The organism is Pseudarthrobacter linnaei, assembly GCF_055412825.1.
Window position 1 is genome coordinate 1 of sequence record NZ_JBVAYX010000014.1, and the last position, 57,671, is coordinate 57,671.

Genomic DNA, 57,671 nt, shown 5'->3' on the forward strand with positions numbered 1-57,671 from the left:
ACTGTTGAGTCTCATGACTTAATGGACATTTCTGTCTCAAGACATCGTGGACAGTGTGTCTCAGGTCATCGTGGACACTCGGACCGGTTTTGCTCGGATCATGAGCAAAATGCACCCCGATATCAAGATCCGGCATTTGGTGGCGACATGGCCTGACGACGCTGAGGGGTTGCGGTTGCACAGTTCTGCCGACGTCATAAGGTGTCCCGGGCCTGGTTTTACAAGATCCGGGCCGCGGCTGCCGCCGATGGGCCGATCAAAGCCATGGAAACGGTCTCGACCAAGCCGGCGACCAGCCCGGCTAAGGTCGATACCTCATTGGCGGAGCTGGCTCTCGCGACCCGGGAGTCCCTCAAGAGCCTCGGCTATGACTACGGACCGCTGAGCGTCGCCGCCAAGCTGCGACGCCAAGGGGTCCAACCGCCATCACGTGCCACCTTGGCCCGGATCTTTACCCGGGCCGGGGTCGTGGTCCCGGAACCGAGGAAGAAACCGCGCAGCGCCTACCGAAGATTCGTCTATCCGGAACCCAACGGCTGCTGGCAGATCGACTCCCCGGAGTGGCTGCTGGCCGGCGGAGCCAAGGTGGCAATTTTCCAGCTCATCGATGATCATTCCCGCCTGGCACTGGCATCGCTGGTCGCAGGCGCAGAGACATCCGAGGCGGCTATCCGGGTGGTGCGAATAGCTATCGATCGCCACGGAGTGCCCCAAAAATTCCTCTCGGACAACGGGGCGGCGTTCAATCCCACACGGAGGGGCCGCACCGGGGCCCTGGTCGAATACCTCAAATCCCTCGGCGTCGCGCCGATCACCGGCAAACCCTACAAACCCACCACCCAGGGCAAGAACGAACGCTTCCACCGGACCCTGCACACCTACCTGAACCGTAATCCCCAGGCCGCGACCATCGCCGAACTACAGGCCCATATCGATGTCTTCGACACGTACTACAACACCGAGCGTGAACACCAGGCGCTGCCGCCGGGCACGACGCCGACCGAGGCCCGGAACGCCACCGCCAAAGCCCTGCCGCCCGAGCCCGAATCCCGTAAACCCACACCGCGCCAGAGCGTGCAACGAAAAGTGGGGCGTCAGGGCGAAGTCACCGTCATCGGCATGCACTTCTACATCGGCACGAACCACAAAGGAGAACAAATCCACGTCCTCTACGACGAAGAAACCATCATGTTCTTCGACGCACGCGGAACGGAAATCATCAGCCACCCGCGCCCGCCGAAAGGAACCGTCTACATCGGCTTCAACGGCCCCGGCAAGCAACCGTCCACGAAGTCCTGAGACATGAACCGTCCACGATCAGTTGAGACATGAAGTGTCAACGATGTGGTGAGACATCACANAACGATGTGGTGAGACATCACAGTCCCCACTAGGCCACCACAAGTGATAGCGCAACGGGGCTAACTTGGAAAAAGGGTGAAGGCGGCGTGCGGGGCGAGCCGTTTGGCCATGACGTCGATGGCCGGCTGGTTCTGGTCCACGCAGACGAACCTGCGGTCAAGCTTCGCAGCGACAGCGCCCAGCGTGCCTGAGCCGGCGAAAAAGTCCAGGCACCAGTCACCAGGCCGGCTGGAGGCTGCCACCACACGGCGGATCAGCCCCTCGGGCTTCTGCGTCGGGTAGCCGGTCTTTTCCTTGCCGGTGGGGGAGACGATAGTGTGCCACCAGACGTCCGTGGGCAGCTTGCCGAGCTCGCGTTTGGCCTGGGTCACGAGTCCGGGCGCCATGTAGGGCTCCCGGTCCACTTCGGCGCTGTCGAAATGGTATTTCGCCGGGTTCTTCACGTACACGAGGATATTGTCGTGTTTCGTGGGCCAGCGGTACTTCGCCCGGGCGCCGTAGTCGTAGGCCCAGATGATCTCGTTCAGGAAGCACTCGCGGCCGAAGATCGCGTCCAGCATGACCTTGGCGTAGTGCACTTCACGGTAGTCCAGGTGCAGGTAGAGGGTGCCGTCGTCGGCGAGCAGCCGCCAGGCCTCGACGAGGCGCGGTTCAAGGAATGTCCAGTAGTCGCTGAACGCATCGTCGTACTTGTGCAGCGCTCCCTTGATCGTGTCGTAGGAGCGGCCCTTAAACCCGACCCGATCGCCGTCGCCGCCGGTGTTGAGCACCATCCTGGTTTGCTGGCGCTTCTGGACCCGGCCGGTGTTGAAGGGCGGATCCACGTAAATGAGTGTGAAGGCGCCGTCCGGCAGCGTCGGGAGGTACGCCGCGTTGTCCGCGTGTACCACCAGGTTGCTGCCGTCCGGCGCCCAGACGGTGTCAGTCATGAGGGGGTTTAGGCCTCGGTGCTGCCTGCCGGAGCCCCGGCCTGTGCCTCGCCTGCAACCACTTCGCCGTTGTGGCGGCGCGTGCGGGTGCGTCGGCGTGCGCGCGTGGCGCGGTCGACCTCGGTCGGCGCGGCCGCGGCGGACCGGGACGGTGCCTCGGCGGCGGCGGCGGCGGCGGGGCTGGCTTCAACCTCGGCCGGACGACGACGNCTGAAGGTTGGGGACCACAAGTGATAGGGCACCGGGAGGCCAGTAGGTTCAGACCGGCTAGGCGATGCGGTCGATGATGAGCTGCTGCGCCGGGCGGGAGCCCTCCGGGGCAACCACCACAGCGTGCTCGAGGGCTTCCCTGGCCCGTTCGAACTTCTCCGGGGTGTCCGTCAGGAGCGTCATCAGCGGCTCGCCGGCCTTGACCAGGGCGCCGGGCTTGGCGTGCATCCGCACCCCGGCGCCGGCCTGGACCTGGTCCTCCTTGCGGGCCCGCCCGGCGCCGAGGCGCCAGGCGGCGACGCCGACGGCCATCGCGTCGAGTTCCACCAGCACGCCGTCGGCCGGCGCGTAGACAACCTCGGATTCCCTTGCCGCGGGAAGCTTGGCGCGCGGATCCCCGCCCTGTGCCTCGATCATGCGGTTCCAGACGTCCATCGCCCGTCCGTCCCGGAGCGCGGCGCGGGGGTCGGCGTCGTGGACACCCGCGCAGGCGAGCATTTCCTCCGCGAGCCGGACGGTGAGTTCGACGACGTCTTCCGGGCCTCCCCCGGCCAGCACCTCCACCGATTCCTGGACCTCGATCGCGTTGCCGGCGGTCAGGCCCAGCGGGGTGTTCATGTTGGTCAGCAGGGCCACCGTGTTGACGCCGGCGTCCTTGCCCAGCGCCACCATGGTCTCGGCGAGTTCGCGGGCGCGGGCCTCGTCCTTCATAAAGGCGCCACTGCCGACCTTGACGTCCAGCACCAGCGACCCGGTGCCTTCTGCGATCTTCTTGCTCATGATCGAGGAAGCGATCAGCGGGATGGCCTCGACCGTGCCGGTGACGTCCCGCAGGGCATAGAGCTTCTTGTCGGCCGGGGCCAGCCCGGCGCCGGCGGCGCAAATGACCGCGCCGACCTCCTGGAGCTGGGCCAGCATTTCCTCGTTGCTCAGCGCGGCGCGCCAGCCCGGGATTGATTCGAGCTTGTCCAGGGTGCCGCCGGTGTGGCCCAGGCCGCGGCCGGAGAGCTGCGGCACGGCCACGCCGAAGACCGCGACCAGCGGTGCCAGCGGCAGGGTGATCTTGTCCCCGACGCCGCCGGTGGAGTGCTTGTCGGAGGTGGGCTTCCGGCTGCCGTCCGGGCGGCGCAGGCCGGAGAAGTCCATCCGCTCGCCGGACGCGATCATGGCCGCCGTCCAGCGCGAGATTTCGGCCCGGTCCATGCCGTTGAGCAGGATCGCCATATTCAGCGCGGCCATCTGCTCGTCGGCGATCGCGCCGCGGGTGTACGCATCGATCGTCCAGTCAATCTGGGCGGGGCTGAGCACACCCTTGTCCCGCTTGATGCGGATGATGTCGACGGCGTCGAACGCTTCGGTCAGCTTGGGGTTTTGTGTGGGTTGGGTCATTGGGGTTCCTCCAGGTGTTGGGGGCCAAAAGCATCGGGAAGGACCTGGTCCATGGTCTTGATTCCCTGCGTGGTCATGAGCTCCATGCCGGGAGCGCGGAATTCGTAGAGCAGCTGCCGGCAGCGCCCGCACGGCATGAGGACGTTGCCGGCGGCATCGACGCAGTAGAAGGCCCGGAGCAGGCCGCCTCCGGTCATGTGCAGATTTCCGACGAGCACGCACTCAGCGCACAGGGTCAGCCCGTAGCTGGCGTTTTCGACATTGCAGCCGCTCACTATCCGGCCGTCCGCGGTGAGGGCTGCTGCCCCCACCGCGAACTTCGAGTACGGAGCGTAGGCATTTTTCATGGCGGCGACCGCGGCAGCCTCAAGGGCAGCCCAGTCAACGTCGGCGCTGTCCATTCTCAACCCTTGACGTACGGTATGCCGCTCGCGGCCGGCGGCCGGGACCGGCCAACCAGTCCGGCGACGGCGAACACGGTCACGAGGTAGGGCAGCATGGCCATGAACTGGCTCGGCACCGGGGTGCCGATGATGGTCACGATGCTCTGCAGGTTGTCGGCGAAACCGAACAGCAGCGCGGCGAAGAACGCCCCGATCGGGTTCCAGCGGCCCAGGATCATGGCGGCGAGGGCGATAAAGCCGCGCCCGCCCGAGATTTCCTTCGTGAAGCTGTCGATCGCCACAAGGGTGAAGAACGATCCGCCGATCCCGGCCACGGCGCCGCCGAGGGTGACATTCCAGAAACGGGTCGCGTTGACCTTGATGCCCAGGGTGTCGGCCGCCTGCGGGTGTTCGCCCACGGAGCGGACCCGCAGGCCCCACTTCGTCTTGAACAACCCGATCCACACCACAATCACGGCCACATACATCAGGTAGCCCACCACGGACTGCTTGAACAGGATAGGGCCAAGGACCGGGATGCTGGACAGGACCGGGATTTCGATGATGGGAAGCCGGCCCGGCGAGTTGAACATTTCCTTGTTGGCCTGCATCACGGTGCTGAAGAGGAAGCCGGTGAGACCCGAGATCAGGACGTTGAGGACAACACCGACGATGATCTGGTTGACGACGTACTTGATGCTGAAGACCGCCAGCACCATCGAGACGAGGGCGCCTGCGACGGCCGCCGCGAGCAGGCCCAGGTAGGGGTTGTCGGTCATGCTGGCGACGATCGCGGCCGTGAAGGCACCGCCCAGGAGCTGGCCTTCTATGGCGATGTTCACGACGCCGGCGCGTTCGCACAGGACACCGGACAGGGAGCCGAAGACGATCGGCACGGCGAGGGTCACGGACCCGGCAATGAGTCCGGCCAGCGAGATGCTGGGGGTCCGGGCGCCGCCGACCACCCAGATCAGGAAGGCCACCACGAAGAGGACCGTGAAGACAGCCGGCAGCCAGCGCGGGGGCCGGGCGTTCTTCGTCTTCAGGAACATGGCGTAGCCGGCGAGGCCCAGCATCGCCACGGAGAGCACAATCCCGGCCGGGAAGGCGGGCACCTCGATCGCGGGGAGCTGGAAGAAGTCACCGCCGGAGGAAATGCCGAACCTGGCCGTTGACTGCGGGCCCATCAGGCCGAAGAAGATGAACGCGACGACGGCCAGCGCCAGCAGCGTGACCGGCAGCTTCCAGGTCACGGGCTTCGCGGACACGGTCTGCTTGTGGTTCTTGTCCGCGCGCGGGGTGCCCGTTTGGGCCTGGACGGGTTTGCCCGGAACGGGAGGGATTGCTGTTGTGCTCATGCTGCACCTCCGGTGGCTGCTGCCTTCTGGGACTTGCCGGCGGGTGCGGCCTTCTTCTTGCGCGGGTTGAGTCCGAAGATCGCCCGGACCAGCGGCGGGGCCGCGATGAACAGCACGATGAGTGACTGGACCACCAGCACGATGTCGATCGGGGTTCCGGTCTGGATCTGCATCTGGACCGCACCGGCGCGGAAGGCGCCGAACAGCACGCCGGCGGCGAAGGTGCCCCACGGCGTCGAACGTCCCAGCAGTGCGACGGTGATGGCGTCAAAGCCGTAGGTTGCCGCGACACCGTCCGTCAGGACCTTTTCGGTGCCGGCCACCTGCGCGACGCCGGCCAGCCCGGCCAGGCCGCCGGCGATGGTCATCACCAGGATGGTGGCGCGCGGAACGTTGATCCCGGCGGTGAGGGCCGCCTTGGGGTTGGCGCCCACCGCGCGGAACTCGAAGCCGATGGTCGAGCGGTTCAGCAGCCAGGAGACAAAGACCGTCGCTGCGATGGCCAGCAGGAAGCCGATGTGCAGCCGGTACTGGCTTCCGAAGATCTGCGGGTACACCGCGGCCACGTCCAGGATCGGGGAAATCGGGGTGGCCTCCCCCGGCCGCTGGAACGCCGGGGTGTCCAGGAGGTACCGCACGAGGTAAAGGGCGATGTAGTTGAACATGATGGTCACGATGACCTCATGGGCTCCGGTTTTCGCCTTGAGCAAGCCCACGAGGCCGCCCCAGACGGCGCCGCCGACAATGCCGGCGAGCAGGACGAGCAACAGGTGGAGACCCATCGGCAGGTCAAGGGCGAAGCCCACCCAGGCGGCGAGGATGCCGGCCATGATGATCTGGCCCTGCGCACCGATGTTGAACAGGCCCGCGCGGAAGGCCAGGGCGACGCCGAGGCCGGCGGTAATCAGCGGGGTGGCGATGGTGAGGGTCTCCATCAGCGGAGCGAACTGGCCGCCCACTCCGCTGCCGCGCGGGTTGAAGACCGAGCCCTGGAAGAGCGCGACGTAGGAACCCGTCGCGGCTGACCAGACGGCGGTGAGGAAGTCGGTTGGCCGGGCGAACAAGTAGGTCGAGGTGGCAGCGACCACCTTGTCCGTGCTGGCAATCAGCAGTCCGCCCAGGATCAGGGCGAGGAGGACGGCCAGGAGGGTCACGATGCCGTTGCCAGTGAAGATCTTGCGCAGCACCGAGTCCGTGTCTTCGGCGCCGGGGAGGGTTCCGCTCTGCGCCGAAACGGGAACCGCCGACGGCCTCATCGCGCCGCCGGCCGTGTCCAGCGAGGTGGCAAAGGCGACGTCGCCCTCTTCGAGCCTCTCAATATCCGCGTCCGCGGGCTGCGGGGGCGGGGGCTGCGGGGCCGTTATACGGTCCGGATCCGGTTCGGCCGAGCGTCGCGGCTCGTTATTTTCACTCATGGTCGTCTCCTACGGCGCCGGAGCTGGGCTCCTGCACAGGGTGGGCGGCGGGCGCCGGGCTCGTGGCGGGGGGTTCGGCGGGGCTGTCGGAGCGGCTGTTGGCGGAGCCGTCCCTGGGGCGCTGTGCCGGGTTCTTGGCCACGGTGTCGGCGTGGGCGTCCTGCGGGGACAGCCCGGCCATCATCAGGCCAAGGACGTCGCGTCCGGTGCCGGCGGGGACAATCCCGACCAGCTTGCCCTTGTAGAGGACCGCGATCCGGTCGGCGAGTTCGATCACCTCGTCCAGTTCCGTGGAGACGATCATCACGGGGGTGCCGTGATCGCGCTCGGCCACGATGCGCTTGTGCAGGAACTCGATGGATCCGACGTCCACGCCGCGGGTGGGCTGGGAGGCGATGAAGAGCCGCAGCGGACGGGACAGCTCCCGGGCCATCACGACCTTCTGCTGGTTGCCGCCGGACAGGGTGCCCGCCGCGAGCGAACCCGACGGGGTGCGCACGTCGAACTCGTCGATCCGGGTCTGGGCGTTCTCCAGGACTTTAGCCGGGCTCATGCTGATGCCCTTGGCGAACGGAGCCTGGTCGTAGCGGTCCAGAATGAGATTTTCGGCGATCGAGAACGTCCCGATCAGGCCGTCGACGGAGCGGTCCTCGGGCACGAAGCCGACGCCGGAGTTCAGGACGTCCTTGACGCTGCGGCCGACGAGTTCCTCGCCGTCGAGAATAATGGAGCCGTGGACGCGGTCCTGCAGGCCCAGGATAGCTTCGGTCAGTTCTGTCTGGCCGTTGCCCTGGACGCCGGCGACGGCGAGGATCTCGCCGCGGGCGATGTCGAAGCTGATGCCGTCCACTACGTGCTGGCCGCTGGGCGCGATCACGGTGAGGTCCTTGACCTGGAAGGTCGTCTCCTGGGGTTTGGCCGGGGCCTTGTCCAGGGTCAGGTTCACGGCGCGGCCCACCATCATGGACGCCAGCTCGGTCGTTGAGGCGCCGGGATCGGCGGTGCCGACCACCTTGCCGCGCCGGATGACCGTGATCGTGTCCGAGACGGCTTTGACCTCGCGGAGCTTGTGTGAAATGAAGACGATCGAGGTGCCGTGGCTCTTGAGCTGGCGCATGATATCCAGCAGCTCTTCGGTGTCCTGCGGGGTCAGCACGGCCGTGGGCTCATCGAGGATGAGCACCTTGGCGTCGCGGACGAGCGCCTTGATGATTTCCACACGCTGCTGCACGCCGACCGGGAGGTCCTCGACCATCGCGTCGGGATCGACGTCGAAGCCGTAACGGTCCGAGATCTCCTGGATCTTCCGCCGGGTGTCGTCCAGGTTCAGGAATCCCCCGGCCTTGGTGGCTTCCGCTCCCAGGGCAACGTTTTCGGCGACCGTGAAGACCGGAACCAGCATGAAGTGCTGGTGCACCATGCCTATGCCCGCGGCCATGGCGTCGCCCGGACCCCGGAAGGTGACGGGTTTGTCGTCGATGAGGATCAGGCCCTCGGTGGGCTCGTACAGTCCGTAGAGGACGTTCATCAGCGTGGACTTTCCCGCGCCGTTTTCGCCGAGCAGACAGTGAATCTGCCCGGGTTCAACGACCACATCGATGTGATCGTTGGCTACCAGGGAGCCGAAGCGTTTGGTGATCCCCTTGAGTTCAAGTTTCAAAACTCTGACCAATCTCGAAGTGTCCGGGAACCGGGGCCCGGACGGATGACGGGGCTGCAGGATCAGCCTAGTGCCTGCAGCCGGAGGCGGAGTCAGTCCGCTCAACGGAAAGCGCCACGGCCCGTGCGGTGGATGACCGGACGGGCCGTGGCGCTTGGCGGAGGGAGTTAGACCTTCGGGCTGGCTGCGGATTCAACCTTCAGCGTGCCAGCGGCGATGTCCTTCTTGATCTGTTCCAGCTCGGTCTTCAGTTCGGCGGGAACCTCAGAGTCCATATCGTGGAACGGGGCCAGCTGCACGCCCTCGTTGGCGAGGGTGCCAACGTACGGCGTGTTGCTGAATTTGCCGTCCTTGTCTTCCTTCACAACGTTCTCCACGGCCTCGCCCATGAGCTTCATGACGGAGGTCAGCATCAGATCTTTGTAATCCGGTGCCGTGAGGAAGCCGTCGGAGTCAACCCAGATGAGCTTGACGTCCTTGCCTGCCGCCTTGGCTTCCTTCAGGGCAGCGCCCGCACCCTTGCCGACCGGACCGGCGACGGGCATCACGATGTCCGCGCCCTGGTCCAGGAAGTTCTGGGTGAGCTGCTTGCCCTTGTCCTGCTTTTCGAAGTCGCCGGTAAAGGAACCGTCCTGCTTGGCCTTGTCCCAGCCAAGAACCTTGACGTCCGTGCCCTTTTTCTCGTTGTGGTACTTCACACCGTCCACGAAACCATCCATGAAGATGGTGACGGTGGGGAGCTTGATGCCGCCGAACGTGCCGACAATGCCGGTCTTGGTGGTGCCGGCTGCGACGTAGCCGGCGAGGAAGGCGGCCTGCGCCGTGTCGTAGATGATGGGCTTGACGTTTGCCACGGCAGGGTCGTAACCGTAGTCGACGATGGCAAAGTGGCTGTTCGGGTTGGCCTCAGCCTGGGCCTTGGTGGCATCGCCGAGCAGGAAGCCGACCGTGACGGTCAGGTCGCAGCCGGCCGTGACCATGGCGCGCAGGTTTGGCTCGAAGTCGTTGTTGGTCTTGGACTCGGCCTCATTAACCTTGATGCCCAAATCCTTCTCAGCCTTCTTGAGCCCCTCGTAGGAGGACTGGTTGAATGACTGGTCGTCGAATCCACCCGAGTCAGACACGATGCAGCCGGTGTAGTCGCTGGCCGTGGCGGTGGCCGTGCTGCCGGCCGTCGGGGCGGCCCCGCAACCGGTCAGCAGAAGGGCAGCCGCACCGGCGGTGGCGACTCCGACCATTGAACCGCGCTTGAAGGTTGCACGCAGAGAGTTCTTCAATTTTCCTCCAGGAAGAAAGAGATAGGCGCTACGACGGAGCTCAATGAGTGTCTGTTGGCGGGGTTGCCGCTGAAACGCTGTTTTCACTGATGGATTTCGCAGCACTGCGCCGAGGCGCACTGATGCAAGCCACTTTAGTGTCCTGCGACACGTCCAAGTACCACGGTTCACAGCGATTCCACAGATTGTTGAGAACTTGTTACCAAGCGGTACAGACAGAAAGCCCCACACCGGGCGGTTCCGGTGCGGGGCTTTCTGTGCTGCTCTCTGCGAGGGCGCGGGAGGAACGGTCGGGCTTAGACGATATGAAGTAAGGGGTGCCCGGTCCTGGCCCATCCGGGACCGGCCATGATCGCCGGGCGGTCCCGGCAGCAGGCCGCACAAGGAGCTAACTCGAGACGGCTCTATGAGCAGACGGACCCAACCGTCGACGCTCCATCTTAGACACCGATAATGCTCCAGCCGAACACATCGTCATGCGGTAACCAACCCGCGAATATCAGCCTGACACTGCCAAGTCGAAAACGACCCGCCACCACTCACACCACGACCGGGCCGGCACACGATGAGCGGCGCCCGGAACCAAAACCCGGGAGCCGCTCATCGATGCCTATTGACAACCAGGACTACATATCAGAGCCGGACCAGCATCTTGCCGGTGTTCGCGCCGTCCAGCAGATCCATAAAGGCCTGCGGGGCGTTCTCGAGTCCGTCCACGATGGTCTCGTCGTAGCGCACGGTGCCGTCAGCGAGCCAGCCGGACATGGCCTCGATGAACTCGGGCATGTGCTGCCAGTAGCTGCCGACGATGAAGCCTTTGAGGGTCAGCTGCTTGCCGATGGCCTGCATGAGGTTCCGCGGGGCCGGCGTCGGCTCGGTGGCGTTGTACTGCGAGATGGCCCCGCACATGGCCACCCGGCCGCCGACCGTGAGCGCGGACAGCGCCGCTTCCAGGTGTTCCCCGCCGACGTTGTCGAAATACACGTCGATCCCGCGGTCGCCGGCGGCCGCGGCGAGCTGCTCGGTGACCGGGCCGTCGTGGTAGTTGAAGGCCGCGTCGAAGCCGAGCTCCAGCAGCCGTGCCACCTTCTCCGGGGATCCGGCGCTGCCGATGACGCGGGACGCGCCCAGGGCTTTGGCGATCTGCCCCACCAGGGATCCGACGGCACCGGCCGCGCCGGAGACGAAGACGACCTCACCGGCCTTGAAGTTGGCCACCTTGAGCAGCCCTGCGTAGGCCGTCAGGCCCGTCATGCCCAGAGCTCCGAGGAACGCCGGCGCGGGGGCCAGGTCGGTGCGGGCCGGGGTGGTGGCCCCGGCGTCGAGCACGGCATATTCGCGCCAGCCCAGTGCGTGGACGACGGTCTGGCCCACCTGGCGGTCGGCGGCACGGGACGCGATGACTTCGCCAACGGCGCCGCCGTCGAGCGCGGCGTCCAGCGCAAACGGCGCGGAGTAGGACTTGACGTCGTTCATCCGGCCGCGCATGTAGGGGTCCACGGACATAAGGAGGTTCCGGACCAGGACCTGTCCGTCCTGGAGTTCAGGCAGCTGAGTCCCGGCGAGGCGGAAGTTCTCCGGCACGGGGCGTCCGTGCGGCCGGGACGCCAGCTGGATTTCCCGGGTGATGGTGGGCAGGGTGGTGGATTCGTTGTGGTTGCTCATGCGGCGACCTCCAGGATCGTGATGTCGACAGTGATATTGCCACGGGTGGCATTGGAATAAGGGCAGACTTCATGTGCCTTGGCCACGAGGGCCTTGGCCGTTTCCCGGTCCACGGCGGGCAGTGCGATTTCGAGTTCCGCGGCGATGCCGTAGCCGGCTCCGTCGCCGAGGGCGCCCAGGTGGACCCTGGCCGCGACGGCGGAATCCGTCAGGTCCGCCTTTTGCTGGCGTCCGACGAGGCGCAGGGCGGAATGGAAGCAGGCCGCGTAGCCGGCGGCGAAGAGCTGTTCAGGGTTGGTGCCTTCGCCGCTGCCGCCGAGTTCCACCGGGCTGGCCAGGGCCACGTTGAGCTTGCCGTCCTTGGTGACGGCGGTGCCGTCCCGGCCATCGCCCGAAGCCAGGGCCTCGGCCGTGTAGAGAGTCTTCATGGAGATCCAATCTGTTGGGTAATCTGGTGGGCCGCGGCGAACTCGCCGGACGCCTGCGCAGGCGCCGTAGACTTCCGGCGAGCTGGCGCTCCTCCCGCGATTTCGACGTCGTTGGCGTCCGCTATGCCGGCGGCGCGGGGGCTTCAGCGGGAGCTGTGCAGTGCGGCGGTGAGCCGGGCCAGGGTCTCGCGGAGCTGGTCGATTTCAGCCGGAGAGAGCCCGGCGGCGTCGGCGAGACGCTGCGGGATGCCGGCGGCCTGGGCGCTGAGCGCGGTGCCGGCCGCGGTCAGGAAGACCTCAACCCGGCGCTCGTCCGCAGCGGACCGGCGCCGCTCCACGAGGCCCAGGGACTCCAGCCGTTTGAGCAGCGGGGACAGAGTGCCGGAGTCGAGCCCCAGCTCCTCGCCCAGTCCGCGGACGCTGCGCGGTTCGTCTTCCCAGAGCACCAGCATGACGAGGTACTGCGGGTAGGTCAGGCCGAGTTCGTCGAGCATCGGCCGGTACGCCGCGGTGGCGGCCCGGGAGGCCGAGTACATGGCGAAGCACAGCTGCCGGTTCAGGCGGGGGGCTTCCGGACCGGCAGGGCGGGTTCCCTCTGACGTGGTCATGGATCCACCGTACGCCACAATCCAATTGCGCACAACTCAATTGCGCACAACCTTCTTTCCAGGTGGCACCCGCCGGGTTTCCCCATGTTCGCTCGGGGCCGACGGCGTGTCGTCCCACACGCCCGGCGCGTCCCGGCGTCGTCCCGGCAAAGGTGGGGAAACCCGGCGCGGGCGTCCCGGCCGGGACCTAGAGGTCGCGGAGGGTGCGCAGGGCGGCTGCGGTGAGGACCTTGATGCCGAGGCCCAAGGCGCGTTCGTCCAGGATGTAGTCACCGCGGTGCAGGTCGTACTCCTCGCCGCCGGGGGTCTTGGTGCCCAGGCGCATCATGGCGCCGGGAAGGTCCGCGAGGAACCAGGCGAAATCCTCGCCGCCCATGGACTGCGGGGTCAGGACGACGGCGCCCTCGCCGATCTCGGCGCGGGCCGCGGCTTCGATCAGGGCGGTCTCATGCTCGGAGTTCACCACGGGAGGCACGCCGCGGGTGTGCTCCAGGTGGACGTCGACGCCGTACGGTGCGGCGATCTGCTGGATGACCTCGTCGAGAATCTCGCCGGCGTTGTGCCAGGCGTCGCGGTCCAGGCACCGCATGGTGCCCGCCATGTAGCCGCTGGCCGGGATCGCGTTGGGGGCGGACCCGGCGGAGATGTGGCCCCAGACGACGGACACGCCGCTGCGGACATCAACGCGGCGGGACAGCACGGCCGGGACGTTGACCGCGATCTGCGCCAAGGCGAAGACGAGTTCCTCGGTCAGGTGCGGGCGTGAGGTGTGGCCGCCGCGGCCGGTCAGTTCGATCTTGATCGTGTCCGAGGCGGAGGTGATGGCACCGATCCGCGTGCCGATCTTGCCCACCTCGATCCGGGGGTCACAGTGCAGGGCGAAGATTCGCGGAACACCGTCGAGGACGCCCTGCTCGATGCAGCTCTGGGCGCCGCCGGGCATAGTTTCCTCGGCCGGCTGGAAGATGATCCGGACCGTACCGCGCAGCGGCGACTCCTCGTGCATCCGCTGCAGGACCAGGGCCGCGCCCAGCATGGTGGCGGTGTGGACATCGTGGCCGCAGGCGTGGGTGACGCCGTGGTGCTTCGAGGCGAACGGCAGGCCCGTCTCCTCGATGATCGGGAGGGCATCGATGTCCCCGCGCAGGGCGGTGGCGATCGGACCGTCGCCGATGTCCACCGTCAGGCCGGTGCCTTCGAGCCGTCGGGGCTGGAGCCCGGCTTCCTCCAGGCGCTTTGCGAGCTTGTCCGTGGTGCGGAACTCCTTGAAGGACAGCTCCGGGTGCGCATGCAGGTCCCGGCGGAACGCGATCAGCTCCGGCAGCAGGGGCTCGAGCCACGGCCCCACCAATGTGGTGGGCTCAGCTTCAGTAGAGTAGTTACGCACTGAATAACTCTAACGAGCGCAGATAAAATAGCGGCATCGCGTACGGCGCGTTACGGATCGGCGAACATTTCCGGCCGCCCGGTTGGGACGGAAGGCCCGGCCGCCCCGGTAGGCCCTGGCCGACCCGGTTGGGGCGGAAGGCCCTGGGGGCGCCGCAGGCTAGAGAACGTCGGTGTCGCCGCTGGCCTTGAGGGCGTCCACGGCCTGCTTCACGCGCTGCGAATGCTCCTTGTGCATTACGAGCAGCGCGTCCGGGGTATCCACCACCACAACGTCCTTGATCCCGATCAGCGCGATCACGCGTTTAGTATCAGAGACCACCACGCCGCTCGCGTCCTCGGTGAAGACGCGGGCGCCCTCACCGATCACGGTGACGTCCTTGACTTCCTTGGCGCTGTTGAGCCGGCCCACCGAGGCGAAGTCCCCGACGTCGTCCCACCGGAACGTGCCGGGAACGACGGCGACGTCGCCGGCGGCAGCAGCCGGTTCGGCCACGGCGTAGTCAATGGCGATCTTGGGCAGGGTCGGCCAGATGCGGGCCTGAACCTCGTCGCGCTGCGGGGTGTCCCAGGCCTTGGCGATTTCCTGGACCCCGGCGAAGAGCTCGGGCTGGTTGGCTTCGAGGTGCTTGAGCATCAGCGCGACGGGAGCCACGAACATGCCGGCGTTCCAGACATATTCGCCGCTGTCAAGGTACTCCTGGGCGACCTCTTCGCTGGGCTTCTCCACGAACTCGACGACGGACTGAGCACTGGCGGCGCCGGGGACGCCAAGGATCTTCCCGGCCCGGATGTAACCGAAGCCGGTGGAAGGGTGGGTGGGCTTAATGCCGATCGTGACGATTTTTCCGGCCGCGGCCGCGTGGATGGCCTCCCTGACGGCGTCGTGGAACAGCGAGTCGGGGCTGATCACCTGGTCCGCGGCGAAAGAGCCCATGATGGTGTCCGGGTCGCGCTCGTGCAGGATCGCCGCGGCCAGGCCGATAGCGGCGCCGGAGTCCTTGGGCTCGCTCTCCAGCACCAGGTCGGCGTCGTCGATTTCCGGCAGCTGGCGGCAGACCGCGTCACGGTGGGCCTTGCCCGTCACCACAAGCATGTGCTTGCCGGCGAGCGGTTCCAGCCGGTCATACGTGGATCTCAGCAGGGTGCTGCCCGAACCAGTGAGGTCGTGCAGGAACTTGGGGGCTGCGGCCCGCGACAGGGGCCAGAGGCGGGTCCCCACACCGCCTGCCGGAATCACGGCAATAAAACGGCTCAGGGCCGAATCGTTGAGTGAGTCCTGGCTTGTCGCTTTGTCTGTAGTCATCACCGCTACTTTAGCCGAACCGACCGCGCGAGTCCCGAATAAGCGCAGACACGGCGCTGATGCGTCGCCCCGGGGTGCGGTCCCGGCCCGGCGGCGGCACGTCCCGGGGTGCGGTCCCGGCCCGGCGGCGGCACGCCCCGGGCTGCGGTCCCGGCCCGGCGGCGGCACGTCCCGGGGTGCGGTCCCGGCCCGGCGGCGGCACGCCCCGGGCTGGCCAAAAATGTGGCGTTCGTCTCAAAAGTGGACGAAAACCGCGCCGGGTGCCGTCACCAACGGGTGGCTGAATTGAATAAGCTTGTAGCGAAGCCTAGATTTAGGCTTGAGCTTACGAGTGCTCTCGCAGCAGGCGTTCCCCCCGCGTGGATCCCATGCCAGCGCCGCTGTGTTGCAGGGAGGTTTATTCAGTGCCGACAAAACCAGCTGGCACCTTGTACCGCGGCCGTGAAGGCATGTGGTCCTGGGTTGGACATCGCATTACCGGTGTAGTGATCTTTTTCTTCTTGTTGGTCCACGTCCTGGACACCTCATTGGTGCGTGTGTCCCCGGAGGCCTACACCGCCGTGATCGGCGCCTACAAGAACCCCCTGATGGCCCTGGGTGAAACGGGCCTTGTCGCAGCGATCGTGTTCCACGCCTTCAACGGCCTGCGGATCATCGCCGTCGACTTCTGGAAGAAGGGCGCGAAGTACCAGCGCCAGATGCTGTGGACGGTGCTCATTCTCTGGGCAGTCGTCATGGTGGGCTTCTCCATCCGCCACCTTTCCCTCGCCCTTGGAGGTCACTAGCCATGAGTGCAACTCAGATTGAGAGCCCGCGCAGCCCCAAGGCCGCTGCGAAGGTCGGCAGCAACCGGATTGCGCCGCAGTACCGCCGCAACGGCAGTTCCAAGGGGAACTTCGAAATGCTCGCATGGCTCTTCATGCGGCTCTCGGGCGTTGTCCTGGTGGTCCTGATTTTCGGGCACCTGACCGTCAACCTGCTGGTGGGCGAAGGCATCAAAGCGATCGACTTCGGTTTTGTGGCCGGTAAGTGGGCCGATCCGTTCTGGCAGATCTGGGACCTGGCCATGCTGTGGCTCGCCATGCTGCACGGCACCAACGGTGTGCGCACCATCATCAACGACTACGCCGAGAAGGACGCGACACGTCTGTGGCTGAAGATCGTGCTGTACGCGGCCACCACCGCCATCATCATCCTGGGCACCCTGGTCATCTTCACCTTCGACCCGTGCCCCGTGGTCAACGGTGTCCAGCTGCCCGGCGGGTTCTGCCCCGCGCCGTAGCGGCGCAGCCCCAGCAGCACCCGTTCCCTTGCCTGCCCGGTGCGGGCAAGGGATTTCCACGAGATGTCACCGTCCTGGCTCCGCCGGCCGGTGTTGTTAGCGAATTTTGAGAGAAAGAGCGTCTGGTATGCAGGTCCATAAGTACGACGTCGTCATCGTCGGTGCCGGTGGCGCCGGGATGCGCGCGGCGATCGAATCAGGTCAGCGCGCCCGAACAGCAGTACTGACCAAGCTGTACCCCACCCGCTCCCACACCGGCGCGGCGCAGGGCGGCATGTGTGCTGCCCTGGCCAACGTCGAGGAAGACAACTGGGAATGGCACACCTTCGACACCATCAAGGGCGGCGACTACCTGGTTGACCAGGACGCCGCCGAGGTCATGGCGAAGGAAGCGATCGACGCCGTCCTGGACCTGGAAAAGATGGGCCTGCCGTTCAACCGCACGCCCGAGGGCCGGATTGACCAGCGCCGCTTCGGCGGCCACACCCGCGACCACGGCAAGGCCCCGGTCCGCCGTGCCTGCTACGCCGCCGACCGCACCGGCCACATGATCCTGCAGACCCTGTACCAAAACTGCGTCAAGCACAACGTCGAGTTCTACAACGAGTACTACGTCCTTGACCTGCTCACGGTCGAGGAGGACGCGGTCCGCGAGGACGGCACGCCGTACAAGCAGAAGCGCGTGGCCGGCGTCGTGTCCTATGACCTCGCCTCCGGCGAGCTGCACGTCTTCCAGGCCAAGTCCGTGGTGTTCGCCACCGGCGGCGCCGGCAAGGTCTTCAAGACCACGTCCAACGCCCACACGCTTACCGGCGACGGCATGGGCATCGCGTTCCGCCGCGGCATCCCGCTGGAGGACATGGAGTTCTACCAGTTCCACCCGACAGGCCTCGCCGGCCTGGGCATCCTCCTCTCCGAGGCCGCCCGCGGCGAAGGCGCGATCCTGCGCAACTCCGAGGGTGAGCGCTTCATGGAACGCTACGCCCCGACCATCAAGGACCTCGCCCCCCGCGACATCGTGGCCCGCTCCATGGCCAACGAAGTCCGTGAGGGACGCGGCTGCGGCCCGAACAAGGACTACGTCCTCTTGGACCTGACGCACCTTGAACCGGCGCACATCGACGCCAAACTGCCGGACATCACCGAGTTCGCCCGCACCTACCTCGGGGTCGAGCCGTACACCGAGCCGGTACCGGTCTTCCCGACGGCGCACTACGCCATGGGCGGCATCCCCACCAACATCACCGCCGAGGTCCTCCAGGACAACGACACCGTCGTCCCGGGCCTCTACGCCGCCGGCGAGGTTGCCTGTGTCTCCGTGCACGGCTCCAACCGCCTGGGCACCAACTCGCTGCTGGACATCAACGTCTTCGGCAAGCGCGCCGGCATTGCCGCCGCCGAGTATGCCAAGACCGCGGACTTCGTGGAACTCCCGGTTGACCCGGAGGCCTACACGCTGGACCTGCTGGACCACGTCCGCACCTCCGACGGCACCGAGAAGGTCGCTGCAATCCGCAAGGAATTGCAGGACACCATGGACGCCAACATGCAGGTGTTCCGGACCGCCGAGACGCTGAACCAGGTCCTGACGGACATTGCGTCGTTCGAGGAGCGGTACCAGCGCATCAGCGTCCAGGACAAGGGCAAGCGTTTCAACCTGGACCTCTTGGAAGCCGTGGAGCTGGGCTTCCTGCTGGAGCTCGCCAAGGTCATGACCGTGGCGGCCCTGCACCGCGAGGAATCCCGCGGCGGCCACTTCCGCGAGGACTTCCCCGAGCGCGACGACGAAAAATTCATGAAGCACTCCATGGCGTACAAGGATGACGAGGCCCCTGCGGATGGTTCCGCAGAGGCGATTGCGGGCATCCGGCTTGCCACCAAACCGGTGGTCTTTACGCGCTACGAGCCGATGGTGAGGAAGTACTAAGATGACCGCTGAACTTGCTGAGCCAGCCTCCAAGATCGAACTGCCCGCCCACATCGGTGGCGGCGGGGACATCCCGTCCTTCGACGTCCACCTGCGCGTGCGCCGCTACAACCCGGAGGTCTCCGACGAGTCCACCTGGGATGACTTCCACGTGACCATGTACGGCACGGACCGTGTCCTCGATGCCCTGCACAAGGTCAAGTGGGAAATCGACGGCAGCGTCTCCTTCCGCCGTTCCTGTGCGCACGGTGTCTGCGGTTCCGATGCCATGCGCATCAACGGCCGCAACCGCCTCGCCTGCAAGACCCTGCTGAAGGACCTGGACACGTCCAAGCCCATCACGGTCGAGCCGATCAAGGGCCTTCCGGTGGAGAAGGACCTGATCGTGGACATGGAGCCCTTCTTCCAGTCCTTCCGCGAGGTCATGCCGTTCCTGATCAACCGCGGCCACGAGCCCACAAAGGAACGCCTGCAGTCCGCCGAGGACCGCGAACGCTTCGACGACACCACCAAGTGCATCCTCTGCGCCGCGTGCACCTCGTCCTGCCCGGTGTTCTGGACCGACGGGCAGTACTTCGGCCCGGCGGCGATCGTCAACGCGCACCGCTTCATCTTCGATTCCCGTGATGATGCCGGCGACATGCGCCTGGAGATCCTCAACGACAAGGAAGGCGTGTGGCGCTGCCGCACCACCTTCAACTGCACCGAGGCATGCCCCCGCGGCATCCAGGTCACGCAGGCAATCGCTGAGGTCAAGCAGGCCATCCTGTCCCGCAAGATCTAGCACCTGCGGTATCACGACGACGGCGCCCCTCACCTTCCAGGTGGGGGCGCCGTCGTCGTAGTCCGCCGGAACGAAAGGTCCACGTGTCCCGCTCCGAAAAAGTCTCCTTTCAGGGTTCCACCGGCGAACTCCTCTCCGGCATCGTCGACGTCCCCGAGGGGCCGGTGAAGGGCTGGGGCGTGTTCTCGCACGGCTTCACGCTGGGCAAGGACAGCCCCTCGGCCTCGCGGATGTGCAGGGCGCTGGCGGACAACGGGGTGGGCATGCTCCGCTTCGACAACCTGGGCCTCGGCGAATCCGCCGGCCTCTGGTCGGAGGGCTCCTTCAGCCACAAGGTGGCGGACACCGTGAAGGCCGCCGAATTCATGCGCGACTCCGGCCGGCCAGTCTCACTGCTCGTGGGCCACTCCTTTGGCGGGGCCGCCGTCCTGTCGGCGGCGCAGGAGATCCCGACGCTCGACGCCGTCGCCACCGTGGGCGCGCCGTTCTCGCCCATGCATGTGGCCCATGTCTTTGACGCCGCCCTGGACCGGATCCTCAGCGAGGGCAGCGCCGAGGTGGACCTGGGCGGCAAACGGGTGGAGATCCGCCGGCACTTCGTGGAGGATCTGGAGAACGCCGACCTGACGGACTGCATCCGGCGGCTCGGGAAGCCGCTGCTGGTGCTGCACTCCCCCACCGACAACACGGTCGGCATCGAGAATGCCAGCACCATCTTCCAGACGGCACGGCACCCGCGCAGCTTCGTGTCACTCGAGGGCAGCGACCACCTGTTGACAGCCAAGGGCCAGGCTGCGCGCGCCGCGAGGATTATTTCAGCCTGGGCCGACCAATACCTCGACGCCACCGCGTAGTCACGGCCGGGCGGGGGCTCTCCCGGGACTCCACGGGCGTCTTGCCAGGCTGGACCCGGCGGGGGCCCCATCCGGTCGTTTTGTTGGCTGGACCCCGGTTGAGGTCCTCCTCCCGGATTGCCACCCACGCGGCGCAGACCACGTACACCTGGCTGACCAGGTTGAACCAGATCAGCAGGCCGATGATGATGGCGAAGGGCGCCAGGATGGGGTTCCGTCCGGCGCTGGCCAGCAGCTGGGTGCTGAAGATCTGCAGCACCGTGGTGCCCACCGCGGCCATCAGGGTCCCTTCCAGGAGTGAACGGCGGGCCAGCTTCAGCCCAGCGGCCACCCGGAACATGATCAGGGCGGTGCCCCAGCCGAGCAGCAGCGGCACGAGGATCGTGAACAAGGTCGTCAGGGGCCCGGCCAGCAGCGGATCGAGGTTCAGCGTCGCGGCCACCCAGCCTGCCGCCGTGCCGAAGACCAGCGACGCAGCCGCGCTGGTCACGAGCGCCGCTCCGAGCAGCAGCAGGGTGCCGGCGTCGCGCAGTATCTGCAGGACCGGGTTCATTGCCCGCGGGCCCAGCCGCATCATGCCCCGCACGCCGTCGCGGATGCCGCGGATCCAGCCCAGGGCCGTGAAGACCGTTACGGCGGCGGCGATCACGGCGGCCCAGCCGAGGCTGGCGGGGTTCAGCAGCTGATAGGGGTCAACCAGTCCCTCGCTGCCGTTGACCTGCAGGAGCCCGGGCGCGGTCATGGCCACGCTTCTGATGATCTGGTCCAGCAGTGCAGGCTGTCCGCTCAGGAAGAGACCTGCCAGGGAGAATCCGGTGGCCAGCAGACCGGTGACGGAGAAGAACATCCTGAACCCGATGCCGGCACTCATCAGCGGGCCGTGCTGGAGGTTGTAGTGCTGGAAGGCGCGGAGCGGACGGACGGTGTTGAGCCGGGCGAGCAGCCACGGCACCATCGACAGCAGCGACGCCATCCGGCCTCCGCCGGAGCGACGGACCTTTCCCCATTCAACCCGTTTCCGGATGACTTCCAGTTGCAGCCGGGCCAGCTCAGTGGGAAGCGGCGGCTCAGTGGGTGCCTGCTGCACCGTCCTCGCCTCGGTCGATGTCAGATTCGGTCCCAAAGTCAAGCTCTTCCCGTAGCTGCCAAATGCCGTTGTCGTCGTGCTCGTAGAGTCCCATGCTAGCCACCGGGAACGTGGCCCTGTAATCCTTGAGCACCGTTTCGGCCTCATCGAGGCTCTCGGGGGCGACGTCGTGGGCGACGGTGACGTGCGGGTGGTACGCAAACGGCAGTTCCCGCTCCAGCGGTCCGGCCTGGAGCTGCTGGTGCAGGCTGACGCAGTCCCCGAAGCCGTCCTCAACGTTGAGGAAGACCACGGGAGACACCGGCCGGAAGGATCCTGTCCCGGCGATGGTCACGATGAATGGCTCCTGTTTGCTGGCAACCTCACGCACATGGTTGCGTGTGGCGTCCCAGTCCTGGGTCATGGTGGTGGTCACCAGCGTGATGTGGGCCGGGATGATGCCGGCCATGGGGTCTCCGAAGGACGCCCGCCAGCGCTGGAGCTCCTCGGCGATCTCCGCCGGGAACCTCAGGATCACGCCGATACTGACACCTTCGGCCCGCTGTCCGTCGCCCCGGGGGTCCTGGATCCCTTGAGCCGTGCTGCTGCCGGCGCGCGCCGTGGTGCGGGCCGGCGCGTTAGCGGTGACTTTGCTGACGGAGGACATTGCGCTAGCGGACTCCCTGGGTTCCGGCGTAGGGCAGGAACCCCACCTTGGCGTAGACGTCGCGCAGGGTGACCGAGGCGATCTCGCGGGCCTTGTCGGCGCCGAGCGCCAGCAGCCGGTCAAGCTCCGCGGGGTCGTCCAGGAGTTCGTTGGCCCGGTTCCGGATGGGGGTCAGGCGCTCTGCCACAACCTGGGCGAGGTCGACCTTGAGGTGGCCGTACATTTTGCCCTGATAGGCGGCGACGAGGGTCGCCACACTCTGCCCGGTGATCGCCGAGTAGATGGTCAGGAGGTTGGAGACCCCGGGCTTGGCCTCGCGGTCGAAGCGGATCTCCGTCTCCGCGTCCGTCACCGCGGACTTGATCCGTTTGGCGATGACCTTGGGATCGTCCAGGAGGTTGATCAGACCAGCCGGTGATTCCGCCGATTTGGACATCTTGGCGGTGGGGTTCTGCAGATCGTAGATTTTCGCCGATTCCTTCTGGATAAAAGGCGCCGGAACGTTGAAGGTCTCGCCGAAGCGGGAGTTGAAGCGCTGGGCCAGGTCGCGGCTGAGCTCCACGTGCTGCCGCTGGTCCTCTCCCACCGGCACCCCGTGGGGCTGGTAGAGGAGGATGTCCGCGGCCTGCAGGACCGGGTAGGTGAACAGGCCAACGCTGGCCTGGTCCGAGCCGTGCCGTGAGGCCTTGTCCTTGAACTGTGTCATCCGGGAGGCCTCACCGAAGCCGGTGATGCAGTTCAGGACCCAGGCCAGCTGGGCGTGCTCGGGCACCTGGGACTGGACAAAGAGCGTGCACTTTTCCACATCGACGCCGCCGGCAATGTACTGCGCGGCCGTAACCCGGGTGCGGTGGGCCAGTTCGGCCGGATCCTGCGGAACCGTGATCGCGTGCAGGTCCGGGATGAAGAAGATGGCATCAAACTCATCCTGCATCCGGACCCAGTTCACCAGGGCGCCGAGGTAGTTGCCCAGGTGCAGGGAATCCGCCGAGGGCTGCATGCCCGACAGGATGCGCTGCCGGACCCCCGGGGGGACGGCAGAGTCGGGGGCCGCGGAGGCCTCAGCGGCGGTGGCTGTGGCCGCGTCGGCGGTGGCCGCGTCGGCGGTGGCCGCGTCGGCGGCGTCGTGGACCGGGGTCACGGTGGAAGGAGAAGTCATTCGTGGGAACCTTTTGACTAGAGCCGGTAGTCCACTACCAGCGGGGCGTGGTCGGAGAAGCGTGTGTCCCAGGACGGCGCCCGGTCAACAACGGCTGATACGGCCGCAGCAGCGAGGGCGGGCGTGGCTATCTGGTAGTCAATGCGCCAGCCGGTGTCGTTGTCGAAAGCCTGTCCCCGTTGCGACCACCAGGTGTAGGGGCCGTCGACGGCGCCCGCCAGGCCCCGGTGAACGTCCTTCCAGCCGATTTCCTCGCCAAAGAAACGGTCAAAGTAGGCCCGCTCCTCCGGCAGGAAGCCGGCACGTTTGACGTTGCCCTTCCAGTTCCTGATGTCCAGTTCCGTGTGGCCGACGTTGAGGTCGCCCACCACGAGGGCGTGGTCACTGTGTTTGGCCAGCTCGGGCAGCCGGTCGACCATGACATCGAGGAAGCGGAATTTGTCGTCCTGCTTCGGGGTGCCCGCCTCGCCGGAATGGACATAGGCGCTGGCGACGGTCAGCTGCGAGGCCTCCCCCTCCGCGTTGCGGACGGTGTAGTCGGCCTCGACCCAGCGGCCGGCGGTGGCAAAGTAGTCGTCGCCGATGCCCGACCGGGTCTGCAGGGGTTCGGTCCGGGAAGCGATGGCGACGCCGGCGCGGCCCTTGGCCTCGGCCTCCGCGTGCAGGATGTACCAGCCCTCGCCGAGCAGCTGGTGGACGATCGCGTCAGGCGCGCGGACCTCCTGCAGGCAGAGGATGTCCACCTCGCGGGGCTCCAGCCATGCCGCCATGCCGTTCTTGTACGCGGCACGGAGGCCATTGACGTTGACTGATGCGATGCGAAGGTTGTCCTTCTTCAATGCCGAACTCACCCGATCCACTCTAGTCGACAATGGTTCCGGCGACAGGTTCGTCGGTGCCGGAGGACTTGATCATGTCCCGCGCGTTCGTGGCGGTGATCTCAATGGTCTCGAGCGCCCGGCGGATGGTGTCCTGGTCCGAGGCGGCGCCCTTCGCCCGCTCCTGCTCGACGACGCGTACCTGCACCTGGACAATCTTGAACGAGTGGTCGAGCTTCAGGTCCCGGACCTCGTTGGCTTCGCGGCGGACCTGCACGAGGCGTGTGCCGCCGTGGTCGACACTGCCCGACGACGGCGCCCGGCCGGCGGCAGCGTTGAAGGCGTTCTGCGCCTCGGTGAGCCTGGCGCCGGCTTTCCGGGCTGCCTTCTGGATGCTGAAGACCACGAAGGAGGCCAGCGCGAGCCAGAAGCCGGCGATGATCGCCACGATCCAGCCGACGACATCGTTCTGGTTCGCGGCAAAGATGACCGCGACGACGAAGGCGATGATGAACACCATCATCCCGGGTCCGCTGATGCGGAACATGGAGAACTTGCCTGTGGCGGTGTTGTACGCGGACGGCTTGGAAGACTCGGAGTTGCCCAGAGATTGCATGAGCCTATTATCGCAAACCCCCGCAGCGGACCGGGCCGCTTCACCCCGGGGCGAACGCCGCGCCGCGGGGGCACTCCGGGCGGTGGCCGCTATGGGAGCACGGAGTATCCGGACAGCACGGAGCCTTAAGACAGCACGGAGCCTTAGGACAGTACGGAACCTTAGGACAGTACGAGGCAGAACGGGTGGCCGCCGGGGTCGGTGTAGACGCGGAAGGTCTCCGCGCCGGCTCGCAGGCTGGTGGCGCCGAGCCGGAGCACCTCCGCCTCGGCGGCGTCGAGGTCTTCGACCAGCACGTCCACGTGCATCTGCTGCGGGTGGTCCGCGTCCGGCCACTGCGGCCGGACCAGCCGCTCCACGCGCTGGAAGGCCACAGCTGGGCGGTCGGCGGCGTCGCCGATCGTGATGAAGTCCTCGTCCTCCTCGACGCGGACCATGCCGAGGAGCTCCTCATAGAAGCCCGCCAGAGTATCGGGATCCTCGCAGTCGATGACGAGGGCCTGCCATTTGCCGATCATGGTTCTCCATATTCGAATCGTTACTTGAGGAACAGCCTGCGCAACCGGCTGGTGGTGAGCAGCACGCCGCAGGCGATCATCACCAGGTAATAACCGATGTGCACCGCCGTCGCCGGGGTGAAGATGCCCACGCTGATCTGGCGGAGCAATTCCACGCCGTGCCACAGCGGCATGGCCTGGATGAGCCACTGGATGTACTGCGGGTAGACGCTGAGCGGGTAGAAGGTGGCGCTGAACAGGAACATCGGCAGCATCGCGAAGTTGATCCAGTCCATCTGCTGGAAGGTCTTCATGAAGCTGGTGACGCCCATGCCGAAACTCGCGAAGCCGAGAGCGATCAGCACCGCTGCCGGGATCATCAGGATGGCCCACGGCGTCGTGATCAGCCCCATTACCGCCATCACGGCGGTGAACCCCGTGGCGTACATCAGGCCCCGCAGCAGGGCCAGGAAGATCTCCCCCATGGCGACGTCGAGCGGGCCCAGGGAGGTGTAGAGCATGCCCTGGTAGAGCTTCGAAAAGTTCATCTTGAAGAACACGTTCCAGGTGGAGTCGTACACCGCGCCGTTCATTGCGGATACGGCCAGCAGCGCCGGGGCGATGTAGGCGGCGTACGAAATCTCTCCGCCCCCCGGCCCCTGCACGGAGCCGACGATGGCGCCCAGGCCGACGCCCATCGCGATCAGGTACAGCACGGGCTCGAAGAAGCCCGAGAGCATGACCATCCAGTTGCTGCTCTTGGTGGCCATCAGACCGCGGGCGATGACGGCACGGACATTCCGGGAGTACAGCGGCCCGAACTTCCGGTTACGCGCCGCCTCGGCGTCGCTGTGGCTGGTGGTGACAACGCTCATCCGGCCATCCTTTTGATGAACTGCCGCTTGGTCAGGACCCAGCCCACCACCGTGAGGACCAGCAGGAAGACGACGTGCGCGATGGTCAGCAGCGGGGGCTCCTGGTATCCATAGCTGAAGACCCGGCCCAGCTCGGTGCCGTGCCAGATCGGTGAGATCCAGCCGATCCAGCGCACGGTCAGCGGCAGGGTGTCCAGCGGGAAGAAGGTCCCGGAAAACAGGAACAGCGGCATCACGATGAAGCGCATCACCATGGCGAACTGGCCCTTGTCCTGCGTGATCGAGGCGGCGTAGGCCATCAGCGGCAGCCCGAAGGCCAAACCGGCGAGGGTGGCGACCAGGATCATCACCCAGCCCCAGGCCCCCGGCGACGCCCCGAACAGTGCCACCACCACGAAGTAGATGGCCGACTGCAGCAGGAAGCGCACCGTGACGGCGATGATCTGCCCCAGCGCGATCTGCTGGGGCGTCAGCGGCGAGGCGTGCGGGCCGTAGTAGACCCGGCGCCACTTGAAGCCGTCCATCACCGGGAAGGTGAATTCGTTCCCGGCCGTCATGACGGCGGCCGAAATCAGCAGGGCAGGAGCGATGAACACGAGGTAGCTGACCCCGCCGAACGCCGCCGTGCTGTCGGTGTCCACGAGCGTTGCGAGGCCCACGCCCATCGCAAAAAGATAGGCGACCGGCTGCCCGACGCCGTACATCACGATGGTCCAGCCGTAGTTCTTCATCACGCGAAGAACCTGCTCGGCGTAGTAGAAGGCACCCCATTTTCGGGCCCGGGCCGCGGAGACGGCCGGCGAGTGGGCGCGCAGTGGTGCCGCCTGGGCGATTCCTGCTCCGGCCGCCGCTCCGCTGGCGGCCGCCTTCCCGGGCAGTCCGGCTTTCCTAGTCAACGAGGCTCCTGCCGGTCAGGCGCAGGAAGACGTCCTCAAGCGAGGACCGGCGCACCAGCGAGGTCACCGGGCGCAGTCCGCGGGCGGAGACCTCCTCGAGGGCGGCCTCGCCGTCGTGGGCGTAGATCAGGACGCGGTCCGGCAGGGTTTCCAGCCGTTCGCCGATGCCTTCGAGTTCGGTGCCCACGGTGGCGTTGCGCTCCGAGCCGAACCGCAGCTCAAGGACCTCGCGGGTGGAGTACTCGCGGATCAGGCTGGCGGGTGAGCCCTCGGCCATGATCCTGCCCTTGTCCACCACGATCAGGCGGTCGCAGAGCTGCTCGGCCTCGTCCATGTAGTGGGTGGTGAGGATCAGCGTGACGCCCTGCTCCTTGAGCCGGAACAGCCGGTCCCAGAGGATGTGCCGGGCCTGCGGGTCCAGCCCGGTGGTGGGCTCGTCCAGGAGCAGGATGCGGGGTTCGTTGATGAGGGAGCGCGCGATCGTGAGGCGGCGCTTCATGCCGCCGGAGAGCGCGTCCACCTTGGATTTGGCCTTGTCCGTGAGCTGCGCGAACTCCAGCAGCTCGTCGGCCTTGGGCCGGAGGTAGCTCATGGGCAGCCCGAAGTACCGCCCGTAGACCAGGAGGTTGTCCCGGACCTTGAGTTCCTCGTCCAGGTTGTCCTGCTGCGGGACGACGCCCAGGTGCGCGCGGACCTCCGGGCCGTTCACGTCCGGGTCCAGGCCCATGATGCTCAGGCGCCCGGAGGTCCGCTGGGACACCCCGCCGATCATCTTCATGGTGGTGGACTTGCCGGCGCCGTTGGGGCCCAGCAGGCCAAAGGCCTCTCCGGCGGGCACGGAGAAGGAGATACCGTCGACGGCGGCAACGTCGCCGTAGCGCTTCGTCAGGTTTTCGGCCGTGATCACGAACTGCGGCGGGCCGGTTTCGGCGGGGCTGCTCACTGGGGCGTCCTTTTGGGAGGCTTCCTGGGCTGAGGATTCTCTTGAGACTAGTTCAGGCACCCGAATCACGGTAGTGGATCCCGCCGAACTATGAAAGAGTCTTTTCGTAAAAGATCCGGACGGTCGCCGTTTCCGTGATGTCCCGGGGCTTAAACGGCCCAGGGCGCCGCCTCCGGGCCGGAGGGGCGCCCTGGCGACAGGCGGCTCAGGCGGCGCCGGAGGGGCCCGCCTCGGCCAGGTGGCGTTCCGCGGTTTCCACCACGTTGGCCAGCAGCATGGCGCGGGTCATCGGGCCCACTCCCCCGGGGTTCGGGGACAGCCAGGCGGCGACGCCGGCCGCGGCGGGGTCCACGTCACCGGTGACCACCGCCTTGCCCGAGCCGTCATCGACCCGGCTGACGCCGACGTCGAGCACGATGGCGCCCGGCTTGAGGTCCTCCGCCTTGATCATGTGCGGCTGGCCGGCCGCGGCGATCACGACGTCGGCCTGCCGGAGTTCAGCGGGCAGGTCCGCCGTGCCGGTGTGCGCCAGGATGACCGTGGCGTTGACGTCCTTGCGGGTGAGCAGCAGCCCCACCGGGCGGCCGATCGTGACCCCGCGGCCGACCACCAGCACCCGCTTGCCGCTGAGGCTGATGCCGTGCCGGGTGAGCAGCTCCACGCAGCCCTTGGGGGTGCACGGCAGCGGGGACTTCATGGGGCCGCTGACGTTCGCCACGAGCCGGCCCAGGTTCATCGGGTGCAGGCCGTCGGCGTCCTTGTCGGGGTCCATGGCCTCCAGGATGACGTCCTGGTCGATATGCGCCGGCAGCGGGAGCTGGACGATGTAGCCGGTGCATTCCGGGTTCTCGTTGAGCTCCCGGACCACAGCCAGCAGCTCCTCCTGGGTTGTCTCCGCCGGCAGGTCGCGGCGGATGGAGGTGATGCCCACCTCGGCGCAGTCCTTGTGCTTGCCGCCGACGTACCAGGTGCTGCCCGGGTCAGAGCCGACCAGGATGGTGCCCAGGCCCGGGACGATCCCGCGGGTCTTGAGCGCCGCCACGCGTTCGGTCAGTTCGGCCTTGATCGTGGCGGCGGTGGCCTTGCCGTCGAGGATCCGGGCGGTTTCAGCCGTGTGTGCAGTCTCAGCAGACGTCATGGCCTACCACTGCTCGTGCTGCGGGTACAGCGGGAAGTCGGCGGCGAGCTTGTCCACGCGGGACTGGAGCGCCTCGACGTTGGCGGCGGTACCGGCCTTCAGCGCGGTCGCGATGATCTCGGCAACCTCGGTGAACTCCCCGGCGCCGAAGCCGCGGGTGGCCAGGGCCGGGGTGCCGATGCGCAGGCCGGAGGTGACCATCGGTGGGCGCGGGTCGAACGGCACGGCGTTGCGGTTGACCGTGATGCCGACCGAGTGCAGGAGGTCTTCGGCCTGCTGGCCGTCGAGCTGGGAGTTGCGCAGGTCCACCAGGACCAGGTGCACGTCGGTGCCGCCGGTCAGGACGGAGACGCCGGCGTCGGACAGGTCGGGCTGGTTGAGGCGGTCGGCGATGATCCGGGCGCCCTCGAGGACGCGTTCCTGGCGCTCTTTGAATTCTTCCGTGCCGGCGATCTTGAACGCGACGGCCTTGGCGGCGATCACGTGCATGAGCGGCCCACCCTGCTGGCCGGGGAAGACGTTGGAGTTGATCTTCTTGGCCCATTCCTTCTTGGCCAGGATCACGCCGGAGCGGGGCCCGGCGAGGGTCTTGTGCACGGTGGAGGTGACGACGTCGGAGTACGGGACCGGGCTCGGGTGCAGACCGGCGGCCACGAGGCCGGCGAAGTGCGCCATATCGGTCCACAGCAGGGCACCGACCTCATCGGCGATCGACCGGAAGGCCGCGAAGTCCAGGTGGCGCGGGTAGGCGGACCAGCCGGCGATGATCACCTTCGGCTTCTCGGCGATGGCCTGCGCGCGGAGCTTGTCCATGTCGATGCGGAAGTCGTCCGGCTCGACCTGGTACGCGGCGACCTCGTAGAGCTTGCCGGAGAAGTTGAGCTTCATGCCGTGGGTCAGGTGGCCGCCGTGGGCCAGGGACAGGCCCAGGATCTTGTCCCCCGGGGTGATCATCGCGGAGAGCGCCGCGGCGTTGGCCTGGGCGCCGGAGTGCGGCTGGACGTTGGCGTATTCGGCGCCGAAGAGCTGCTTGACCCGGTCGATCGCGAGCTGCTCGGCGATGTCGACGTACTCGCAGCCGCCGTAGTAGCGGCGGCCGGGGTAACCCTCGGCGTACTTGTTGGTCAGGACCGAACCCTGGGCTTCCATCACGGCGCGCGGGGCGAAGTTCTCGGAGGCGATCATTTCGAGGGTGCCGCGCTGGCGGCCAAGCTCCTGGGCAAGGACTGCGGCGATTTCGGGGTCAAGATCGGCCAGTGGCTGGTTGCTCACGGCGGCTGAAGAAAGGCTAAGGGAGGTGGTCACGGGGAACTCCTGGCTAGGCAACGGGGCACTGCTTAAGGTCAGGTTACCGGCTGGCCCGCGGCGGCGCCCCTAGATTACGGCCCCGGGAAACGGGGACATGACAGGGAGCCGGCACCCGCAGTGGGGCGCCGATGCGGGCCGGCAGCAAGGCGCTGCCAACCGGAAAACATGACCCTCGGCCCAGGCGTACGATCCGTGGTCTTCGTAAGTGCCGCTCCCTGGTGGTTAGCCACCCAACGCCAGTTGCGACCGTTCCAGACTACCCCAGACCGGCGGCCCGGACCGTGCCTCCGGTTGACCGCGGGTAGGCTTGACTTCCGTGACTGACGACCAGCTGACTGCCTCCTATATCCTCACCCTCTCCTGCCCGGACCGCCCCGGAATCGTGCACGCCGTCGCGGGCGCCCTGCTCGTCGCGGGCTGCAATATTACGGACTCGCAGCAATACGGCAGCCAGAGCACCGGCACCTTCTTTATGCGCGTCGAGGCCACAACGGCGTCCTCCCAGCTGGAGCTCCAGGCCGCCCTGGAGCCCGTGGCCCAGGCCTTCGGGATGCATTGGAGCCTCAACCCCGCCGGCCGGAAGATCCGCACCCTGTTGATGGCCAGCACGTCAGCGCACTGCCTCAATGACCTGCTGTTCCTGCAGCGCTCCGGCACCCTGCCCATCGAGATCCCCGCCATCGTCTCCAACCACCGGGACCTGGCCGGCCTGGCCGAGTTCTACGGCATCCCCTTCCACCACATCCCGGTCACCCCGGACACCAAGGTCCAGGCCGAGGACCAGCTGCGGGCGCTGATGGCCGAGCATGACATCGAGCTCACAGTCCTCGCCCGCTACATGCAGATCATCTCCGACGAACTGTGCCAGCAGCTGACCGGCAAGGCCATCAACATCCACCATTCCTTCCTGCCGTCCTTCAAGGGCGCCAAGCCCTACCACCAGGCACACGCCCGGGGCGTGAAGCTCATCGGCGCCACGGCGCACTACGTGACGGCTGCCCTGGACGAGGGGCCGATCATCGAACAGGAAGTCATCCGGGTGGACCACCGCCGCACGGCCGAGCAGTTCGTCCAGATGGGCCGCGACGTGGAGGGCCGCACGCTGGCCCAGGCGGTGCAGTGGCATGCCGAGCACCGGGTCCTGCTGGACGGGAACCGGACGGTTGTTTTCAACTGAGCCCGGTTGTTTTCCGCTGACGGCGGTCATTGAATAGGGGTATGGCACTTTCCCCGGAAGACCCGCTGACCGAATTCGTGGCCCTGCTCAAGGCTGAGGGCCGCAGGGGTGTGCTGGGCCTGGATTGCGGGCAGGGCCTGGATGGGCTGCGTTTTGTCCAGTCCGGCATCCACTTCACCGGCGTCGACCCGTCCGAGGAGAACATCCATGCGGCGCGGGCCCGGGGCCTGGAAGCCTCGGTCGCTCCGGCCGGCTCGCTGCCCTTCGCCGACTCGGTCTTCCCCTCGGTGTGGGCGGTGGACGCCCTCGGGGGACTGCCCCCGGAGGATTGGGACGACGTCGTCCGGGAGTTGGGGCGGGTGGCCGCGCCCGGGGCGCCGATCGCCGTCGTCGTCCCGGAACAGGACGTTCCCACCCCCGGCCTTCCCAAACAGAGCCTTGGCTTCACAGTGCTCCGCTCCCCCGCCCCGCCACCGGAAAACACCCGTTGAGCTATCACTTGTAGTCGTTCCCAGCGCTCAGAGTGACCACAACTGATAGCTCAACGGGCTCAGGGGCGGCGCACGCTGCGCATGTACCCGCCCAGGAATCCTCCGACGATGAGAGCGGCGCCGCCCAGCCGGGCCAGCCGTACGCCCAGTCCGTGCCGGCCGCGGGTACGTGCGGCCCACGAGGCCAGGAAGATCAGCGTCGCCGTGCCGTTCGCCGCAGCGTGGACGACGCCGACGCGTCGGGTGGCGCGGTCCGCCCGGGCCCATTCGGCCCAGCCGCTGAGGCCGGTGGGGCCGGCCGCGACGACGCCGAGTGCCACGAGCCGGGCGGCTGCGCGCCGGGTTCCCTCGTCCGGGAAGAGGTCCAGGAAGATCGCCATGAACCAGGCCCCGAACGGCACGTCTGTGGCGATGACGTGCGGCGGGATGCCGGTGGCGTCACCCCGGAAGAAGCTGCGCAGCCTGGGGTTGGCCACCAGCCGGCCTGCGAGCGGCTCCGCCACCCGGACGGCCGGGTCGAGGCGGTCCGACTCCTCCAGCCGCCGCATCACTCGTCGAAACTTCCCGTTTTCCGTCAGCACGGGCCACCTCCCGGACAGCGTCTTTGATGGCCTCGATCCTACTCAGGCCCGGCCCCCATTCAACCCCGCCGCCCAACTGGCTCGCAGCAGGGGCCGTTTTGGGGGCTCATACCGGCCCCTGCTGCCAGCTAGTTGGGCGGGGGTGTGGCCTAGGCTGGAGGCATGGCTCCCATTTACGCTTTCGCCGGGGACACCCCGGCCGTCCACGAATCCGCCTTCATCGCACCGAGCGCCTCGGTGATCGGCAAGGCAACGCTCGCCGAGAACTCCAGCGCCTTCTATGGCGTCTCCGTCCGGGCCGACACCGCCGCGATCAGCGTGGGCGCCGGCACCAACCTGCAGGACAACGTGGTGCTGCACGCCGACCCGGGCTTCCCCTGCACGGTCGGCGCCCGGGTCAGCGTCGGGCACAGCGCCGTCGTGCACGGCTGCACGGTTGAGGACGACTGCCTGATCGGCATGAGCGCCACGATTCTCAACGGCGCCGTGATCGGTGCCGGCTCGCTCGTGGCCGCCGGCGCCGTCGTGCTGGAAGGCACCGTGGTTCCGCCCCGCTCGCTGGTCGCCGGGGTGCCGGCCAAGGTCCGCCGCGAACTCAGCGACGAGGAGTTCGCGGGCGTGCAGCAGAACGCGGCGCACTACCAGGATCTGGCCCGGGCGCACCGCGAACTGCACGGCTAAGCACGCTGGGAGCCTTAGTCCAGGGAGATCGGGCCCAGTTCGTCGAGCACGTCGCCCGGACCCGGGTTCCCGGCCGCCGATGACCCGCCCAGGTGGTTGACGACGCCCCAGACCGCGTTCAGTCCGGTAGTCACGGCGCCCTCGGCCCACCCGGCGGTGAAGGACACGTCGTCGCCGGCCAGGAAGATCCCGCGCTGCCCTGCCGGGAGCTGGTCCTGCTTGAAGTGGCTGAAGAGGCGCTGCTGATAGCGGTACTGTCCCGGCAGGTTGGCCTTGAAGGCCCCCATGAAGTTGGGGTCCGCTTCCCACGAGACGGTGATGGGCTGGCCGACGATGTGGCCGGCGATGTCCACGTCCGGGTAGATCTGCTCGAGCGAATGCAGCATGAGCTCGACCCGCTGGTCCGCGTCCAGGGACAGCCATTTCAGTGCGTCGTCGTTCCAGGTGTAGGAGAGCAGGATCACCGCGGGCTTCTCGGGCCCGTTGTCCAGCAGGTAGGTGGCCCGGTTCAGCCGGTCGGTCAGCGTCATGGACATGACCTCCCGGCCCGTCGCGGGGTCGATGTCCTTCCAGAAGGGCCGGTCGACCATCACGAAGGTCTTGGAGGACTGCATGTAGTGCGAGCGTTCGATCGCGGTCCACAGTGCGGCCGGGAACAGGGTTTCCTCGGTGTGGATCCGCGTCGACAGCAGCCACGACTGGCAGGTGGTGATCACGGCCGGATAGGCCGCCTCGCGGCCCCACCGCTCCCGGATGCGGAAGTCGCCGCTGCCGTCCCGGGCGATCCGGTCCACGGCGCCCCGCGGAGCGCCGGCGTGCAGCGAGGCCAGCGATGTCCCCTCGGGCCAGTGGACCATGCCCGACGGCGCGTGCTGCCAAAGTGCCTCCGGGAGCCGCTGCGCCCCGCCGGCAATGGACCGGTGCGCGTCGTCGGCGTCGGTGTAGACAACGCGCAGGATTTCCAGGATGGAGTTGGGGAAATCCGTGTCCCAGCCGCCCGTGCCGAACCCCACCTGCCCGAACGCCTCGCGGTGGTCGAACCCTGCCTGCTTGAACGAGTCACTGCCGGCGATGAACCCGTAGAAGGTCTGTTCATCCAGCAGGGGCAGCAGCGCGTTCCACAGCTCCTTGATCCGGGCGGTGTCCCGCGCGCGGATGGCGTCCTGCATCTCGGCGAACTTGGCGCCGTCGTTGACGGCAGCCTTCCAGGCCTCCGCGACCTCCCGGAAGAACGGCGGGAGGTCCGCCGGGGTGCGGGCGTAGTGCTTCTGCCCGGCGAGCTCGATCACCGTGCTGGAGGTCGCCGCCGCCAGCGGGTTGGGGAACTCCTGGGTTTCTAGTCCGAGCAGTTCGACGTAGTGGTAGAAGGCCTTGCCGGAGACGGGGAAGCGCATCCCGCCGAGGTCGGCCACGACGCCGGCGGCGGAGGGGAAGCTCGCGGTCCGCAGCCGGCCGCCGATCTGGTCCGCTTCGTAGAGGACCGGGCGCAGGCCCAGTTTCATCAGCTCGTAAGCCGCCACCAGCCCGGAGAGCCCGGCGCCGACGACGGCCACTTCGGTTCCGTGGAGCCCGGCGGGGATGGCGCCCAGGCCGTCGGGGTGGGCCAGGTAGTGGTCGTAGCTAAACGGGAAGTCGGGGTTCAGCATGGTGATGGGGGCCTGGCCGCCGGCGCCGGGCGCTGCCGGTCGGGGGGCCGGGAGTTCTGTGGCGGTTGTCATGAGTGGTGTGCTTTCATCGGTTCGGGCGTGGACGTGGTGGCGGAGGGGGCTGCACCGGATAGTTCACGGTATTCCTCGCGGCTGAGCGCCGCCACCCGGGAGTGCCTGCGGCCGTAGCCGAAGTAGACGGCCACGCCCACCAGCATCCACAGTCCGAAGACCACCCAGGTGTCGGCGCCCAGGTTGAGCATGAGGTAGCCGCACATGGCGGCGCCGAGGATGGGGGTCAACGGAAACAGCGGGACGCGGAAGCTGCGCGTGAGTTCGGGCCGGTGGCGCCGCAGGTGGATGACGGCGACGTTGACCAGGGCGAAGGCAAAAAGGGTGCCGATGCTGGTGGCGTCCGCCAGCGCCCCGAGCGGGACCAGGCCCGCGGTGAGGGCGACGGCGGAGCCCACGATCAGGGTCCCGGCAACCGGGGTGCCGGTGCGGGGCGAGACGCGGCCGAAGATTCTGGGCACCATGCCGTCCCGTGACATCGACAGCAGGATGCGGGTCTGGCCGTAGAGGACCGTCAGCACGATGCTGGCGATGGCCAGCACGGCCCCGACGGCGAACACCAGCGCAATCCAGGGCTGCCCGGTAGTCTCCTCCAGGATTTTCACGAGGGCGGCTTCGGTGCCGTCGAACCAGCCCCAGGGCCGGGCGCCGATCGCGGCGACCGCGACGAGCACGTAGATGGTGGTGACGATCAGCATGGAAAGCAGGATGGCCCGGGGCAGATCGCGCTTCGGGTTGCGGGCCTCCTCGCCGGCTGTGGAGGCTGCGTCGAACCCGATATAGGAGAAGAACACCCGGGAGGCGGCGGCGGAGACGCCGGCGGCGCCCATCGGCAGCAGCGGTTCGAAATGGGCGGCGTTAAAGGCGGTGAAGGCCACGGCGCAGAAGAAGACCAGAATGCTGACCTTGACCACGACGATGGCCGTGTTGATCCAGGCGCTTTCCTTGGCGCCGCGGACCAGCAGCGCCATGGCCAGGACCACGATCACGATCGCCGGCGCGTTCAGCACGCCTCCGTCCCCGGGCGGCTGCGAGAAGGCGTCCGGCAGTGCAAGGCCGAAGACGGCGAGGGCTTCGTTGACGTACTGGCCGGCGCCGACGGCGACGGCGGCCACGGAGACTGCGTATTCGAGCACCAGGCACCAGCCGCAGATCCAGGCCATGCCCTCGCCCATGGTCGCGTAGGTGTAGGAGTAGCTCGATCCCGCCGCGGGCACCATTCCGGCCATTTCGGCGTAGGAGACGGCGGAGAGCAGGGCAGCGACTCCGGCGATGGCGAAGGAGATCCAGATGGCCGGGCCCGCCAGCGGCACGGATTCACCCAGGATCACCAGGATGCCCGTGCCGAGGGTGGCGCCGACGCTGATCATCGTCAGCTGCAGCACGCCGAAGCTGCGGACCAGCCGCGTGCCGCCGTGGCCGTTTTCGGCTTCGCTGACGAGCTGTCCGATCGGCTTGCGGCGAAGCAGCTGCGCGGCCAGTCCGGGACGGCCCGTGGTGGCCGGCGGCCGTTCACCGGTAAGAGTTGGCACAGTCATCGTTGACGTCCGTTCTTCAGTAGTGGTCTTTTCCCCGGTCCAGCCTAGGCTTGTGAGCCAGCTCTCACGGTTGTGCAAAAAGACCTATAGTCTTCAGCCATGAGACTTAATGCACCGAAGGCCCCGGCCCTGGACCCCCGTGGCTGCCGTGACTGCTGACGACGCCGAGCGGCCGGGTTTCGTCACCCTGGCGCAATTCCTGCGCCAGCTGCCGCCGGAGCTGTCGGTTCTGCACGACGGCGGCAACGGGGCGGAGCGGCTGCGCTGGGTGGAGCCGAGCGAGCTGGAGGACCCCACCCCGTACCTGCTCGACGGCGAGTTCCTGCTCACCGCCGGCCTCCCCTTCCTGGGCGATGGCGGCGCCCGGGACCCCGTGGAGGCCTATGTGCGGCGGCTGGTCGCGGCGCGCGTCTCCGCCCTGGGCTTCGGCCTGGAACCGTACTTCGACGCGGTGCCCGACGCCGTGGTGCAGGCCTGTCGGCGGCACAACCTGACCCTCGTGGCCGTGCCGAAGACCGTTCCCTTCGCCGCCGTCGGCCTGGCATTCTCTCAGTTGCTGGAATCGGACAACGCCACGACGTTCCGGCAACTCGCGGACACGAACCGGCAGCTCATGCGCGCCGTGCTGTCGGCAAGGCCCGAACACGAGCTCCTGGCCGCTCTCGTGCAGCGGGTTCCGGTCTGGGCGGTCCTGGTGGGCGCCGACGGGCGGATGCGTGCCCGCGGAACCGCCAGCGCAGCGGGAGCCAATTCCGCGCCGGGCGTGGACGCGGCAGCGCTGCAACCCCTGCTGGCAAGGCTGCTCTCCGGGAGCGGCCCGCGGGTGGAGCTGGACTCGTTCGGCACGGCAGGCTCGGCGCTGGTGTTCGGGTATCCCCTGCGCAGCACCCGGGACGCAAACCTGGGCGCCCTGGTCCTGGGCACCGACGCCCCGCTGACCCCGGCCCAGAACAGCGCCGTCTCCACCGCCGTCGGACTGCTGGAACTGCTGGTTCGCCAGCGCACCAGCGGCTCACTGGCCCCCAGCCAGCTGGCCACCGCGCTGCTGCTGCATCCGGACAGCCTGGTGTCCGGAGGCACCCGCCACGTCAACGGGCTCAAGGACCTGCTGGCGCAGAGCGTCTCCTCCACCCGGTCCGGGCAGCTGCGAGTGGTCCTGGGCATCCGCCCGGAGGCAGCCGGGACTCCGGACGCCCCGGCAGCCTCCGCAGTTCCGGCAGTGCCGGCAGGCACCACAGCCGCCCCAGGCCGCGCCGGCCCCGCCGGCCCCGCCGCCCGCGCCGGCCGTGCCGTCGCAAGTCCCGTGCGGGAGCTGCTGGAATGGCGCCGGATGTTCGACACCAAGCTGGTGGAGCTCACCGACTCCGGATTTGCCGCCATTACCCGGCTGAAGGTCGACGACACCCTGCTGGCCGGCGTGGAACGGCAGGGCTGGCGCCTCGTGATCGGGAGTGCCACCGAACTCTCCGGGCTCGCGGAGGCGTACCAGCGGGCCTGGTCCCTTCGCGGCCGGGTCGGGACCACCGGACGCAGCGTGCGGGTCGATGAGGTGACGTGGTCCGTGACCGGGCTGCTCGGCAAGGAGGCCGGCGCCATACTCGCCACCCGGCTGCTGGCCCCCTTGCTGGCGCTGGCACCGGAGCGGCGGGACGCACTGCTCGGCATCCTCAGTGCCTGGCTCAGCCAGAACGGCAGCTGGGATGCCACGGCGAAAGCCACCGGGCTGCACCGCAACAGCATCCGCCGGCAGATCGGATTGCTCGCGGAGCTGCTGGAGCTGGATCTCAACCAGGCGCAGGCCCGGGCCGAGCTCTGGATCGCCCTGCAGTACACGGATGAGCTGCCCGGGATGCCGGCGGCCCCGGCCGCGCCGGCCGCGCCGGAGACCCCGGAGGCCGGTGCCGGTCAGCTGCCCCAGGAACGGTAGACCTCCGGCCGGAGATCATCCAGGTACGCCACCTCGTGCCCGGCCGCACCCGGCTCCGGCAGCTCGGCGAACAGCAGTTCCGCCCCGGTGCCGGCCGCGGCCAGGAGCCCGCCGTCCGGGGCTGCGATGACGCTTCCGCCCAGGAATCCGCAGCCCTCCTCTGTCCCGCAGTGGTTTGCGTAGGCCACGGTCAGATGATTCTCCAGTGCCCGCGCCCGGATCAGCACCTGCGGCACTGCGTCGAATCCCTCCGCCAGGGCTGTCGGCACCAGCAGCAGTTCGGCGCCGCGCACCGCGGCGGCCCGAACGGCCTCAGGGAACTCCACGTCGTAGCAGATCACCAGTGAGGTCCTGACCCCGTGGAAGTCCACGACGCCGGGACTGGCCGCGGCGGGGACAAACGCCTGGCGTTCCTCCGGCCCGAAGAGGTGGACCTTGGCGTAGCTGAGCAGCTCGTCCCCGTTTTTGTCGACGAGGGTGGCCGTGATGTGCCATTCCCCCGCGGCGGTGACGGCGGGGAGGCTGTAGACGAGTGCAATACCGTTCCGGCGCGCCACGTCCGCCAGGGCCCGCCGGAGGGCGGGTAGCGCCGCGGGGTCAAGCTCCGCCCGCAGCCGCAGCGGCGCATATCCCACCGGGAAAAGCTCCGGGGTGAGGAGCAACTGCGCGCCGGCCGCGGCAGCCTTGCCGGCGGCGGCATCCACCGCAGCGCAGTTGGCGTCAACGTCCAGCACGGCGGCGTTCGCCTGCATCAGGGCCAGTAGCACCATTACCACCTCAGCATCCATAGGGCCCGCCCTTCGCGGCGGACTCGCATCTCCAGCGTAGCCATCCGCGAGCAACGCCGTACCGGTGCATTTCCGCCCGTCCGCGGGGGAAACGGGGCGGAATGCCCCGCGGGTCCCGGCAGACACGCCGCAAGGCCGCTCACCGGACCCGCCGGTCGATTTCCAGATCTGCCATGCGTTAATTTCTTGACTACAAAGCGCGGATGGGGCACTCTTCATTGCATGCCCTCACCAACGCGCTCAACGAGGAGCCGAACCAAAAACCCCGGATCGCAGTCCGCGCTCCGGCATCTGAACCAACAGCGGATCATTGAGTGCCTTCTCGCCGGGCCCTCCACGCAGGCGGAACTGGCACGGCAGACCGGCCTTTCCACGGCCACGGTCTCGAACATCGTCAAGATCATGCAGGACGCCGGGATGGCCTCCACCGAACCGATCACCAGCTCCGGCCGGCGCGCCCTGAACGTCCGGCTCAACAGCAACGGGGCCGTCGCCGTCGGCATTGACTTCGGCCGCCGGCACTTGCGCGTGGTCCTCGCCTCCCTGAGCTACCACGTCATCGCCGAGGATTCGGTCCTGCTCCCGCTGGGCCACCACGCTGAGGAGGGCATCACTGCCGCCGTCGGACTGCTCGACAAGCTTCTGGCCAGCAGCGGCGTGGAACGCAGCGCGGTTGTGGGCGCCGGCGTGGGCATTCCTGGCCCCATCGACCGCCGCACGGGGACGGTGGCGCAGGGTGCCATCCTGCCCGAATGGGTGGGCATCAACATCCTGCAACGCCTCGAGGAGACGCTGGAACTCCCGGTTTTCGTCGACAACGACGCCAACCTCGGCGCCCTGTCGGAGGTGACCTGGGGGCCCCACACCGGCATCAGCAACCTGTTGTTCCTCAAGATCGGATCCGGCATCGGCGCGGGGCTGATCCTGAACGGGGTGCCCTATTACGGCAACGTCGGGATCACCGGCGAAATCGGCCACGCGACCATCCATGAGCACGGGCTGGTCTGCCGCTGCGGGAACCGCGGGTGCCTGGAGACCATCGCTTCGACCACCACCATGATCGAGCTCCTGGGCCGCGGGGAGGACGCTCCACTCACCCCGGAGGACATCGTCCGCAAGGCCCTTGCCCGGGACTCCGCGACCCTGCGCGTGGTAGACGACGCCGGGCTCGCCGTCGGCCGTGCCCTGGGCAATGTGGCCAACCTGATCAACCCCGAAGTGATCGTGGTGGGCGGCCCGCTGGCGGGACTCGGCGAGCTGCTGCTGGACCCGATCCGGCGAGGCCTGGTCCGGCACGCCGTGCCCGTCATCGGCGAGACGACGACGCTCACGATGTCCTCCCTCGGGGACCGTGCCGAGGCCCTGGGCGCGACCGCTTTGGTCTTCCAGCACGCCGGAATCCGGCGCGACTAAGGTATTTGTTATCGGGCCGTTGCGTTAAAGACTTGACGACAAGGCCTGTGATCCAGTTTACTTTTCCATCAGACGACCCTGCGGTTTGCAGGGGCGGACAACGAAGTCATGCATTGGAGGCGTAAGGGCAGATGACGTCCCTCAACACGCACAGCGATCCGATAATTCTCGAGATGCGCTCCATCACCAAAGAGTTCCCCGGCGTTAAAGCATTGTCCGAGGTGAACCTGCGGGTCAAAGCCGGTGAGATCCACGCGATCTGCGGTGAGAACGGCGCCGGCAAGTCCACCCTCATGAAGGTGCTCTCCGGCGTTTACCCCTTCGGCAGCTATGACGGCGACATCGTGTACCAGAGCGAAGTCCAGCAGTTCAAGGACATCCGGGCCAGCGAGCACGCCGGCATCGTGATCATCCACCAGGAGCTCGCGCTGATCCCCGAGCTGTCCATCATGGAGAACATCTTCCTGGGCAACGAACCCACCAAGCGCGGCGTAATCGACTGGGCCGAGGCCCGGATCCGCTCCACCGAGCTGCTGGCACGGGTCGGACTCCGGGAGGACCCGGAGACCCCCATCAAGGAGATCGGCGTCGGCAAGCAGCAGCTCGTCGAAATCGCCAAGGCGCTGAACAAATCGGTGAAGCTGCTCATCCTCGACGAGCCCACCGCGGCCCTGAACGAATCCGACTCCCAGCACCTGCTGGACCTGATGCTCGGCCTGAAGGGCCGCGGCATCACGTCCATCATCATTTCCCACAAGCTGAACGAGATCGAGCAGATCGCGGACTCCATCACCATCATCCGCGACGGCAAATCGATCGAGACGCTGGACGTCAAGGCCGACGGCGTCGACGAGGACCGCATCATCAAGGGCATGGTGGGCCGGACCCTGGAATCCCGTTTCCCGGACCACGAGCCGAAGATCGGCGAGGTCTTCTTCGAGGTCAAGAACTGGAACGTGGGCCACCCGCAGGTCCAGGACCGCATGGTCTGCAAGAACTCCAACTTCTTCGTCCGCCGGGGCGAGATCGTCGGCTTCGCCGGGCTGATGGGCGCAGGGCGCACCGAGCTCGCCCGGTCCGTCTTCGGCCGGTCCTACGGCCGGTTCCTCTCCGGTCAGATCTACATGCATGGCAAGGAGGTCGACCTCAAGAGCGTCAAACAGGCGATCGACGCCGGACTGGGCTACGTCACCGAGGACCGCAAGTCCCTGGGGCTGAACCTGCTGGATGACATCAAGGCCACAACGGTCTCGGCCAACCTCAAAAAGGTCAGCAAGCACAACGTGATTGACGCCAACAAGGTGTTCACCGTCGCCGAGCAGTACCGCAAATCGTTGCGGACCAAAGCGCCGTCGGTGGAGGAAGGCGTGGCCAAGCTCTCCGGCGGCAACCAGCAGAAGGTGGTGCTGGCGAAGTGGATGTTCACCGACCCCGAGCTGCTGATCCTGGACGAGCCCACCCGCGGGATCGACGTCGGCGCCAAGTACGAGATCTACGGCATCATCCAGCAGCTGGCCAACCAGGGGAAGGGCGTCATCGTGATTTCCTCGGAGCTGCCCGAGCTGCTGGGCCTCTCGGACCGCATTTACACCATCTTCGAAGGCGCCATCACCGGCGTGCTCAACAAGGACGAAGCCAGCCAGGAAACCCTCATGAAACTCATGACTTCGGCCCGCAAGACCGCCTGACCGCTGTGGCCAACTGCTCCGAACACTGACGGAAACAAGGACTGAACAATGAACGCGCTCAAGAAGCTCTTTGGCGGCAACACCCGCCAATTCGGCATGATCTTCGCCCTGGTGGCCCTGATCATCTTCTTCCAGATTGCAACCGACGGCCGGACCCTCACCCCGGGCAACGTCATCAACCTCTTCAACGGCAACTCCTACATCCTGATCCTTGCCATCGGCATGGTCCTGGTGATCATTGCCGGCCACATCGACCTCTCCGTTGGTTCGGTAGCGGCGTTTGTGGGCGTTTGCGTGGCCCTCTTCATCCGGGACTGGGGCATCCCCTGGTACCTCGGAATCCTGATGGGGCTGCTGCTGGGCGTGCTGATTGGCGCCTGGCAGGGGTTCTGGACGGCGTATGTCGGCATCCCGGCGTTCATCGTCACGCTGGCTGGCATGCTCATCTTCCGCGGCGCCAACCAGTACGTTGGCAAGTCCAACACCATCCCGGTTCCCGCCGACTTCCAGAAGATCGGCTCCGGCTACTTGCCCGAAATCGGGCCGACCACCGGCTACAACAACCTCACCCTGCTGCTGGGCCTGCTCGGCGTCGCCTTTGTGGTCTTCAGTGAGATCCGCTCCCGCCGCAACGCCAAAGCCCTCGGCGCCGAGGTGCCCGAAGCCTGGGTCAGCATCACCAAGCTGGTCCTGATCTGCGGCGCCATCCTCTACGCGACCTACCTGTTCGCCACCGGCCGGCCGGGCACGTCCTTCCCGATCCCGGGCCTGATCCTGGCAGCGCTCGTGATCATCTACGGGTTCATCTCCTCCAAGACGGTCATCGGCCGCCACATCTACGCGGTCGGCGGCAACCGGCACGCCGCGGAGCTCTCCGGTGTGCAGTCCAAGAAGGTCAACTTCCTGGTGATGATGAACATGTCCGTCCTGGCCGGCCTCGCCGGCATGATCTTCGTCGGCCGTTCCACCGCCTCGGGCCCGTTCGACGGCGTTGGCTGGGAACTGGACGCCATCGCGGCCGTGTTCATCGGCGGCGCTGCGGTGACCGGCGGCGTCGGCACCGTGATCGGCTCGATCGTCGGTGGCCTGGTGATGGCCGTGCTGAACAATGGCCTGCAGCTGCTCGGCGTCGGCGCCGACCTGACCCAGATCATCAAGGGCCTTGTGCTCCTGATCGCCGTCGCCTTCGACGTCTACAACAAGTCCCAGGGCAAGAAATCCATCATCGGCCTGATGTTCAAGAACTTCGGCCGCAGCAGCGAGATGAAGCCCGACGAGACCACCTCCACCAAAGAGGTCATCTCCAGGGGCGTCTGATCCGCTCCCTGGTCCGTTTCCAGATCCGTTCCACCAGATTCTCCGCACACCATCTATAGAAAGTGAACCAAGCAATGCGACTGATTGGTAAAGCAGGAAAGGCAGCAGCAATTGCTGCTATTGCGGCACTGGCGCTGACAGCCTGCGGCCGCGCCGACACAGGGACCACCGGCGGTTCCACCACCGGCGGCGAAGCGTTCCCGAAGGACTCCCTGATCGGCGTCGCGCTCCCCCAGAAGACCAGCGAAAACTGGGTCCTGGCGGAGACGCTCTTCAACGACGGCCTCAAGAATGCCGGCTTCAAGCCGGATGTGCAGTTCGCCAACGGCGGCGTTTCGGAACAGCAGAACCAGATCAGCGCCATGATCACCAAGGGCGCCAAGGTCATCATCGTCGGCGCCATCGACGGTGCGCAGCTGGGTACCCAGCTGCAGCAGGCCAAGGAATCCGGCGCCACGATCATCGCGTATGACCGTCTGCTCCTGAACACCGCCAACGTGGACTACTACGTCGCCTACGACAACTTCAAGGTCGGTGAACTCCAGGGCCAGGCGCTGCTGGAAGGCATGAAGGCCAAGAAGCCGGCCGGACCGTACAACATCGAGCTCTTTGCCGGCTCCCCGGATGACGCCAACGCGAAGGTCTTCTTCGACGGCGCCATGAGCGTCCTGAAGCCGAAGATCGACGACGGCACCCTCAAGGTGCTGTCCGGCCAGACGACGTTCGAGCAGGCCGTCACCCAGGGCTGGAAGGCAGAGAACGCCCAGCGCCGCATGGACACCCTGCTCGCCGGGACCTACAGCACGGCAACGCTCGACGGCGTGCTGTCCCCGAACGACACCCTGGCCCGCGCGGTCATCACCTCGGTGAAGGCTGCCGGCAAGCCGATTCCGGTCGTCACCGGCCAGGACTCCGAAGTTGAGTCCGTGAAGTCGATCATGGCCGGGGAGCAGTACTCCACCATCAACAAGGACACCAGCAAGCTCGTCGAGCATGCCATCACCATGGTCAAGGACCTCCAGGCCGGCAAGACGCCTGAGGTCAACGACGACAAGTCCTACAACAACACGGTCAAGGTTGTCCCGGCGTACCTGCTGGAGCCGGTCATCGTGACCTCTGAGAACGTCAAGACGGCCTATGTCAACGATCCGGTACTCGGACCGCTGACCAAGTAGTTCGTTCACCGCACCACAAAGAGCCCCGGCTCCGCCTCCTGGCGGAGCCGGGGCTCTTTGCTGCCCACTCTTCCCGCGCAGCCCTTCACAGCAAATCCATAGCTCCGGACTGCGATCCGCACAGCGGCCCGTAACACTGTGGGAGCAAGCGCTGGCCATTCCGGCCGGCCGGAGATCCCTAGGAGTCACGTGAGCGTCCTTGCCCGGAGTATAGGCAACGCCTTCAGAAACAAGGTCAGAACAGCCGCCGTGGTGGCCGTGCTGGCAGTTGCCATCGGCCTCGCCCTGGCCATGCTGGTGGCCAACCAGGCGGTGGCCGGCAAGGTCGCCGAACTAAACGCCGCGGTGGGCACCGTCCTGACTGTCAACCCCGCCGGCGGCCAGGGCTTCGAGGGTGGCGGCGAGCCGCTGACCGCGGCACAGGCAATCACAGCCGCTGCGGTGCCCAACGTCAGCAGCGTAGTCGGCGCCGTGGCGCTGCGCCTGCGCAACACCACAGCAGCAGCCGGTCAGGCCGGCGGCGGGCAGGGCGGTCCCGGCGGGCAGGGCGGTCCCGGCGGGCAGGGCGGCCCCGGCGGGCAGTCAGCCACGACGGTGACCACCAGCCTCACGGCTGCCATCGACGCCGGCACGCTCGGCCGCCGCAACCAGAAATCGACCGGGACGGGCAGCACGGGTCAGGCGGCGCCTGCGTTCTCCCTCCCCATCACCGCTACCGGCATCGGCGCCGAGGTGGACGCCGCAGGCAAGGCCCTGGAACTGACGCAGGGAGCGGGTCTGGGCGACTACAACGCCGAATCCACGGGCGCACTTCTGGGTACCACCCTGGCTGAGAAGAACGGCCTGAGCGTAGGCTCGACGTTCACCGTCAAGGACCAGAGCTTCACCGTCGCGGGCCTGTTCGACGCCGGCACCGCCTTCGGCAACAACGCCCTGTACATGACGTTGCCGACTGCCCAGACCATTGCGGCCCTGCCCGGGGAACTGTCCACGATGATCGTGACCGTGGATTCCATGGAAAACGTCGACGCCGCCAAGACGGACCTGCAGGCGGCGCTCGGCACCGATGCCGCCGATGTCAGCCAGGGCGAGCGGAACATCGAGACCGCGGTCAGCTCGCTGGGCAGTGTCAAGAACATCTCCTTCATCGCCTTTGTCGCAGCACTGGGAACCGCGGGCCTGATCGTCCTGCTGATCATGGTCATGCTGGTCCGTGAGCGTCGCCGGGAAATCGGCGTGCTCAAGGCCATCGGCGCCCCCAACCGCACCATCGGCCTGCAGTTTGTGCTCGAGGCCCTCGTGCTGGTGGCCCTCGGCAGCGTGGTGGGTGCCGCCGTCGCGTCCTTTGCCAGCGGCGGCATAGCCACTGCCCTCATGAGTTCCAACTCATCCCCCGCTACGGCGGCGACCACCGGCCAGCGCGGCGGCGGCCCCGGCGGCGGCGGCCCCGGCGGCGGCGGGTTCCCCGGCGGCGGTGCCGGCGGCCCCTTCGGCGGTGCCGACCAACTGCTGACCTCCGTGACTGCCAGCGCTTCCCCCGGCGTCATTGCTACCGGAATCGCCGCGGTGTTCGGCGTCGCCATCATTGGGGCGCTCGTCCCGGCCCTGCTCACTGCCCGCATCCGCCCCATCGAAGTCCTCCGAGGAGAGTAGCCATGATCGAAGTCAAAAACCTGGTCCGCGTTTTTAAGACCGGTGACAAAACCATCAAGCCGGTCAACGACGTCAGCTTCGAACTCGAGCAGGGCACACTCGCCTCGATCGTGGGCAAGAGCGGCAGCGGCAAGAGCACCCTGCTGTCCCTGCTCGGCGCGCTGGACAAGCCCACCAGCGGCGACGTCCTGGTGGACGGCGTGAGCCTGGCCGGCATGCCGGACGGCAAGCTGACCCAGTATCGACGCCGGGACATCGGCTTCGTGTTCCAGCAGTTCAATCTGATCCCCAACCTCTCCGCAGTGGACAACGTCATGCTGCCGATGGAGTTCGCCGGAATCCGGAAGGCTGCGCGCCTGGCGCGTGCCCGGGTGCTGCTGGAGCAGGTGCAGCTCGACCCGGACAAGCATGTGCGGCGCATTAACCGGCTCTCCGGCGGTGAGCAGCAGCGCGTGGCCATCGCCCGGGCGCTGGCCAACGAGCCCAAACTGATCCTCGCCGATGAGCCCACCGGCAACCTGGACGAACAGACCGGTCAGCACATCATCGAGCTCCTCAGCTCTCTCAGCCGAGACCACAACACCACCATCCTCGTGGTCACCCACGACCGGTCCCTGGCCAATAAGACCGACCGGCGGTTCCGGCTCCAGCAGGGCCGGCTGACCGAGGAGGCAGCACGGACGCGGGTAGCGGCAGACGCTCCCGCGTAACGCCTCACCCGGGTGAGAAGATGACTCCATGACCGCCCACATCGCCACACCCTGGCTGTTCAGCCAGCCGGACCCCGACCCCCGAACTGCCACCGGCGCCAGGCTGCGATGGGGTGTCATCGCCACGGGAGGCATCGCGGCGTCCGTGACCCGCGATCTGGAGCTCCTCGCCGACGCCGAGCTTTACGCGGTCAGTTCGCGCACCCAGGCGGCAGCAGACGCGTTCGCCGCGGATTTCGGCTTCGCCCGCGCGTACGGGGACCACAACGGGCAGACCGGCTATCAACGCCTGCTCGCCAATGGCGACGTCGACGTCGTGTACGTCGCCACGCCGCACGCCCACCACCACGAAATCGCGCTGGCGGCCCTGACTGCCGGCAAGCACGTCCTGTGCGAGAAGGCGCTCACCGTCAATGCGCGGGAGGCCTCCGAGCTGGTATCGCTGGCGCGGGCCAAGGGCCTGTTCCTGATGGAGGCCATGTGGAGCCGCTTCCTGCCGAGCATGCAGCGGGCCTTCGAGATCGCCGCTTCCGGCGAGATCGGCGAGGTCAAGTGGGTAGGGGCGGATTTGGGCTTCCCGGCGCCGTATTCTCCCACTTCACGCCTTTGGGCCCCGAAGGATGGCGGCGGCGCGCTGCTGGACCTCACGGTGTACCCGCTACTCTGGGCACTGGGTACCCTGGGTTTCCCACAGACCGTCAGCGCCACCGGCTGGCTGAACGACGACGGCGTGGACGCCCAGAACGCGCTGACCCTCGGCTACCACCATGGCGCCCAGGCGCAGCTGACCTCGTCGCTGCTGGCGCACGGCCCCAGGACGGCCACCGTGGCCGGCAGCCAGGGGTTCCTGCAGGCCATCGGCTCGATCAACAACCCCAAGGAGCTCCACGTACGGGTCGGCTTCGACGAGACCCGCAGCGAGTCCTTCGACGTCGTCGGCCGGGGCTACAGCTATGAACTGCGCGAGGTGACCCGCTGTATCCAGCACGGGCTCACCGAGAGCCCGGTGATGCCGCTCGAGGACTCCCTGAACACCATGCGGCTGTTCGACGGAGTGCGCGCCCAGTTGGGTGTCAGCTACCCGAACGACGCGCGGTGACGGGAGTTTAGCCGCGTGAATCCGCCCAAAGTTACTTTCGGCTCTGGACTCGCCCCCGCGCGCGGACTTACCCTATAGGGAACCGTCGAGCTTCGGGAAATGGGGTGTGCGCGTGGACCCAGCATCAGTGCCGACGCGCCCGCGCCGTCCGCTCCGGCGGGTAATCCTTGGCGGCGCCGCCGGACTCGCCTGGCTGGCCCTCTCTGCGTCGGCCGCTTGCGCAGACGAAACCGCCGCCGCCGCGCCCCCGGCCGACGTCACCGTCGCCGGACCCATCACCTTCACGGCCACCGTCCCCACGCCGGCATTTGGCGTGCAGCCGACGGCGGCGGTCGTCGAACCCACCGTAGCGGCCGGCCTCACGCCCGGGGGAACGCCTTGGGCAACAGTTCCGGCCCCGGCAATCACCGGGGAGCCGGCGCCGGACCCCGCCGACCCGGCGACGTCGCTCCTCCCCGCCGAGCCCGCTGTTCCCGCTCCGGCACCCGCCCTGGCGACGGCCCCGCCGGCACCCGAACCGGCGACCGAGCCTGTCACCAACCCCACCCCGACTGGTTCCGGCCCGACGCCCTCGCCGGCCCCGGACCCGGCAGTGACGTATCCGGCGTCCGCGCCGGACCCAACCGCGCCCCCCGTCAGTCCCGAGCCGACACCGACCGTCACTGACCCGGCCACCACCCCAACGCCGCCGACCCCTGATCCGTCGCCCGCAACGGCACCCACGCCCTCGCCCACCGCAACGGCACCCACGCCCTCGCCCACCGCAACGGCACCCACGCCCTCGCCCACCGCAACGGCACCAGCCGACCCGGTGACGACGGACCCGCCGACGGCAGGACCCACGCTGACGGACGCGGTTCCACCGACCGAACCGGCGGTTCCTGATCCGGCGCTCATTGACGAGGCGCCCCCGGTCGTGCTGGCCCAGGACCCGGTACCCACCGCGGAACCGGACGTCCCGGCAGACTGCAACGTCACCGAGGATCGCCTGACTGCGCTGCAGGAACCCGCGCCCGCACCCGGCATCGAGGTCATCGGCGCCCCGCTGTACCTCCCGGCTCCGGACACCGCTGTCCGGCCGAGAGCGGACGGGCAGCAAACGGGGAGCGCCCCCCCGGCAGGAGCCACCCCGGAAGGCACCGTGCCGCCAGCACCTGCCGGCGACGACAGCCCCACACCCTGGCCTAACGGGACGGGTCTGCCCGCTCCCGATGCCCTGCCCGCGGCGCCCGGCTCTGGATCCGGAAATACCGCCTCCGCCGGCGGACCCGCCGGTGGGGCCGCCTGGCTCCCCAGCGCATATCTGGTCATTCCCACAGCCGGCGCTGACGCTATCCGTGGTCCGCTGCAGCACGTGCACTCAGCCGTCGCCGCTGACCCCGGTTCATCTCCTGACTAGTTAGCCGTCTCTGCCCTCCACAGAGCACGGCCAATCGGGCTGCCTTGCGCGCCCGCCAACAGTCATTCAGGAGATCCCCAATGGACGGCACCGCACGCTGCCGGTATTCCGGCGCCCCGTTTTGCCCTCTCGCTTCGCCCACCAAGCAACCAACGCTTTCAGCGCCCGCGGCGTTGCACGCTGTCCCGCCCCGCCCCGCCGGATCCACCGCGCTTCGCGAACCGTCCCCGCACAACCAGGTACGCCCGCCCAGGCGCCGCTCCCGCTCCCGCTAAGGTCTTGTGAGGCCGGAGTGAGGTCGTTGGGTCCGCTGGGGGACTCAACGGCGTCGCAGGCTCCGGAAAGCATTCCGTCGTTGGGTCCGCTGGGGGACCCAACGGCGTCGCAGGCTCCGGAAACGCAATCCGGTCGTTGGGTCCGCTGGGGGACCCAACGGCGCCGCAGGCTCCGGAAACGCAATCCGGTCGTTGGGTCCGCTGGGGGACCCAACGGCGTCGCAGGCTCCGGAAACGCAATCCGGTCGTTGGGTCCGCTGGGGGACCCAACGGCCTAACAGAATGCGCTAGTCCACCGCTCTGCGGCCGTCGGTCCGCGGAGGCATTGCGAGGGACCCATACCCGTCCCGGTATCATTCTTCAGGGGCGCCGCCGTGGCGCACGGGGAAGGAACGGGGACATCGTGGACAGTACTTCGCCCAATAGCGGCACGGCAGAGCTCTTGAGCGGCCGCTACCGGTTGGGGGAAGTGATCGGCCGGGGCGGAATGGCGTCCGTCTACAGCGCCAGGGACGTGAACCTCGGCCGCGACGTGGCTCTCAAGCTCTTTGCCCCGCACTCCGCCGATCCTGACGAAGTCAGGCGGCAGGAAGCCGAAATTGGACTCCTGGCAACCCTTAACCACCCGAGCCTGGTGACCCTGTTCGACGCCGGCACGGACACCCGCATCCCGGATGAACCCCGGCCGTTCCTGACCATGGAACTGGTGGACGGTCAGGACCTCCGGGCCAGGATCCGGCACAGTCCGTTGCCGCTGGCCGATATCGCGGTCATCGGAGCCGGTGTGTCGGACGCCCTGGCCTACGTGCATTCGCTCGGCATCGTCCACCGGGATATCAAGCCGGCAAACATCCTGCTCGTTCCGGTCCGCCCCGGGGAGCCCCTGCGGCCGAAGCTCACCGACTTCGGGATTGCACGCATGATGGACGGCACCCGGCTGACCGCGACCGGCACCATGGTGGGGACCGCCGCGTACTTGAGTCCGGAACAGTCCCGCGGAGCGGAGCTCGGTCCGGCAACCGACATTTACTCCCTGGGGCTGGTCCTGCTCGAGTGCATCAAGGGAGAGCTCGAGTACCCCGGCAGTGCCGTGGAATCCGCCGTCGCGAGACTGCACCGGGTCCCGGCCGTCCCCGCTTCGGTGCCCGTCGAATGGGCCAAGCTGATCCGGGCCATGACAGCGCTGGATCCCCTGGACCGTCCCTCCGCCGCGGACCTCGAAGTGGCGCTGCGGCGTGCCTTGGTCTCGTCCGAGTCACTCCCCGGTCTCCTAGCCGAAGAACGCACCCGAGTGCTGCCGGTCCCGCCGGTCCGTCCCCCGCTGCTGTCCTCGCTCGGACCAGGCGCCAACCCGGCGACGCTTGCCATGCCCGTTGGTGACGCTGCTGCCGCCACCGGCAACGGCGGCCGTGCCAGCACCGGTACCCGGGCCGGGTACCAGCTGGACCCGGACGCGGTTGCCGCCCCGCGGGCAGACCGCGGCACCTGGCTGTCCCGGACCGCCTCGCGCTTCCAGCGGGCCGGCCGACGCACCCAGATCCTGCTGTCCCTCGCGCTCCTGGCGCTCCTGACAGGTGCCGTCACGGCTGCCGTCGCCCTGGCAGCGCCTGTTCCACCCGCCGTCGTCCCCTATCCGGCCGTGACCGGGGACCTGGGGCAGCACCTGCAAGAGCTCCAGAAGAGTGTGGAACCATGAACCTGACCACCCAGCCGGCCCAGCGTGCCTGGTCCCTATCCCGTCCGCGCCGCACCCGTCTGCTCCTCGCGGGTTGGGTCCTCGGCACGGCGCTGCTCACCGGCACCTTGTCCGGTTGTGCACCGGCGCCGGAGCTGGACGGCACTGCCGCCCGGGAACTTCAATCCCAGGTCCTTGCCGTGACCGAGGCCGCCGCCGCCAATGATCCGGCCGCGTCGCTGAAACACCTCGACGAGCTCGTACGGAAGTTGGACGAAGCGGCCGCCCGTGGCGAGGTGTCCTTTGTGCGGCTTCAGAACATCCGGAAGTCCGTCGATACTGTCCGCATGGACCTCAACGCCCGTCAGGCCGAAGCCGACGCGGCCCGCGCTGCCGCCGAACAGGAAGCGGCAGCACAGGCCGCGGCGGCCGCCGCCCAGGCCGAAGCCGACGCCGCAGCCGCGGCCTCCCCGCCCGCCGTCGCGCCGCCGGCCGACAAGGGCAAGGGCAAGGGCAAGGGCAAGGACGACGACGATTAGGGCCGTGCCGAACCTCTAACGAGCCGAAGGAGGGAGGGCCCCATGGGATCCTCCCTCCTTTGTCACGTGCCTTCGGGCCTTCGCCTCCGACCGCAGGGTCGTCAGGTAGGGGGTCGTTAAATGCTAGACCCCGCTGGCCGGGAAGCGTTCCCAGGCCCGGTGCGCAGCGAGCAGCCCCGTGAGCTGCCCCACGACGTCGTCAGGCCCGTCCCCGAGGGCGATGCCCGCAGCGTCCGGCGGGATGCTCGCCCCGTCCAGGCACGTGACGGCCGGGCCCCAGCCGCCGATTGCCTTGGCGTGCCGGAACATCTCCGACAGCAGCAGCACAACACGGGGATCAAGCGACGCCCCCGGCTCGCCGGCCTTGGCGTCCCGTCCCTGCGCGGCGTCTGCCGCCGGCGCGCCCGAGGCGGCGACCAGGACCGCGTCGAACTCCGTCGAGCGGGCGGTGAGGTAGGTCCGCTGGACCGGGATGCCGCCGTCGGCCCCGCCGAGGAAGCCTCCGGCCGGAGCGATCACGAGCGGTACGATCCCGGCTGCGTCCAGGGCGGCCCGCGCGGCCCGGACAGCGTCCAGGTCGCTGTCCTCGTCGGCGATGATTCCCACCACCCGGCCGGCCACCGGCCAGGAACCTCCCATCTGGGAGACCGCCGGGCTCGGGGCGGTGTCTTCCACCTGTTCACTGGCCTGCGGGGCCGGCATGCCGAGCCCGGAGGCCACAGCTGCGCACAGGGCGGGGTCGATGTTGGCCAGCGCCAGCAGCTGCCGCTGGCGGACGGCCTCCTCGCGGCACTTCCCCAGTTCGAAGGTGTACGCCTGGATAACATGGTCCTGCTCCACCGGGGCAAGGCTGCGGAAGAACAGCCGCGCCTGGCTGTAGTGGTCATCGAAGGATGCGGGCGACTTCCGCTCCTTGACCGCGGCAGCGAGTTCTTCCGGGACGTCGATGAACGCCCCAAGGTCGGCGCCGGCCAGGAACGGGCACCCGCCGTCGAGCGAGTTCGGGTGGTACGGCGCCGCTCCCCCGTGCACCGCCGTCTGGTGCATGCCGTCGCGCAGCATGTCGTTGACGGGCGCGTGCGGCCGGTTGATCGGTAGTTGGCTGAAATTGGGGCCCCCGAGCCGGCTGATCTGGGTGTCGATGTAGGAGAACAGCCGGACCTGCAGCAGCGGATCGTTGGTCACGTCGATGCCCGGGACGAGGTGGCCGGGGTGGAAGGCGATCTGCTCGGTTTCGGCGAAGTAATTCACCGGATTGGCGTTCAGGGTCATGATGCCGATCGGCTGCACGGGTGCCAGTTCCTCCGGGACGAACTTCGTGGGATCGAGCAGATCAATCCCCTCGAAGAACTCCTCCTCGGTGTCCGGGAAGACCTGCACGCCCAGTTCCCACTGCGGGAAGGCGCCGGCCTCGATCGCGTCCGCGAGGTCCCGCCGGTGGAAATCCGGGTCCATGCCGTTGATCAGCTGGGCTTCCTCCCAAAGCAGTGAATGCACGCCCTGCTTCGGCTTCCAGTGGAACTTCACCAGGCTGGTCGCGCCCTCGCCGTTGACAAGGCGGAAAGTGTGGACGCCGAAGCCCTCCATGGTCCGGTAGGAGCGCGGGAGGGCACGGTCGGACATGTTCCACATGGTGTGGGCCTGGGCTTCGGTGTGCAGCGAGACGAAGTCCCAGAAGGTGTCATGGGCGCTCTGGGCCTGCGGAATTTCGCGGTCCGGGTGCGGCTTGGCGGCGTGGATGATGTCCGGGAACTTGATGCCGTCCTGGATGAAGAAGACCGGGATGTTGTTGCCGACGAGGTCGAAGGTGCCCTCGTCGGTGTAGAACTTGGTGGCGAAGCCGCGGGTGTCCCGGACGGTGTCGGCGGAGCCGCGGGAGCCCAGGACGGTGGAGAAGCGGACGAAGACGGGCGTCTCGGCGTCCTTGGCCAGGAACCCGGCGCGGGTGATATTTGACGCCGAACCGTAGGACCGGAAGACGCCGTGGGCTCCGGCGCCGCGGGCGTGGACCACACGTTCCGGGATGCGTTCGTGGTCGAAGTGGGTGATCTTCTCACGCAGGTGGTGGTCCTGGAGCAGCACCGGGCCGCGCCGTCCGGCCTTCAGCGAGTGGTCCGTGTCGGAGAGCCGGAGCCCCTGGGCCGTGGTCAGGTAGGCACCGGACTGCGCGCGCGAGTTCACCGGGGCGCCGGTGGGGCTGCCGGTCGGCGACACGGCCTCGGGCCCCTGCTGGTCAGGCTTGGGCGGAAGCGGTTCCCGCGGTGTGGTGGGCTCCTGAAGCGCGGGCGGTTCCACGGACACTGCACCGGGGATCTGGATGTTGCGCTCTGCTGGCATGCGACGACTCCTCAGGGTAGGCAATCCTTGGCCCCGCACCGGCGGCCCTGTGGCGCGCCAGCCGAAACTAAGCGTGCTTAGTACCCTAAGTGATGGCGCCGGCCCAGGCAACTGCCATCCGGTGGCCGGGCCCGGAAAACGCCAAACGGCGCACCGGGAATCTCCGGTGCGCCGATTGGGGTAACGCCATTCTTGGTAATGCGCCTCCTGGGCAAACCACGGCCGGCAGGACGCCGGCCCGTGGACCTAGCCTGGGCAAACGATGGCCGGCAGGACGCGAGCCCGTGGACCTAGCCGAGCATGGACAGCACGTCGCTGAACTTCGCCGAGGGCCGCATGGCCGCGGTGACCTTGGTCTTGTCCGGGTGGTAGTACCCGCCGAGGTCCACCGGGGAGCCCTGGACGGCGAGGAGCTCGCCGAGGATGGTCTCCTCCGCGGAATCCAGCGCGCCCGAGACGGCAGCGAACGCCGCGGCCAGCTCGGCGTCGTCCGTCTGGCGGGACAGTTCCTGGGCCCAGAACTTGGCGAGGTAGAAGTGGCTGCCCCGGTTGTCGAGCTCGCCGGCCTTGCGCTTCGGGGACTTGTCCTCGAGCAGGAAGGTGCCGGTGGCGCGGTCCAGCGTGTCGGCAAGGATCTGCGCGCGGGCGTTGCCCGTGGACGTGGCCAGGTGCTCGAAGCTGACGGCCAGGGCCAGGAACTCACCCAGGCTGTCCCAGCGCAGGTGGTTTTCCTTCAGCAGCTGCTGGACGTGCTTCGGGGCGGAGCCGCCGGCGCCGGTTTCGAAGAGTCCGCCGCCGTTGATCAGCGGAACCACCGACAGCATCTTGGCGCTGGTGCCCAGTTCCAGGATCGGGAAAAGGTCGGTGAGGTAGTCGCGCAGCACGTTGCCGGTCACCGAGATCGTGTCCTCACCCTTGCGGATGCGCTCCAGGGTAAAGGCGGTGGCCTCCTCCGGGGACATGATGCCGATCTGCAGGCCCTCGGTGTCGTGCTCCTTGAGGTATTCCTCAACCTTCGCGATCATCTGGGCGTCGTGGGCGCGGCCCTTGTCCAGCCAGAAGATGGCCGGCATGGCGGAGGCGCGGGCGCGGGTGACGGCCAGCTTGACCCAGTCGCGGACCGGGACATCCTTGGTCTGGCAGGCGCGCCAGATGTCGCCCGGGGAGACCTGGTGCTCGATCAGCACGGTGCCGGCGTCGTCGACCAGCTGGACGGTGCCGGCGGACTGGATCTCAAAGGTCTTGTCGTGGCTGCCGTATTCCTCGGCGGCCTGCGCCATCAGGCCGACGTTCGGGACGGTGCCCATCGTGGTCGGGTCGAAGGCGCCGTGGGCGCGGCAGTCGTCAATGACGACCTGGTAGATGCTGGCGTAGCTGCTGTCCGGGAGCACGGCGAGGGTGTCGGCTTCCTGGCCGTCGCGGCCCCACATGTGGCCGGAGCTGCGGATCATGGCCGGCATGGAGGCGTCCACAATCACGTCGGAGGGCACGTGCAGGTTGGTGATGCCCTTGTCGGAATCGACCATGGCCAGCTCGGGGCCGTCGTTCAGGCCCTTCTTGATGGCCGCCTCGACGTCGCCGCGGATCTCCTCAGGGAGGTCCTCGAGGCCGTTGAGGATGGAGGCCAGGCCGTTGTTCGGGCTCAGGCCCGCGGCGGCGATCTGGGCGCCGTAGGTGTCGAAGAGCTCGGCGAAGTACGCCTTGACGACGTGGCCGAAGATGATCGGGTCGGAGACCTTCATCATGGTCGCCTTGAGGTGGGCGGAGAACAGCACGCCCTCATCCCTCGCGCGGGCAACCTGGGCTGCGAGGAAGGTGTCCAGGGCGGCTGCGCGCATCACGGTGCCGTCGATGATCTCGCCGGCGAGGACGGGGAAGGCCCGCTTAAGGACCTTGACGGTGCCGTCTTCCTTGACCAGCTGGATCTTGACGGTTCCGTCAGCCTTGATGACCACGGACTTCTCGTTGGAGCGGAAGTCATCGGCATCCATGGTGGCAACGTTCGTGTTGGACTCAGCGGTCCAGGCCCCCATGCTGTGCGGGTTCTGGCGGGCGTAGGCCTTGACGGAGAGCGGTGCGCGGCGGTCGGAATTGCCTTCGCGCAGCACCGGATTGACGGCGGAACCCTTGATCTTGTCGTAGCGGGAGCGGATGTCCGTCTCTTCGTCTGAGGAGGGGCTGTCCGGGTAGTCCGGGAGGGCGTACCCCTGGCCCTGGAGCTCCGCGATGGCGGCCTTCAGCTGCGGCGTCGAGGCGCTGACGTTGGGCAGCTTGATGATGTTGGCTTCGGGCTTCTTGACGAGGCCGCCAAGTTCGGCCAAAGCGTCACTGACGCGCTGCTCTTCAGTGAGGTAATCGCCCAAGGCGGCGATGATACGGCCGGCCAGCGAGATGTCGCGGGTCTCCACTTCCACACCGGCCGTCGAAGCGAAGGCTTCAACAATCGGCAAGAACGAATAGGTGGCCAGCATCGGCGCTTCGTCGGTGTGGGTATAGATAATCTTTGCCATTGCTCGGGCGTCTCCCTGAAGGTCTGGGTATTTCCGGAAATTTTTTGCCAATTCAACACCCCTAACTTACCCGAGGGAGTAGGGTTGCCGCCTACCGGCGTCCTGCGCCCCGGACTCCGTGACGCCGACAGCAGGCTGTGACAAGAATTGACAACATACTTTACACATCAGTCAAAGTCCCGTAGTTTCGTTCCATCACAGCGGCCACCACCGGCGGCCGCACCGCATTCCACCGGTTAGGACAACCATGAGAACACCCAAGACTCTGGCCACCAGCCTCCTCAGCCTCTCCGCAGCGGCACTGCTGGCTCTGAGCGCCGCGGGCGCAGCGAGCGCCGCCCCGGCACCCGGCAACGCGCCGGCGGAAACGTCCGCAGTCAGCAGCCACACCGTCGTCGAGACCGGCGGGGCGGAGTACTGGACGGAGGAACGGATGCGCAGTGCCATCCCCGGCGACGTGCTGGCCGGGAGGGCCATGCAGAAGAGCGCCAATTCGAGGGCCGCCGTGCACCGTCCGGCGGAGGCCGGATCGCCCAGCACCGTCGAATCCCAGAGCCCGTCGCGTCAGGCCCCGGAAGTCCAGCCCAAGGCGAACGCGAGCGAGTCCCCGGTCAAGCACATCGGCAAGGTCTTCTTCACCCTGGGCGGCTCGAACTACGTCTGCTCCGGCAACTCGGTCTCCTCCACGAACAAGAGCACCGTTTCCACGGCCGGGCACTGCCTCAACGAGGGCCCAGGGGCCTTCGCCACCAAGTTCACCTTCGTCCCGGCCTA

Annotated in this window: 50 protein-coding genes and 1 riboswitch (1 of these 51 running past the window's edge); of the genes, 21 read left to right on the forward strand and 29 right to left on the reverse strand. The window is 67.5% G+C overall.

What is annotated here, in order from left to right:
* The first annotated feature begins 201 nt into the window (after positions 1-201).
* On the forward strand, positions 202-1,299 hold the full coding sequence (locus ACZYZ3_RS13000) for a DDE-type integrase/transposase/recombinase (protein ID WP_463964233.1): 1,098 nt from the start codon (positions 202-204) through the stop codon (positions 1,297-1,299).
* A 122-nt stretch (positions 1,300-1,421) separates the two neighbouring features.
* Here the strand turns inward: ACZYZ3_RS13000 and ACZYZ3_RS13005 are convergent, their stop codons facing one another.
* The 12 genes from ACZYZ3_RS13005 to ACZYZ3_RS13060 form a co-directional block, all read right to left on the reverse strand.
* A complete protein-coding gene (locus tag ACZYZ3_RS13005; RefSeq protein WP_463964234.1) occupies positions 1,422-2,291 on the reverse strand; it encodes a DNA-methyltransferase in 870 nt (289 codons plus the stop codon).
* Positions 2,292-2,558: 267 nt separating this feature from the next.
* On the reverse strand, positions 2,559-3,890 hold the full coding sequence (locus ACZYZ3_RS13010; RefSeq protein ID WP_463964235.1) for a thymidine phosphorylase: 1,332 nt from the start codon (positions 3,888-3,890) through the stop codon (positions 2,559-2,561).
* Positions 3,887-4,291 (reverse strand): cytidine deaminase, encoded by a 405-nt coding sequence (locus ACZYZ3_RS13015; protein WP_463964236.1) that lies wholly within the window; start codon positions 4,289-4,291, stop codon positions 3,887-3,889. The genes ACZYZ3_RS13010 and ACZYZ3_RS13015 overlap by 4 nt, the downstream gene beginning before the upstream one ends.
* Positions 4,292-4,293: 2 nt before the next feature.
* Positions 4,294-5,631 (reverse strand): ABC transporter permease, encoded by a 1,338-nt coding sequence (locus ACZYZ3_RS13020; RefSeq protein WP_463964237.1) that lies wholly within the window; start codon positions 5,629-5,631, stop codon positions 4,294-4,296.
* A complete protein-coding gene (locus tag ACZYZ3_RS13025) occupies positions 5,628-7,046 on the reverse strand; it encodes an ABC transporter permease (protein WP_463964238.1) in 1,419 nt (472 codons plus the stop codon). Before ACZYZ3_RS13025 ends, ACZYZ3_RS13020 begins: the two co-directional genes overlap by 4 nt.
* Positions 7,039-8,706: an ABC transporter ATP-binding protein gene (locus ACZYZ3_RS13030; protein WP_463964239.1), complete on the reverse strand. Its 1,668-nt coding sequence runs from the start codon at positions 8,704-8,706 to the stop codon at positions 7,039-7,041. Before ACZYZ3_RS13030 ends, ACZYZ3_RS13025 begins: the two co-directional genes overlap by 8 nt.
* Positions 8,707-8,873: 167 nt before the next feature.
* The gene (locus ACZYZ3_RS13035) at positions 8,874-9,983 is read right to left on the reverse strand and encodes a BMP family lipoprotein (protein WP_463964240.1); all 1,110 of its coding nucleotides are present in this window, start codon (positions 9,981-9,983) and stop codon (positions 8,874-8,876) included.
* Between the two features lie 633 nt (positions 9,984-10,616).
* Positions 10,617-11,648, reverse strand: a complete 1,032-nt coding sequence (locus tag ACZYZ3_RS13040; protein WP_463964241.1) for an NADP-dependent oxidoreductase — start codon at positions 11,646-11,648, stop codon at positions 10,617-10,619.
* Positions 11,645-12,076 carry an organic hydroperoxide resistance protein gene (locus tag ACZYZ3_RS13045; RefSeq protein ID WP_463964242.1) on the reverse strand — a complete coding sequence of 144 codons (432 nt, stop codon included), beginning with the start codon at positions 12,074-12,076 and terminating at the stop codon, positions 11,645-11,647. The genes ACZYZ3_RS13040 and ACZYZ3_RS13045 overlap by 4 nt, the downstream gene beginning before the upstream one ends.
* Positions 12,077-12,219: 143 nt before the next feature.
* Positions 12,220-12,684, reverse strand: a complete 465-nt coding sequence (locus ACZYZ3_RS13050) for a MarR family winged helix-turn-helix transcriptional regulator (RefSeq protein ID WP_463964243.1) — start codon at positions 12,682-12,684, stop codon at positions 12,220-12,222.
* Between the two features lie 187 nt (positions 12,685-12,871).
* Positions 12,872-14,071, reverse strand: a complete 1,200-nt coding sequence (locus ACZYZ3_RS13055) for an amidohydrolase (RefSeq protein ID WP_463964244.1) — start codon at positions 14,069-14,071, stop codon at positions 12,872-12,874.
* A 159-nt stretch (positions 14,072-14,230) separates the two neighbouring features.
* Positions 14,231-15,376 (reverse strand): mannose-1-phosphate guanylyltransferase, encoded by a 1,146-nt coding sequence (locus ACZYZ3_RS13060; protein ID WP_463964245.1) that lies wholly within the window; start codon positions 15,374-15,376, stop codon positions 14,231-14,233.
* 404 nt (positions 15,377-15,780) lie between these two features.
* Between ACZYZ3_RS13060 and sdhC the strand changes: the two genes are divergently transcribed.
* The 5 genes from sdhC (at position 15,781) to ACZYZ3_RS13085 (ending at position 20,223) form a co-directional block, all read left to right on the forward strand.
* Positions 15,781-16,161 carry a succinate dehydrogenase, cytochrome b556 subunit gene (sdhC, locus tag ACZYZ3_RS13065; protein ID WP_082492811.1) on the forward strand — a complete coding sequence of 127 codons (381 nt, stop codon included), beginning with the start codon at positions 15,781-15,783 and terminating at the stop codon, positions 16,159-16,161.
* Positions 16,162-16,163: 2 nt separating this feature from the next.
* Entirely contained in the window at positions 16,164-16,658 is a 495-nt protein-coding gene (locus ACZYZ3_RS13070) for a succinate dehydrogenase hydrophobic membrane anchor subunit (RefSeq protein WP_282381277.1), read from the forward strand.
* Positions 16,659-16,785: 127 nt separating this feature from the next.
* Entirely contained in the window at positions 16,786-18,585 is a 1,800-nt protein-coding gene (sdhA, locus tag ACZYZ3_RS13075) for a succinate dehydrogenase flavoprotein subunit (protein WP_463964246.1), read from the forward strand.
* A gap of 1 nt (position 18,586) precedes the next feature.
* Positions 18,587-19,369, forward strand: coding sequence for a succinate dehydrogenase iron-sulfur subunit (locus tag ACZYZ3_RS13080; protein ID WP_226774031.1), 783 nt, complete (start codon positions 18,587-18,589; stop codon positions 19,367-19,369).
* Positions 19,370-19,452: 83 nt separating this feature from the next.
* Positions 19,453-20,223 (forward strand): alpha/beta hydrolase family protein, encoded by a 771-nt coding sequence (locus ACZYZ3_RS13085; RefSeq protein ID WP_463964247.1) that lies wholly within the window; start codon positions 19,453-19,455, stop codon positions 20,221-20,223.
* Here the strand turns inward: ACZYZ3_RS13085 and ACZYZ3_RS13090 are convergent.
* The 11 genes from ACZYZ3_RS13090 to glyA all read right to left on the reverse strand — a co-directional run bounded on the left by ACZYZ3_RS13090 (position 20,180) and on the right by glyA (position 30,203).
* Positions 20,180-21,178, reverse strand: a complete 999-nt coding sequence (locus ACZYZ3_RS13090; RefSeq protein ID WP_463964299.1) for a YihY/virulence factor BrkB family protein — start codon at positions 21,176-21,178, stop codon at positions 20,180-20,182. The two genes, ACZYZ3_RS13085 and ACZYZ3_RS13090, sit on opposite strands and share 44 nt — an antisense overlap.
* A gap of 112 nt (positions 21,179-21,290) precedes the next feature.
* Positions 21,291-21,956, reverse strand: a complete 666-nt coding sequence (locus tag ACZYZ3_RS13095; RefSeq protein WP_463964248.1) for a 2'-5' RNA ligase family protein — start codon at positions 21,954-21,956, stop codon at positions 21,291-21,293.
* Between the two features lie 4 nt (positions 21,957-21,960).
* A complete protein-coding gene (trpS, locus tag ACZYZ3_RS13100; protein WP_463964249.1) occupies positions 21,961-23,115 on the reverse strand; it encodes a tryptophan--tRNA ligase in 1,155 nt (384 codons plus the stop codon).
* 17 nt (positions 23,116-23,132) lie between these two features.
* Positions 23,133-23,966: an exodeoxyribonuclease III gene (locus tag ACZYZ3_RS13105; protein ID WP_463964250.1), complete on the reverse strand. Its 834-nt coding sequence runs from the start codon at positions 23,964-23,966 to the stop codon at positions 23,133-23,135.
* 10 nt (positions 23,967-23,976) lie between these two features.
* Entirely contained in the window at positions 23,977-24,549 is a 573-nt protein-coding gene (locus tag ACZYZ3_RS13110) for a hypothetical protein (protein WP_463964251.1), read from the reverse strand.
* A 161-nt stretch (positions 24,550-24,710) separates the two neighbouring features.
* Complete coding sequence (locus ACZYZ3_RS13115; RefSeq protein WP_463964252.1) at positions 24,711-25,067, reverse strand: VOC family protein; 357 nt, start codon at positions 25,065-25,067, stop codon at positions 24,711-24,713.
* A 20-nt stretch (positions 25,068-25,087) separates the two neighbouring features.
* Complete coding sequence (locus ACZYZ3_RS13120) at positions 25,088-25,921, reverse strand: ABC transporter permease (RefSeq protein ID WP_463964253.1); 834 nt, start codon at positions 25,919-25,921, stop codon at positions 25,088-25,090.
* Complete coding sequence (locus ACZYZ3_RS13125) at positions 25,918-26,754, reverse strand: ABC transporter permease (protein WP_463964300.1); 837 nt, start codon at positions 26,752-26,754, stop codon at positions 25,918-25,920. The genes ACZYZ3_RS13120 and ACZYZ3_RS13125 overlap by 4 nt, the downstream gene beginning before the upstream one ends.
* 55 nt (positions 26,755-26,809) lie before the next feature.
* Entirely contained in the window at positions 26,810-27,760 is a 951-nt protein-coding gene (locus ACZYZ3_RS13130) for an ABC transporter ATP-binding protein (protein ID WP_463964254.1), read from the reverse strand.
* 205 nt (positions 27,761-27,965) lie between these two features.
* A complete protein-coding gene (locus tag ACZYZ3_RS13135) occupies positions 27,966-28,898 on the reverse strand; it encodes a bifunctional methylenetetrahydrofolate dehydrogenase/methenyltetrahydrofolate cyclohydrolase (RefSeq protein WP_463964255.1) in 933 nt (310 codons plus the stop codon).
* A gap of 3 nt (positions 28,899-28,901) precedes the next feature.
* Positions 28,902-30,203 carry a serine hydroxymethyltransferase gene (gene glyA / locus ACZYZ3_RS13140; RefSeq protein WP_463964256.1) on the reverse strand — a complete coding sequence of 434 codons (1,302 nt, stop codon included), beginning with the start codon at positions 30,201-30,203 and terminating at the stop codon, positions 28,902-28,904.
* Between the two features lie 171 nt (positions 30,204-30,374).
* Positions 30,375-30,460, reverse strand: a riboswitch (ZMP/ZTP riboswitch).
* A gap of 62 nt (positions 30,461-30,522) precedes the next feature.
* Here glyA and purU point away from each other — a divergent pair.
* Both purU and ACZYZ3_RS13150 read left to right on the forward strand, forming a co-directional pair.
* The gene (purU, locus tag ACZYZ3_RS13145; RefSeq protein ID WP_463964257.1) at positions 30,523-31,383 is read left to right on the forward strand and encodes a formyltetrahydrofolate deformylase; all 861 of its coding nucleotides are present in this window, start codon (positions 30,523-30,525) and stop codon (positions 31,381-31,383) included.
* Between the two features lie 41 nt (positions 31,384-31,424).
* Positions 31,425-31,874: a class I SAM-dependent methyltransferase gene (locus ACZYZ3_RS13150; RefSeq protein ID WP_463964258.1), complete on the forward strand. Its 450-nt coding sequence runs from the start codon at positions 31,425-31,427 to the stop codon at positions 31,872-31,874.
* Between the two features lie 59 nt (positions 31,875-31,933).
* Here the strand turns inward: ACZYZ3_RS13150 and ACZYZ3_RS13155 are convergent, their stop codons facing one another.
* Positions 31,934-32,455, reverse strand: a complete 522-nt coding sequence (locus ACZYZ3_RS13155) for a DUF2231 domain-containing protein (protein WP_463964259.1) — start codon at positions 32,453-32,455, stop codon at positions 31,934-31,936.
* A 162-nt stretch (positions 32,456-32,617) separates the two neighbouring features.
* Here ACZYZ3_RS13155 and ACZYZ3_RS13160 point away from each other — a divergent pair, with 162 nt between their 5' ends.
* Positions 32,618-33,136, forward strand: coding sequence for a gamma carbonic anhydrase family protein (locus ACZYZ3_RS13160; protein WP_463964260.1), 519 nt, complete (start codon positions 32,618-32,620; stop codon positions 33,134-33,136).
* A 14-nt stretch (positions 33,137-33,150) separates the two neighbouring features.
* Here ACZYZ3_RS13160 and ACZYZ3_RS13165 read toward each other — a convergent pair whose 3' ends face one another.
* Complete coding sequence (locus tag ACZYZ3_RS13165) at positions 33,151-34,854, reverse strand: flavin monoamine oxidase family protein (RefSeq protein WP_463964261.1); 1,704 nt, start codon at positions 34,852-34,854, stop codon at positions 33,151-33,153.
* Positions 34,851-36,392: an amino acid permease gene (locus tag ACZYZ3_RS13170; RefSeq protein WP_463964262.1), complete on the reverse strand. Its 1,542-nt coding sequence runs from the start codon at positions 36,390-36,392 to the stop codon at positions 34,851-34,853. The genes ACZYZ3_RS13165 and ACZYZ3_RS13170 overlap by 4 nt, the downstream gene beginning before the upstream one ends.
* A gap of 109 nt (positions 36,393-36,501) precedes the next feature.
* Here ACZYZ3_RS13170 and ACZYZ3_RS13175 point away from each other — a divergent pair, with 109 nt between their 5' ends.
* Complete coding sequence (locus ACZYZ3_RS13175; RefSeq protein ID WP_463964263.1) at positions 36,502-38,319, forward strand: PucR family transcriptional regulator ligand-binding domain-containing protein; 1,818 nt, start codon at positions 36,502-36,504, stop codon at positions 38,317-38,319.
* Here the strand turns inward: ACZYZ3_RS13175 and ACZYZ3_RS13180 are convergent.
* Entirely contained in the window at positions 38,298-39,107 is an 810-nt protein-coding gene (locus tag ACZYZ3_RS13180; protein ID WP_463964264.1) for a nitrilase-related carbon-nitrogen hydrolase, read from the reverse strand. The two genes, ACZYZ3_RS13175 and ACZYZ3_RS13180, sit on opposite strands and share 22 nt — an antisense overlap.
* A gap of 222 nt (positions 39,108-39,329) precedes the next feature.
* Here ACZYZ3_RS13180 and ACZYZ3_RS13185 point away from each other — a divergent pair, with 222 nt between their 5' ends.
* The 10 genes from ACZYZ3_RS13185 (at position 39,330) to ACZYZ3_RS13230 (ending at position 52,050) form a co-directional block, all read left to right on the forward strand.
* Positions 39,330-40,520 (forward strand): ROK family transcriptional regulator, encoded by a 1,191-nt coding sequence (locus tag ACZYZ3_RS13185; RefSeq protein ID WP_463964265.1) that lies wholly within the window; start codon positions 39,330-39,332, stop codon positions 40,518-40,520.
* Between the two features lie 131 nt (positions 40,521-40,651).
* Positions 40,652-42,208 carry a multiple monosaccharide ABC transporter ATP-binding protein gene (gene mmsA / locus ACZYZ3_RS13190; RefSeq protein ID WP_463964266.1) on the forward strand — a complete coding sequence of 519 codons (1,557 nt, stop codon included), beginning with the start codon at positions 40,652-40,654 and terminating at the stop codon, positions 42,206-42,208.
* 48 nt (positions 42,209-42,256) lie between these two features.
* A complete protein-coding gene (gene mmsB, locus ACZYZ3_RS13195) occupies positions 42,257-43,525 on the forward strand; it encodes a multiple monosaccharide ABC transporter permease (RefSeq protein ID WP_463964267.1) in 1,269 nt (422 codons plus the stop codon).
* A gap of 74 nt (positions 43,526-43,599) precedes the next feature.
* Positions 43,600-44,700 (forward strand): substrate-binding domain-containing protein, encoded by a 1,101-nt coding sequence (locus tag ACZYZ3_RS13200; RefSeq protein ID WP_463964268.1) that lies wholly within the window; start codon positions 43,600-43,602, stop codon positions 44,698-44,700.
* 189 nt (positions 44,701-44,889) lie between these two features.
* Positions 44,890-46,353: an ABC transporter permease gene (locus ACZYZ3_RS13205; RefSeq protein ID WP_463964269.1), complete on the forward strand. Its 1,464-nt coding sequence runs from the start codon at positions 44,890-44,892 to the stop codon at positions 46,351-46,353.
* Positions 46,354-46,355: 2 nt separating this feature from the next.
* Entirely contained in the window at positions 46,356-47,063 is a 708-nt protein-coding gene (locus ACZYZ3_RS13210; RefSeq protein WP_463964270.1) for an ABC transporter ATP-binding protein, read from the forward strand.
* A 28-nt stretch (positions 47,064-47,091) separates the two neighbouring features.
* Complete coding sequence (locus ACZYZ3_RS13215) at positions 47,092-48,162, forward strand: Gfo/Idh/MocA family protein (RefSeq protein WP_463964271.1); 1,071 nt, start codon at positions 47,092-47,094, stop codon at positions 48,160-48,162.
* Positions 48,163-48,274: 112 nt separating this feature from the next.
* A complete protein-coding gene (locus tag ACZYZ3_RS13220) occupies positions 48,275-49,561 on the forward strand; it encodes a hypothetical protein (RefSeq protein ID WP_463964272.1) in 1,287 nt (428 codons plus the stop codon).
* A gap of 678 nt (positions 49,562-50,239) precedes the next feature.
* On the forward strand, positions 50,240-51,532 hold the full coding sequence (locus tag ACZYZ3_RS13225; RefSeq protein WP_463964273.1) for a serine/threonine-protein kinase: 1,293 nt from the start codon (positions 50,240-50,242) through the stop codon (positions 51,530-51,532).
* Positions 51,529-52,050 (forward strand): mucin-associated surface protein, encoded by a 522-nt coding sequence (locus ACZYZ3_RS13230; RefSeq protein ID WP_463964274.1) that lies wholly within the window; start codon positions 51,529-51,531, stop codon positions 52,048-52,050. Before ACZYZ3_RS13225 ends, ACZYZ3_RS13230 begins: the two co-directional genes overlap by 4 nt.
* A 123-nt stretch (positions 52,051-52,173) precedes the next feature.
* Here ACZYZ3_RS13230 and ACZYZ3_RS13235 read toward each other — a convergent pair whose 3' ends face one another.
* Together ACZYZ3_RS13235 and ACZYZ3_RS13240 are read right to left on the reverse strand one after the other, a co-directional pair.
* Positions 52,174-54,387: a catalase gene (locus ACZYZ3_RS13235; protein WP_463964275.1), complete on the reverse strand. Its 2,214-nt coding sequence runs from the start codon at positions 54,385-54,387 to the stop codon at positions 52,174-52,176.
* A gap of 290 nt (positions 54,388-54,677) precedes the next feature.
* Positions 54,678-56,897 carry an NADP-dependent isocitrate dehydrogenase gene (locus ACZYZ3_RS13240; protein ID WP_463964276.1) on the reverse strand — a complete coding sequence of 740 codons (2,220 nt, stop codon included), beginning with the start codon at positions 56,895-56,897 and terminating at the stop codon, positions 54,678-54,680.
* Between the two features lie 247 nt (positions 56,898-57,144).
* Between ACZYZ3_RS13240 and ACZYZ3_RS13245 the strand changes: the two genes are divergently transcribed.
* Positions 57,145-57,671, forward strand: partial view of a trypsin-like serine peptidase gene (locus ACZYZ3_RS13245; protein WP_463964277.1) — the 5' portion only. The gene runs 475 nt beyond the window's last position; 527 of the gene's 1,002 nt are visible here — the first part of the coding sequence; it begins with the start codon at positions 57,145-57,147; its stop codon lies off the right edge, out of view.

Coding starts and splice junctions, on each gene's coding strand:
- ACZYZ3_RS13175 (WP_463964263.1), top strand. CDS start 36,502: ATGCACCGAAGGCCCCGGCCCTGGACCCCCGTGGCTGCCGTGACTGCT.
- ACZYZ3_RS13165 (WP_463964261.1), bottom strand. CDS start 34,854: ATGACAACCGCCACAGAACTCCCGGCCCCCCGACCGGCAGCGCCCGGC.
- ACZYZ3_RS13150 (WP_463964258.1), top strand. CDS start 31,425: ATGGCACTTTCCCCGGAAGACCCGCTGACCGAATTCGTGGCCCTGCTC.
- ACZYZ3_RS13050 (WP_463964243.1), bottom strand. CDS start 12,684: ATGACCACGTCAGAGGGAACCCGCCCTGCCGGTCCGGAAGCCCCCCGC.
- ACZYZ3_RS13160 (WP_463964260.1), top strand. CDS start 32,618: ATGGCTCCCATTTACGCTTTCGCCGGGGACACCCCGGCCGTCCACGAA.
- ACZYZ3_RS13005 (WP_463964234.1), bottom strand. CDS start 2,291: ATGACTGACACCGTCTGGGCGCCGGACGGCAGCAACCTGGTGGTACAC.
- sdhA (WP_463964246.1), top strand. CDS start 16,786: ATGCAGGTCCATAAGTACGACGTCGTCATCGTCGGTGCCGGTGGCGCC.
- mmsA (WP_463964266.1), top strand. CDS start 40,652: ATGACGTCCCTCAACACGCACAGCGATCCGATAATTCTCGAGATGCGC.
- ACZYZ3_RS13210 (WP_463964270.1), top strand. CDS start 46,356: ATGATCGAAGTCAAAAACCTGGTCCGCGTTTTTAAGACCGGTGACAAA.
- ACZYZ3_RS13230 (WP_463964274.1), top strand. CDS start 51,529: ATGAACCTGACCACCCAGCCGGCCCAGCGTGCCTGGTCCCTATCCCGT.
- ACZYZ3_RS13200 (WP_463964268.1), top strand. CDS start 43,600: ATGCGACTGATTGGTAAAGCAGGAAAGGCAGCAGCAATTGCTGCTATT.
- ACZYZ3_RS13015 (WP_463964236.1), bottom strand. CDS start 4,291: ATGGACAGCGCCGACGTTGACTGGGCTGCCCTTGAGGCTGCCGCGGTC.
- ACZYZ3_RS13115 (WP_463964252.1), bottom strand. CDS start 25,067: ATGATCGGCAAATGGCAGGCCCTCGTCATCGACTGCGAGGATCCCGAT.
- ACZYZ3_RS13235 (WP_463964275.1), bottom strand. CDS start 54,387: ATGCCAGCAGAGCGCAACATCCAGATCCCCGGTGCAGTGTCCGTGGAA.
- ACZYZ3_RS13180 (WP_463964264.1), bottom strand. CDS start 39,107: ATGGATGCTGAGGTGGTAATGGTGCTACTGGCCCTGATGCAGGCGAAC.
- ACZYZ3_RS13010 (WP_463964235.1), bottom strand. CDS start 3,890: ATGACCCAACCCACACAAAACCCCAAGCTGACCGAAGCGTTCGACGCC.
- ACZYZ3_RS13120 (WP_463964253.1), bottom strand. CDS start 25,921: ATGAGCGTTGTCACCACCAGCCACAGCGACGCCGAGGCGGCGCGTAAC.
- ACZYZ3_RS13215 (WP_463964271.1), top strand. CDS start 47,092: ATGACCGCCCACATCGCCACACCCTGGCTGTTCAGCCAGCCGGACCCC.
- ACZYZ3_RS13095 (WP_463964248.1), bottom strand. CDS start 21,956: ATGTCCTCCGTCAGCAAAGTCACCGCTAACGCGCCGGCCCGCACCACG.
- ACZYZ3_RS13090 (WP_463964299.1), bottom strand. CDS start 21,178: ATGGTGCCGTGGCTGCTCGCCCGGCTCAACACCGTCCGTCCGCTCCGC.
- ACZYZ3_RS13045 (WP_463964242.1), bottom strand. CDS start 12,076: ATGAAGACTCTCTACACGGCCGAGGCCCTGGCTTCGGGCGATGGCCGG.
- mmsB (WP_463964267.1), top strand. CDS start 42,257: ATGAACGCGCTCAAGAAGCTCTTTGGCGGCAACACCCGCCAATTCGGC.
- ACZYZ3_RS13080 (WP_226774031.1), top strand. CDS start 18,587: ATGACCGCTGAACTTGCTGAGCCAGCCTCCAAGATCGAACTGCCCGCC.
- ACZYZ3_RS13135 (WP_463964255.1), bottom strand. CDS start 28,898: ATGACGTCTGCTGAGACTGCACACACGGCTGAAACCGCCCGGATCCTC.
- ACZYZ3_RS13110 (WP_463964251.1), bottom strand. CDS start 24,549: ATGCAATCTCTGGGCAACTCCGAGTCTTCCAAGCCGTCCGCGTACAAC.
- ACZYZ3_RS13060 (WP_463964245.1), bottom strand. CDS start 15,376: ATGACTACAGACAAAGCGACAAGCCAGGACTCACTCAACGATTCGGCC.
- trpS (WP_463964249.1), bottom strand. CDS start 23,115: ATGACTTCTCCTTCCACCGTGACCCCGGTCCACGACGCCGCCGACGCG.
- ACZYZ3_RS13040 (WP_463964241.1), bottom strand. CDS start 11,648: ATGAGCAACCACAACGAATCCACCACCCTGCCCACCATCACCCGGGAA.
- ACZYZ3_RS13025 (WP_463964238.1), bottom strand. CDS start 7,046: ATGAGTGAAAATAACGAGCCGCGACGCTCGGCCGAACCGGATCCGGAC.
- ACZYZ3_RS13185 (WP_463964265.1), top strand. CDS start 39,330: ATGCCCTCACCAACGCGCTCAACGAGGAGCCGAACCAAAAACCCCGGA.
- ACZYZ3_RS13070 (WP_282381277.1), top strand. CDS start 16,164: ATGAGTGCAACTCAGATTGAGAGCCCGCGCAGCCCCAAGGCCGCTGCG.
- ACZYZ3_RS13020 (WP_463964237.1), bottom strand. CDS start 5,631: ATGAGCACAACAGCAATCCCTCCCGTTCCGGGCAAACCCGTCCAGGCC.
- ACZYZ3_RS13240 (WP_463964276.1), bottom strand. CDS start 56,897: ATGGCAAAGATTATCTATACCCACACCGACGAAGCGCCGATGCTGGCC.
- ACZYZ3_RS13170 (WP_463964262.1), bottom strand. CDS start 36,392: ATGACTGTGCCAACTCTTACCGGTGAACGGCCGCCGGCCACCACGGGC.